General features: G+C 70.2%; 50 protein-coding genes (2 of these 50 cut by a window edge). 38 read left to right on the top strand and 12 right to left on the bottom strand.

Features of this window, described 5'->3' with window-relative positions:
- A protein-coding gene (locus OG456_RS15625) for a putative quinol monooxygenase (protein ID WP_227296707.1) crosses the window boundary here: on the top strand, window positions 1–275 show its 3' portion. The gene continues 52 nt to the left of window position 1, outside the view; 275 of the gene's 327 nt are visible here — the last part of the coding sequence; its start codon lies off the left edge, out of view; it ends in the stop codon at window positions 273–275.
- Between the two features lie 101 nt (window positions 276–376).
- Here the strand turns inward: OG456_RS15625 and OG456_RS15620 are convergent, their stop codons facing one another.
- A complete protein-coding gene (locus tag OG456_RS15620; RefSeq protein WP_266561345.1) occupies window positions 377–1183 on the bottom strand; it encodes a C40 family peptidase in 807 nt (268 codons plus the stop codon).
- 712 nt (window positions 1184–1895) lie between these two features.
- On the opposite strand from OG456_RS15620, the gene OG456_RS15615 reads away from it, so the two are divergent.
- From OG456_RS15615 to recQ, 15 genes are all read left to right on the top strand, one after another.
- Window positions 1896–2255 carry an NADH-quinone oxidoreductase subunit A gene (locus tag OG456_RS15615; protein ID WP_007383963.1) on the top strand — a complete coding sequence of 120 codons (360 nt, stop codon included), beginning with the start codon at window positions 1896–1898 and terminating at the stop codon, window positions 2253–2255.
- A 13-nt stretch (window positions 2256–2268) separates the two neighbouring features.
- Window positions 2269–2823: an NADH-quinone oxidoreductase subunit B family protein gene (locus tag OG456_RS15610; RefSeq protein ID WP_006133126.1), complete on the top strand. Its 555-nt coding sequence runs from the start codon at window positions 2269–2271 to the stop codon at window positions 2821–2823.
- The gene (locus tag OG456_RS15605; RefSeq protein ID WP_266561343.1) at window positions 2820–3560 is read left to right on the top strand and encodes an NADH-quinone oxidoreductase subunit C; all 741 of its coding nucleotides are present in this window, start codon (window positions 2820–2822) and stop codon (window positions 3558–3560) included. The genes OG456_RS15610 and OG456_RS15605 overlap by 4 nt, the downstream gene beginning before the upstream one ends.
- Window positions 3560–4882 (top strand): NADH-quinone oxidoreductase subunit D, encoded by a 1323-nt coding sequence (locus tag OG456_RS15600; RefSeq protein ID WP_266561341.1) that lies wholly within the window; start codon window positions 3560–3562, stop codon window positions 4880–4882. The genes OG456_RS15605 and OG456_RS15600 overlap by 1 nt, the downstream gene beginning before the upstream one ends.
- Window positions 4879–5757 (top strand): NADH-quinone oxidoreductase subunit NuoE, encoded by an 879-nt coding sequence (gene nuoE, locus OG456_RS15595; RefSeq protein ID WP_266561339.1) that lies wholly within the window; start codon window positions 4879–4881, stop codon window positions 5755–5757. The genes OG456_RS15600 and nuoE overlap by 4 nt, the downstream gene beginning before the upstream one ends.
- Complete coding sequence (nuoF, locus tag OG456_RS15590; protein WP_266561337.1) at window positions 5754–7109, top strand: NADH-quinone oxidoreductase subunit NuoF; 1356 nt, start codon at window positions 5754–5756, stop codon at window positions 7107–7109. Before nuoE ends, nuoF begins: the two co-directional genes overlap by 4 nt.
- Window positions 7106–9604 (top strand): NADH-quinone oxidoreductase subunit G, encoded by a 2499-nt coding sequence (locus tag OG456_RS15585; protein ID WP_266561335.1) that lies wholly within the window; start codon window positions 7106–7108, stop codon window positions 9602–9604. The genes nuoF and OG456_RS15585 overlap by 4 nt, the downstream gene beginning before the upstream one ends.
- Window positions 9601–10983 carry an NADH-quinone oxidoreductase subunit NuoH gene (gene nuoH / locus OG456_RS15580; RefSeq protein WP_266561333.1) on the top strand — a complete coding sequence of 461 codons (1383 nt, stop codon included), beginning with the start codon at window positions 9601–9603 and terminating at the stop codon, window positions 10981–10983. The genes OG456_RS15585 and nuoH overlap by 4 nt, the downstream gene beginning before the upstream one ends.
- The gene (gene nuoI / locus OG456_RS15575) at window positions 10976–11587 is read left to right on the top strand and encodes an NADH-quinone oxidoreductase subunit NuoI (protein WP_227296714.1); all 612 of its coding nucleotides are present in this window, start codon (window positions 10976–10978) and stop codon (window positions 11585–11587) included. Before nuoH ends, nuoI begins: the two co-directional genes overlap by 8 nt.
- Window positions 11584–12408: an NADH-quinone oxidoreductase subunit J gene (locus OG456_RS15570; protein ID WP_266561328.1), complete on the top strand. Its 825-nt coding sequence runs from the start codon at window positions 11584–11586 to the stop codon at window positions 12406–12408. The genes nuoI and OG456_RS15570 overlap by 4 nt, the downstream gene beginning before the upstream one ends.
- The gene (gene nuoK / locus OG456_RS15565) at window positions 12405–12704 is read left to right on the top strand and encodes an NADH-quinone oxidoreductase subunit NuoK (protein ID WP_100598032.1); all 300 of its coding nucleotides are present in this window, start codon (window positions 12405–12407) and stop codon (window positions 12702–12704) included. The genes OG456_RS15570 and nuoK (OG456_RS15565) overlap by 4 nt, the downstream gene beginning before the upstream one ends.
- Window positions 12705–12718: 14 nt before the next feature.
- A complete protein-coding gene (gene nuoL / locus OG456_RS15560; RefSeq protein ID WP_266561324.1) occupies window positions 12719–14620 on the top strand; it encodes an NADH-quinone oxidoreductase subunit L in 1902 nt (633 codons plus the stop codon).
- A gap of 5 nt (window positions 14621–14625) precedes the next feature.
- Entirely contained in the window at window positions 14626–16197 is a 1572-nt protein-coding gene (locus tag OG456_RS15555; RefSeq protein WP_116511220.1) for an NADH-quinone oxidoreductase subunit M, read from the top strand.
- Window positions 16194–17858 (top strand): NADH-quinone oxidoreductase subunit NuoN, encoded by a 1665-nt coding sequence (nuoN, locus tag OG456_RS15550; RefSeq protein ID WP_266561321.1) that lies wholly within the window; start codon window positions 16194–16196, stop codon window positions 17856–17858. The genes OG456_RS15555 and nuoN overlap by 4 nt, the downstream gene beginning before the upstream one ends.
- Window positions 17859–18118: 260 nt before the next feature.
- Window positions 18119–20092, top strand: a complete 1974-nt coding sequence (gene recQ, locus OG456_RS15545; protein ID WP_266561320.1) for a DNA helicase RecQ — start codon at window positions 18119–18121, stop codon at window positions 20090–20092.
- A 46-nt stretch (window positions 20093–20138) separates the two neighbouring features.
- On the opposite strand, the gene fahA is transcribed toward recQ, so the two are convergent.
- On the bottom strand, window positions 20139–21401 hold the full coding sequence (gene fahA / locus OG456_RS15540) for a fumarylacetoacetase (RefSeq protein WP_266561318.1): 1263 nt from the start codon (window positions 21399–21401) through the stop codon (window positions 20139–20141).
- Between the two features lie 213 nt (window positions 21402–21614).
- On the opposite strand from fahA, the gene OG456_RS15535 reads away from it, so the two are divergent.
- From OG456_RS15535 to OG456_RS15525, 3 genes are all read left to right on the top strand, one after another.
- Window positions 21615–22892 carry an ATP-grasp domain-containing protein gene (locus OG456_RS15535; protein ID WP_266561316.1) on the top strand — a complete coding sequence of 426 codons (1278 nt, stop codon included), beginning with the start codon at window positions 21615–21617 and terminating at the stop codon, window positions 22890–22892.
- An 88-nt stretch (window positions 22893–22980) separates the two neighbouring features.
- The gene (locus OG456_RS15530) at window positions 22981–24183 is read left to right on the top strand and encodes an NAD(P)-binding domain-containing protein (RefSeq protein ID WP_266561314.1); all 1203 of its coding nucleotides are present in this window, start codon (window positions 22981–22983) and stop codon (window positions 24181–24183) included.
- A gap of 101 nt (window positions 24184–24284) precedes the next feature.
- Window positions 24285–25106, top strand: a complete 822-nt coding sequence (locus tag OG456_RS15525; RefSeq protein WP_266561312.1) for an HAD family hydrolase — start codon at window positions 24285–24287, stop codon at window positions 25104–25106.
- A 31-nt stretch (window positions 25107–25137) separates the two neighbouring features.
- Here OG456_RS15525 and OG456_RS15520 read toward each other — a convergent pair whose 3' ends face one another.
- Complete coding sequence (locus OG456_RS15520) at window positions 25138–27138, bottom strand: CocE/NonD family hydrolase (RefSeq protein WP_266569265.1); 2001 nt, start codon at window positions 27136–27138, stop codon at window positions 25138–25140.
- 28 nt (window positions 27139–27166) lie between these two features.
- A complete protein-coding gene (locus OG456_RS15515) occupies window positions 27167–28681 on the bottom strand; it encodes a peptide MFS transporter (protein WP_266561310.1) in 1515 nt (504 codons plus the stop codon).
- Between the two features lie 224 nt (window positions 28682–28905).
- On the opposite strand from OG456_RS15515, the gene OG456_RS15510 reads away from it, so the two are divergent.
- The 4 genes from OG456_RS15510 to OG456_RS15495 all read left to right on the top strand — a co-directional run bounded on the left by OG456_RS15510 (window position 28906) and on the right by OG456_RS15495 (window position 33666).
- Complete coding sequence (locus OG456_RS15510) at window positions 28906–29916, top strand: polyprenyl synthetase family protein (RefSeq protein ID WP_266561308.1); 1011 nt, start codon at window positions 28906–28908, stop codon at window positions 29914–29916.
- A 541-nt stretch (window positions 29917–30457) separates the two neighbouring features.
- Window positions 30458–31714, top strand: coding sequence for a DUF2092 domain-containing protein (locus tag OG456_RS15505; RefSeq protein ID WP_266561306.1), 1257 nt, complete (start codon window positions 30458–30460; stop codon window positions 31712–31714).
- Between the two features lie 100 nt (window positions 31715–31814).
- A complete protein-coding gene (locus OG456_RS15500) occupies window positions 31815–32771 on the top strand; it encodes an ABC transporter ATP-binding protein (RefSeq protein WP_266561304.1) in 957 nt (318 codons plus the stop codon).
- Window positions 32758–33666 carry an ABC transporter permease gene (locus OG456_RS15495; RefSeq protein WP_266561303.1) on the top strand — a complete coding sequence of 303 codons (909 nt, stop codon included), beginning with the start codon at window positions 32758–32760 and terminating at the stop codon, window positions 33664–33666. The genes OG456_RS15500 and OG456_RS15495 overlap by 14 nt, the downstream gene beginning before the upstream one ends.
- Window positions 33667–33678: 12 nt before the next feature.
- Here the strand turns inward: OG456_RS15495 and OG456_RS15490 are convergent, their stop codons facing one another.
- The 3 genes from OG456_RS15490 to OG456_RS15480 all read right to left on the bottom strand — a co-directional run bounded on the left by OG456_RS15490 (window position 33679) and on the right by OG456_RS15480 (window position 36483).
- Entirely contained in the window at window positions 33679–34269 is a 591-nt protein-coding gene (locus OG456_RS15490; protein ID WP_266561302.1) for a flavodoxin family protein, read from the bottom strand.
- Between the two features lie 174 nt (window positions 34270–34443).
- A complete protein-coding gene (gene rarD / locus OG456_RS15485; protein WP_266569263.1) occupies window positions 34444–35427 on the bottom strand; it encodes an EamA family transporter RarD in 984 nt (327 codons plus the stop codon).
- A gap of 198 nt (window positions 35428–35625) precedes the next feature.
- Window positions 35626–36483, bottom strand: coding sequence for an SDR family oxidoreductase (locus tag OG456_RS15480; protein ID WP_266561301.1), 858 nt, complete (start codon window positions 36481–36483; stop codon window positions 35626–35628).
- A gap of 110 nt (window positions 36484–36593) precedes the next feature.
- On the opposite strand from OG456_RS15480, the gene OG456_RS15475 reads away from it, so the two are divergent.
- A complete protein-coding gene (locus tag OG456_RS15475) occupies window positions 36594–36968 on the top strand; it encodes a helix-turn-helix domain-containing protein (RefSeq protein WP_266561299.1) in 375 nt (124 codons plus the stop codon).
- 31 nt (window positions 36969–36999) lie between these two features.
- On the opposite strand, the gene OG456_RS15470 is transcribed toward OG456_RS15475, so the two are convergent.
- From OG456_RS15470 to OG456_RS15450, 5 genes are all read right to left on the bottom strand, one after another.
- Complete coding sequence (locus OG456_RS15470) at window positions 37000–38079, bottom strand: 2-oxoacid:ferredoxin oxidoreductase subunit beta (RefSeq protein ID WP_266561297.1); 1080 nt, start codon at window positions 38077–38079, stop codon at window positions 37000–37002.
- A complete protein-coding gene (locus OG456_RS15465; protein ID WP_266561295.1) occupies window positions 38072–40003 on the bottom strand; it encodes a 2-oxoacid:acceptor oxidoreductase subunit alpha in 1932 nt (643 codons plus the stop codon). Before OG456_RS15465 ends, OG456_RS15470 begins: the two co-directional genes overlap by 8 nt.
- Window positions 40004–40347: 344 nt before the next feature.
- Entirely contained in the window at window positions 40348–41007 is a 660-nt protein-coding gene (locus tag OG456_RS15460) for a response regulator transcription factor (protein WP_323136408.1), read from the bottom strand.
- 169 nt (window positions 41008–41176) lie between these two features.
- The gene (locus tag OG456_RS15455) at window positions 41177–42526 is read right to left on the bottom strand and encodes a sensor domain-containing protein (RefSeq protein ID WP_266561291.1); all 1350 of its coding nucleotides are present in this window, start codon (window positions 42524–42526) and stop codon (window positions 41177–41179) included.
- A gap of 138 nt (window positions 42527–42664) precedes the next feature.
- The gene (locus tag OG456_RS15450; protein ID WP_266561289.1) at window positions 42665–43843 is read right to left on the bottom strand and encodes a sensor domain-containing protein; all 1179 of its coding nucleotides are present in this window, start codon (window positions 43841–43843) and stop codon (window positions 42665–42667) included.
- A 192-nt stretch (window positions 43844–44035) separates the two neighbouring features.
- On the opposite strand from OG456_RS15450, the gene OG456_RS15445 reads away from it, so the two are divergent.
- The 14 genes from OG456_RS15445 to OG456_RS15380 all read left to right on the top strand — a co-directional run.
- The gene (locus tag OG456_RS15445) at window positions 44036–44413 is read left to right on the top strand and encodes an NADH-quinone oxidoreductase subunit A (RefSeq protein WP_266569261.1); all 378 of its coding nucleotides are present in this window, start codon (window positions 44036–44038) and stop codon (window positions 44411–44413) included.
- The gene (locus OG456_RS15440) at window positions 44404–45033 is read left to right on the top strand and encodes an NADH-quinone oxidoreductase subunit B (protein WP_266561287.1); all 630 of its coding nucleotides are present in this window, start codon (window positions 44404–44406) and stop codon (window positions 45031–45033) included. The genes OG456_RS15445 and OG456_RS15440 overlap by 10 nt, the downstream gene beginning before the upstream one ends.
- Window positions 45030–46313: an NADH-quinone oxidoreductase subunit C gene (locus OG456_RS15435; RefSeq protein ID WP_266561285.1), complete on the top strand. Its 1284-nt coding sequence runs from the start codon at window positions 45030–45032 to the stop codon at window positions 46311–46313. The genes OG456_RS15440 and OG456_RS15435 overlap by 4 nt, the downstream gene beginning before the upstream one ends.
- Window positions 46310–47281, top strand: coding sequence for a complex I subunit 1 family protein (locus tag OG456_RS15430; protein WP_266561283.1), 972 nt, complete (start codon window positions 46310–46312; stop codon window positions 47279–47281). The genes OG456_RS15435 and OG456_RS15430 overlap by 4 nt, the downstream gene beginning before the upstream one ends.
- Window positions 47278–47919, top strand: coding sequence for an NADH-quinone oxidoreductase subunit I (locus OG456_RS15425; protein WP_266561281.1), 642 nt, complete (start codon window positions 47278–47280; stop codon window positions 47917–47919). Before OG456_RS15430 ends, OG456_RS15425 begins: the two co-directional genes overlap by 4 nt.
- A complete protein-coding gene (locus OG456_RS15420; RefSeq protein WP_266561279.1) occupies window positions 47916–48536 on the top strand; it encodes an NADH-quinone oxidoreductase subunit J in 621 nt (206 codons plus the stop codon). Before OG456_RS15425 ends, OG456_RS15420 begins: the two co-directional genes overlap by 4 nt.
- Complete coding sequence (gene nuoK, locus OG456_RS15415; protein ID WP_116511162.1) at window positions 48536–48952, top strand: NADH-quinone oxidoreductase subunit NuoK; 417 nt, start codon at window positions 48536–48538, stop codon at window positions 48950–48952. Before OG456_RS15420 ends, nuoK (OG456_RS15415) begins: the two co-directional genes overlap by 1 nt.
- Entirely contained in the window at window positions 48949–50943 is a 1995-nt protein-coding gene (locus tag OG456_RS15410; protein ID WP_266561275.1) for an NADH-quinone oxidoreductase subunit L, read from the top strand. The genes nuoK (OG456_RS15415) and OG456_RS15410 overlap by 4 nt, the downstream gene beginning before the upstream one ends.
- A 6-nt stretch (window positions 50944–50949) precedes the next feature.
- On the top strand, window positions 50950–52524 hold the full coding sequence (locus OG456_RS15405; protein WP_266561273.1) for a NuoM family protein: 1575 nt from the start codon (window positions 50950–50952) through the stop codon (window positions 52522–52524).
- Window positions 52521–54062 carry an NADH-quinone oxidoreductase subunit N gene (locus OG456_RS15400; protein WP_266561271.1) on the top strand — a complete coding sequence of 514 codons (1542 nt, stop codon included), beginning with the start codon at window positions 52521–52523 and terminating at the stop codon, window positions 54060–54062. Before OG456_RS15405 ends, OG456_RS15400 begins: the two co-directional genes overlap by 4 nt.
- Window positions 54063–54108: 46 nt before the next feature.
- Complete coding sequence (locus OG456_RS15395) at window positions 54109–54564, top strand: MscL family protein (protein WP_266561269.1); 456 nt, start codon at window positions 54109–54111, stop codon at window positions 54562–54564.
- A 174-nt stretch (window positions 54565–54738) separates the two neighbouring features.
- The gene (gene htpX, locus OG456_RS15390; protein WP_266561267.1) at window positions 54739–55602 is read left to right on the top strand and encodes a zinc metalloprotease HtpX; all 864 of its coding nucleotides are present in this window, start codon (window positions 54739–54741) and stop codon (window positions 55600–55602) included.
- A complete protein-coding gene (locus OG456_RS15385) occupies window positions 55599–55991 on the top strand; it encodes a YccF domain-containing protein (protein WP_266561265.1) in 393 nt (130 codons plus the stop codon). The genes htpX and OG456_RS15385 overlap by 4 nt, the downstream gene beginning before the upstream one ends.
- A gap of 175 nt (window positions 55992–56166) precedes the next feature.
- A protein-coding gene (locus tag OG456_RS15380) for an AAA family ATPase (RefSeq protein ID WP_266561263.1) crosses the window boundary here: on the top strand, window positions 56167–57671 show its beginning. The gene runs 1537 nt beyond the window's last position; the window shows 1505 of its 3042 coding nt (coding positions 1–1505); it begins with the start codon at window positions 56167–56169; its stop codon lies beyond the right edge, outside the window.

Here is a 57671-nt window from a genome sequence, read left to right as displayed (position 1 = left end):
GGCTGGAGCACACCGCCGATTTCACCCGCGCCACGCGCGCCGAGGAGGGCAACCTCTTCTTCGACTGGTCCCGCAGCGTCGAGGACCCGAACCAGTACGTCCTCCTGGAGGGCTTCCGGGACGGGGACGCGGGAGCCGCGCACGTGGGCTCCGACCACTTCAAGGCCGGCCTGGAGACGATGTCCGGTCTGATCGCCTCCGTACCGGAGATCATCAACACGGAGATCCCGGGCGGCAGTTGGGGCCCTATGGGTGAATTGTCCCCGAAGGAATGACCTGGGCGCAACAGTCGCTTTGGCAGTATTCACGAAAAAGGCCACCGCTCCGGAGCAGGGGAGTGGTGGCCTTTTGTCAGATATGACGCGGAATGGGCGACTCAGAGAACGCGGACCGCACCGGTCGCCGGGTAGCCGGACAGGTCCTGGATGACAACGCCCTTGGAGGGGTTGGCGGCGTCCAGGTACTGGCCGTTACCGATGTACACACCCACGTGGTACGCCGAGCCCGCGGAGCCCCAGTAGAGGAGGTCGCCGACCTGCAGGTTGTCGAGGGAGACCGGGGTGCCGGCCGTCGACTGGTCCTGCGAGACGCGCGGGAGGCTGACGCCGGCCTGCGCGAACGCGGCCTGGGTCAGGCCGGAGCAGTCCCAGGAGTTGGGGCCAGTGCCGCCCATGACGTACGCGTCGCCGAGCTGCGCCTTCAGGAAGGCGATGACGGACGCGACGCTGCCGCTGGCGGGGGCCGCGACGTGGGAGGCCGTGGAGGAGGCGGTGGAGAGGGTGGTGCGCTCGGCGGAGCGCGACGCACGCGCTTCCTCGGCCTTGCGCTTCGCCTCGGCCTCGGCCTTCTTCTTGGCCTCCGCCTTCTTCTCCGCGAGGGCCTGGTCCGCCTTGGCCCGCTTTGCGGCCTTCGCTACGGCCAGGTCCTGCTCGGCCTGCAGCGCGTACGAGTTCGCGGCCTGCTGGGTGGCGTCCGCGGACTGGGCGACCTGAGTCGAGAGGTCCGCCGTGATGGTCGGCATCTCGATGGTCTCGGTCACCGGCTCGGCGGCGAACGCCGGGCCGGACGCACCGGCCACTGCCAGGGTGCTGAGGACGCCACCGGCAACTCCGGCGCGCAGGGCGATTTTCGACGCGCTGCGACGGGGCTTCCGGTGGCTGGGTATGTGAGCGGTGTGGGACATGAGTACAACCGCTATCAGGGCCTCCATGGTTCCTTCAAGAAACGTGTGGTGCGCCACAGTTGTCGTGTGAACGTTTGAATCCCGGGCGTGGCGGCCTTTATTGACGCCGTAACGGGCAATCCGGACAGGGCTGATCAAGCCTGTGATCATGGGCTTTCTGCAATACGCCCGAATTGCCCTCGACTTACCACTCGTTGACACCGATGGCCAAGCCCGGTTTCTAACAGGTAACGGCCTGCGTGACGCAGGTCACAAAAGGGCAGCCTCCGCCGCCGGGCGCTCCTCGTGGACGCGTGCCCGCGTCCACTTACGTCCACACCTCTCCCTCTGATGTGTGAACGACGGCCACTATCAGCCAGTTCTGTCCAGCGCCAATTTGCCTGCGCGCGCCAGCTCTTGATAGTGAGCCAACGCTTCTACCTGGGGTAACGAGCCAAGATGTCACCTCTGGTGATCACTCAGGCGCTTCGCGTGTGAAGATCACCGCTCATCCGACTTCATGATCCTTCGTCAGGTGGTGGAGATCACAAAGCTGTTGGCGCACCCCGTGTCGCAGATCACAGACCGGCAGGCATAGGATGCGGGGCAGTTGGGCTTGTGACCTGCTTCACATGTGAGCGATCTTCGTGCAATCGGGGGTGGCTTCGCGGGAAGCGGGGGCGGCCCGACGTATCCGCCAGCAGTCAGCGCCGACTGAGAGGAGCGAGGAGCGGTGAACGCGTATGCGCCCATCCTCGTACTGGGAGCCCTCGGGGCAGGCTTTGCGATCTTCTCCGTGGTCATGGCCACGCTTATCGGTCCAAAGCGGTACAACCGGGCCAAGCTCGAGGCCTACGAGTGCGGTATCGAGCCGACCCCCACGCCGGCCGGCGGCGGGCGCTTCCCCATCAAGTACTACCTGACGGCGATGCTCTTCATCGTCTTCGACATCGAGATCGTCTTCCTCTACCCCTGGGCTGTCACCTTCGACGCCCTGGGTGTTTTCGGGCTCGTGGAGATGCTGCTCTTCGTGCTCACCGTCTTCGTCGCGTACGCGTACGTATGGCGGCGCGGCGGCCTGGAATGGGACTGAGGGGCCTTAAGCCATGGGACTCGAAGAAAAGCTGCCGAGCGGCTTTCTGCTGACCACTGTCGAGCAGGCCGCGGGCTGGGTGCGCAAATCATCCGTCTTCCCGGCCACGTTCGGCCTGGCGTGCTGCGCCATCGAGATGATGACGACGGGCGCCGGCCGCTATGACCTGGCGCGCTTCGGCATGGAGGTCTTCCGCGGATCGCCGCGGCAGGCGGACCTGATGATCGTGGCCGGGCGCGTGAGCCAGAAGATGGCGCCCGTCCTGCGTCAGGTCTACGACCAGATGCCGAACCCCAAGTGGGTCATCTCCATGGGCGTGTGCGCCTCGTCGGGCGGGATGTTCAACAACTACGCGATCGTGCAGGGCGTCGACCACGTAGTTCCTGTGGACATCTACCTGCCCGGCTGTCCGCCGCGGCCGGAGATGCTGATGGACGCGATTCTCAAGCTCCATCAGAAGATCCAGTCCTCCAAGCTCGGCGTGAACGCCGAGGAGGCGGCCCGCGAGGCGGAGGAAGCGGCGCTCAAGGCGCTCCCGACGATCGAGATGAAGGGGCTGCTGCGGTGAGCGACGCGGACAGCAACGGGGTCAACCCCGAGAAGGACCTCAGCGCGGCCAACCTTCCGGGGCAGCGCGGCGACCAGGGCGAGGAGATCCGCGTCCAGCGCGGCATGTTCGGCGCCAACAACGGCGGCGACACCTCGGGATACGGCGGCCTCGTCCGCTCCGTACGGCTGCCGGGCGCCGCCTCGCGGCCCTACGGCGGCTGGTTCGACGAGGTGGCCGACGAGCTGGAGGGGGCCCTGGAGGAACAGGGCCTCGTCCCCGAGAACGCGATCGACAAGACCGTCGTCGACCGCGACGAGGTCACCTTCCACATCGAGCGTGAGTACCTGGTGCGCGTCGCCCGGACCCTGCGCGACGACCCGGCCCTGCGCTTCGAGCTCTGCACGGGCGTGAGCGGGGTGCACTACCCGGACGACAAGGGCCGTGAGCTGCACGCCGTCTACCACCTGCGCTCGATCACCCACAATCGCCTGATCCGCCTCGAGGTCAGCGCCCCCGACGCGGATCCGCACGTCCCCTCGCTGGTCGCCGTCTATCCGACGAACGACTGGCACGAGCGCGAGACGTACGACTTCTTCGGTCTGGTCTTCGACGGCCACCCGGCGCTGACGCGGATCATGATGCCGGACGACTGGCAGGGCTTCCCGCAGCGCAAGGACTACCCCCTCGGCGGCATCCCCGTCGAGTACAAGGGCGCCCAGATCCCGGCTCCGGACCAGCGGAGGTCGTACTCCTGATGTCTACTCCTTCTGCATCGCCGCGCGAGACGACCGAGGGGACCGTATATACGGTCACCGGCGGCGACTGGGACGAGGTCGTCCAGTCCGCGGCCAAGGCCGACGACGAGCGCATCATCGTCAACATGGGCCCGCAGCACCCGTCCACGCACGGCGTGCTCCGTCTGATCCTGGAGATCGACGGCGAGACGGTCACCGAGGCCCGCTGCGGCATCGGCTATCTGCACACCGGCATCGAGAAGAACCTCGAGTACCGCACGTGGACGCAGGGCACCACGTTCGTGACGCGCATGGACTATCTGACGCCGTTCTACAACGAGGCGGCGTACTGCCTCGCGGTCGAGAAGCTCCTGGGCATCACGGACGAGATCCCCGACCGGGCCTCCGTCATCCGCGTGCTCCTGATGGAGCTGAACCGGATGTCGTCGCACCTGGTCGCCATCGCCACCGGCGGCATGGAGCTCGGCGCCACGACGATCATGATCTACGGCTTCCGTGATCGTGAACTCATTCTCGATATCTACGAGCTCATCACCGGCCTGCGCATGAACCACGCGTACATCCGGCCCGGCGGACTCGCCCAGGACCTGCCGCCCGGCGCGGTGGACCAGATCCGCGAGTTCGTGAAGAAGATGTCGAAGAACCTTCCCGAGTACGACAAGCTCGCCACCGGGAACCCCATCTTCAAAGCCCGTATGCAGGACGTCGGCTATCTCGACCTCACCGGCTGCATGGCCCTCGGCGCCACCGGACCGATCCTGCGCGCGGCGGGCCTCCCGCACGACCTGCGCAAGTCGCAGCCGTACTGCGGCTACGAGAACTACGACTTCGAGGTCCCGACCGCCGACACCTGCGACTCCTACGGACGCTTCCTGGTCCGCCTGGAGGAGATGCGCCAGTCGCTGCGCATCGTCGAGCAGTGCCTGGACCGGCTCGCCCCGGGCCCGGTCATGGTCGGCGACAAGAAGATCGCCTGGCCTGCGCAGCTCGCGCTCGGCCCGGACGGCCTCGGCAACTCGCTCGACCACATCAAGCAGATCATGGGCACCTCCATGGAGTCCCTGATCCACCACTTCAAGCTGGTGACCGAGGGCTTCCGGGTCCCCGCCGGGCAGGCGTACTCCGCCGTCGAATCCCCCAAGGGGGAGCTGGGGGTGCACGTGGTGTCCGACGGCGGCACCCGTCCCTACCGGGTCCACTACCGCGACCCTTCCTTCACCAACCTTCAGGCCATGGCGGCGATGTGCGAGGGCGGCCAGGTCGCCGACGTCATCGTCGCCGTCGCGTCCATCGACCCCGTGATGGGAGGCGTCGACCGGTGACCACCACTCCTTCCGAGCAGGGCCAGGGCGTCAGCCTGGGCATGCCCCAACTGCCCGCGCCCGACTACCCGGACGACGTCCGAGCCCGGCTCGAGACGGACGCGCGCGAGATCATCGCCCGCTACCCGGGATCGCGCTCCGCGCTCCTCCCGCTGCTGCACCTCGTGCAGTCGGAGGAGGGCCATGTCACGCGCACGGGCATGCAGTTCTGCGCCGACATGCTGGGCCTGACCACCGCCGAGGTCACCGCCGTGGCGACCTTCTACACGATGTACCGGCGCAAGCCGAGCGGTGACTACCAGGTCGGGGTCTGCACGAACACGCTGTGCGCCGTGATGGGCGGCGACGCCATCTTCGAGGCCCTCCAGGAGCACCTGGGCGTCGGCAACGGCGGGACCACCGACGACGGCAAGGTCACCCTCGAGCACATCGAGTGCAACGCGGCCTGCGACTTCGCGCCCGTCGTGATGGTCAACTGGGAGTTCTTCGACAACCAGACGGTGGGCAGCGCGAAGCGGCTGGTCGACGACCTGCGCGCGGGCGCGCAGGTCGAACCCACCCGCGGCGCCCCCCTGTGCACGTACAAGGAGACCGCGCGGATCCTCGCCGGCTTCCCGGACGAGCGGCCCGGCGCCGTCGAGGCGAGCGGCAGCGCGGGACCTGCCTCGCTGATCGGCCTGCGCCTCGCCAGGGGCGAGGCCGCCCCCGCGCGCGTTGTCCATCCGCGCGACGGAGGTCCCCAACGGGACGCCGGCGACGCGCCACCGCACGACGCGTCGCCCGCCGAGCACCTGAGCTCGCACGATGCGCCCCAGGACACGTCGTCCTCCGATCCGGCCCACCCGGCGGGCCCTGTCGCCGAGGAGGGGGAGTGATGACCTTGGCAGCCGAGATCGACAACGACACCAGCCCCGAGAAGCTGCTCGCGCCGGTACTTTCGGCGTTCTGGGACGAGGACAAGTCCTGGTCCCTGGACGTCTACCGGCGGCACGACGGCTACGAGGGTCTGCGCAAGGCCCTCGCCATGTCGCCGGACGACCTGATCGCCTATGTGAAGGACTCCGGCCTGCGAGGCCGCGGTGGCGCGGGCTTCCCCACCGGAATGAAGTGGCAGTTCATTCCGCAGGGCGACGGCAAACCGCACTATCTAGTTGTCAACGCCGACGAGTCGGAGCCGGGGACCTGCAAGGACATCCCGCTCCTCTTCGCGAACCCGCATTCCCTCATCGAGGGGATCGTGATCGCGTGCTACGCGATCCGCTCTTCGCATGCCTTCATCTACCTGCGGGGCGAGGTCGTCCCCGTACTGCGACGGCTCCACGAGGCCGTACGGGAGGCCTACGCGGCGGGCTACCTCGGCGAGAACGTGCTGGGCAGTGGGCTGAACCTCGAACTCACGGTGCACGCGGGCGCGGGCGCGTACATCTGTGGCGAGGAGACCGCACTGCTCGACTCGCTGGAAGGCCGCCGTGGCCAGCCGCGGCTCCGTCCCCCCTTCCCCGCGGTCGCGGGGCTCTACGCGTGCCCCACTGTTGTCAACAACGTCGAGTCCATCGCGTCGGTTCCCGCGATCCTGAATCGCGGCAAGGACTGGTTCAAGTCGATGGGCAGCGAGAAGTCCCCGGGCTTCACGCTGTACTCGCTCAGCGGGCACGTCACCAACCCCGGCCAGTACGAGGCGCCGCTCGGCATCACGCTGCGCCAGCTCCTCGACATGAGCGGCGGCATGCGTCCGGGCCACCGCCTCAAGTTCTGGACTCCCGGGGGCAGTTCGACCCCGATGTTCACCGACGAACACCTCGACGTGCCCCTCGACTACGAGGGCGTCGGCGCCGCGGGATCCATGCTCGGCACGAAGGCGCTCCAGTGCTTCGACGAGACGACCTGCGTCGTGCGGGCGGTCACCCGCTGGACCGAGTTCTACGCCCACGAGTCCTGCGGCAAGTGCACACCGTGCCGTGAAGGGACGTACTGGCTCGTGCAGTTGCTGCGCGACATCGAGGCCGGCAAGGGCTCGATGACCGACCTCGACAAGCTGAACGACATCGCCGACAACATCAACGGCAAGTCGTTCTGCGCGCTCGGCGACGGCGCCGCGTCCCCGATCTTCTCCTCGCTCAAGTACTTCCGCGAGGAGTACGAGCAGCACATCACGGGCAAGGGCTGCCCCTTCGACCCCGCCAAGTCGACCGCTTGGGCGGACCAGCGCACGGAGGTGAACGCATGACGGTAACCACAGGCGCTCCCTCCGGGGGCGGTGAGGCGGCGGTGCCGCCGGAAGATCTCGTCTCGCTGACGATCGACGGCATCGGGATCAGCGTGCCCAAGGGCACCCTGGTCATCCGCGCCGCCGAACAGCTCGGCATCGAGATCCCCCGCTTCTGCGACCACCCCCTGCTCGACCCGGCCGGCGCCTGCCGTCAGTGCATCGTCGAGGTCGAGGGCCAGCGCAAGCCGATGGCGTCCTGCACCATCACCTGCACCGACGGCATGGTGGTCAAGAGCCAGCTCAGCTCGCCCGTCGCCGAGAAGGCGCAGCGCGGTGTGATGGAGCTGCTCCTCATCAACCACCCGCTGGACTGCCCGGTCTGCGACAAGGGCGGCGAGTGCCCGCTGCAGAACCAGGCCATGTCGCACGGCCAGTCCGACTCCCGCTTCGACGGGAAGAAGCGGACGTTCGAGAAGCCGGTCCCGATCTCGACCCAGGTCCTGCTCGACCGTGAGCGGTGCGTGCTCTGTGCCCGCTGCACGCGGTTCAGCAACCAGATCGCCGGTGACCCGATGATCGAGATGCTCGAGCGCGGCGCGCTCCAGCAGGTCGGCACCGGTGAGGGCGACCCCTTCGAGTCGTACTTCTCCGGGAACACCATCCAGATCTGTCCGGTCGGCGCGCTGACCTCGGCGGCGTACCGGTTCCGCTCCCGGCCCTTCGACCTCGTGTCCTCGCACAGCGTGTGCGAGCACTGCGCGGGCGGCTGCGCGACCCGCACGGATCACCGGCGCGGCAAGGTCATGCGGCGCCTCGCGTCGCCGGACCCCGAGGTCAATGAGGAGTGGGTCTGCGACAAGGGCCGCTTCGGGTTCCGGTACGCGCAGAAGCCCGACCGGCTGACGACGCCTCTCGTCCGCAATGCGGAGGGCGTTCTGGAGCCCGCTTCCTGGCCCGAGGCCCTGGACATCGCCGCCCGGGGACTCACCTCGGCGCGCGGGCGCGCCGGGGTCCTCGCCGGTGGCCGGCTCACCGTCGAGGACGCGTACGCGTACAGCAAGTTCGCGCGCGTGGCGCTCGACACGAACGACATCGACTTCCGCGCGCGCGTGCACAGCAGCGAGGAGGCCGACTTCCTCGCGGCGCGGGTCGCGGGACGCGGGCGTGACCTCGACGGTGTCGGGGTCACGTACACGTCTCTGGAGAAGGCGCCCGCCGTACTCCTCGTCGGGATCGAGGCCGAGGAGGAGGCGCCCGGCGTCTTCCTGAAGCTGCGCAAGGCGTGGCGCGGGCACGGCCAGCGGACGTTCGGGCTCGCCCCGTTCGCGACCCGGGGCCTGGAGAAGGCGGGCGGCACGCTGCTGCCGGCCGCTCCGGGCACCGAGACCGAGTGGCTCGACGCGCTCGCCTCCGGCTTCGGCCTGGAGGACGGCGGCGCCGAGGCGTCCCAGGCGCTGCGCGCCGAGGGTGCCGTCATCGTCGTCGGCGAGCGGCTCGCGGCCGTGCCGGGCGCCCTGACGGCCGTCGTACGGGCCGCCACGGCGACCGGCGCCCAGCTGGTGTGGATTCCGCGCCGGGCCGGGGAGCGCGGCGCGATCGAGGCGGGCGCGCTGCCGTCGTTGCTTCCGGGCGGACGCCCGGCCACCGACCCGCGCGCGCGGGAAGAGGTCGCAGCCGCCTGGGGAGTGTCCGAACTCCCGCACCGCTACGGGCGCGACACGGGCCAGATCGTGGAGGCCGCCGCGGGCGGTGAGCTGCGGGCCCTGGTCGTCGCCGGTGTCGAGGTCGCGGACCTGCCGGACCCGGCACGCGCGCGTGAAGCACTGCACGAGGTGGCGTTCGTCGTCTCCCTGGAGCAGCGTCCCAGCGAGGTCACCGACCACGCGGACGTCGTGCTTCCCGTCGCCGCCGTCGCCGAGAAGGCGGGCACGTTCCTCAACTGGGAAGGCCGGGCGCGCCTCTTCGAGGCCGCGCTCAAGCCCGACCAGATGACGCGCTCCGTGGCGCCCGCAGACGCGCGGGTCCTCCAGATGCTCGCGGACGCCATGGACGTACAGCTGGGCCTGCCGGACCTGCGGGCCGCGCGGGGGGAGCTCGACCGCCTCGGCGGCTGGAGCGGGCCCCGTGCGACGGACTCGCTGGAGTCGGCCACGCAGCTGCCGCGGCCCGCGTCCGGTGAGGCCGTCCTCGCGGGGCACCGGCTGCTGCTCGACCAGGGCCGCCTCCAGGAGGGCGACGACGCGCTCGCCGGCACACGGCACGCGGCACGCGCGCGTGTGTCGGCCGCCACGGCCGCCGAGGCGGGCGTCAAGGACGGCGACGTGCTCGCCGTCACGGGACCTGCGGGGACGACTCAACTCCCGCTCCAGGTCACGGAGATGCCGGACCGCGTCGTGTGGCTTCCGCTGAACTCCACCGGCGGGGGCGTGGCCTCCGACACGGGGGCCGTTCCCGGCACGCTCGTCCGGATCGGTCCCGCGGGCATCGACGAGGCCAAGGAGGTGCAGTCATGATCCCGCTCGCTCTCGAAGACCTCTCGTTGTTCGGCCGCGATCCCTGGTGGCTGGTCGCGGTCAAGGCGGTCTTCTGCTTCGCCTTCCTGATGGTGACCGTGCTCTTCTCCATCGTGTGGGAGCGCAAGGTCGTCGCCTGGATGCAGCTGCGCATCGGCCCCAACCGGCACGGCCCCTGGGGCATGCTCCAGTCGCTCGCCGACGGCATCAAGCTGATGCTGAAGGAAGACGTCGTCGTCAAGCGCGCCGACAAGGTGGTCTACATCCTGGCGCCGGTCGTCGCCGCGATCCCGGCCTTCATGGCGATCGCCGTGATCCCCTTCGGGCCCTCCGGCAACGAGGTCTCGATCTTCGGCCAGCGCACGACGATGCAGCTCACCGACCTGCCGATCGCGATGCTCTACATCCTCGCGGTCGCCTCGGTCGGCATCTACGGGATCGTGCTCGCGGGTTGGAGTTCCGGATCGACCTACCCCTTGCTGGGTGGTCTGCGATCCTGCGCCCAGATGATCTCGTACGAGATCGCGATGGGCGCGGCCTTCGCCTCGGTGTTCCTCTACTCCGGGTCGATGTCCACCTCGGAGATCGTCGCCCAGCAGCACGACCGCTGGTACATCGTGCTCCTGCCGGTCTCGTTCCTCATCTACATCGTGACGATGATCGGCGAGACGAACCGCGCGCCGTTCGACATGCCGGAGTCCGAGGGCGACCTAGTCGGCGGCTTCAACACCGAGTACTCGTCGATCAAGTTCGCGCTGTTCATGCTCGCCGAGTACGTGAACATGGTGACGGTCTCGGCCGTGTCGGTGACGCTCTTCCTGGGCGGCTGGCGGGCCCCGTGGCCGGTGTCCACCTTCTGGGAGGGTGCGAACCACGGCTGGTGGCCGATGCTCTGGTTCGTCATCAAGGTCCAGCTGCTGCTGTTCTTCTTCATCTGGCTGCGCGGCACGCTCCCGCGCGTGCGCTACGACCAGCTGATGAAGCTCGGCTGGAAGGTTCTCATCCCGGTCTCCGTGGTCTGGCTGATGCTCGTCGCCACCGTTCGGACCCTGCGGAACGAGAACTACGACTTCGCCTCCATCGCCCTGTACGTGGGCGGCGGTGTCCTCGCCCTCCTGCTGCTCTCGTTCCTCGTCGACATCTTCAGGGACCGCGGCGGCAAGGAACGCGAGGCGCGGGAGGCGGCCGAACAGGCCGCGGCCTTCGACCCGATGGCAGGCGGCTTCCCGGTTCCGCCGCTGCCCGGCCAGACCCCGCCGGCCGTCCCGCGCCGACGCCCGCGCGGGGAGCGGGAGTTGATTGTCAGTGGCGGACCGGATACTGCCGGTGACGGAACCGGTGAGGGTCCCAGTGACGGAAAGGAGGCGTCCCATGGCTGAGGAGTCGACGGAGGGCGGGCAGACCAAGCCCGGCTTCCAGAATCCCGTGGCCGGCTTCGGCGTGACCTTCAAGGCCATGTTCAAGAAGCGGCTGACGGAGCAGTACCCGGAGCAGCCCAAGACCACGGCCCCGCGCTTCCACGGCCGGCACCAGCTCAACCGTCATCCGGACGGCCTGGAGAAGTGCATCGGCTGCGAGTTGTGCGCCTGGGCCTGTCCCGCGGACGCCATCTACGTGGAGGGCGCGGACAACACCGACGAGGAGCGCTACTCGCCGGGCGAGCGGTACGGCCGCGTCTACCAGATCAACTACGCCCGCTGCATCCTGTGCGGCCTGTGCATCGAGGCGTGCCCCACGCGCGCGCTGACGATGACGAACGAGTTCGAGCTCGCCGACAGCAGCCGCGAGAACCTGATCTACACCAAGGAGCAGCTGCTCGCCGGGCTCGAGGAGGGCATGGTCGAATCGCCCCACTCGATCTTCCCCGGCACGGACGAGCAGGACTACTACCGGGGTCTGGTGACGGAGGCCGCACCCGGCACGGTGCGTCAGGTCGCCGTCTCCAAGGGCGAGAAGCCCGAACCCGAGGGGGCGGAGGCATGAGCCAGCTCGCCGCCGCAGCCACTCTTTCTGCGGGCACCTCCACCGGTGAGGCCTTCCAGTTCTGGGTCCTCGGCACGGTCGCCGTCATCGGCGCCCTGTGCACGATCCTGATGAAGAAGGCGGTGCACAGCGCGCTGTGCCTCGCCGGGACCATGATCATCCTGGCCATCTTCTACCTGGCCAACGGCGCGTACTTCCTGGGCGTCGTCCAGATCATCGTCTACACCGGCGCGATCATGATGCTGTTCCTCTTCGTGGTCATGCTCGTCGGCGTCACCGCGGCGGACTCCCTGAAGGAGACCATCAAGGGGCAGCGCTGGCTGGCCCTGCTGTGCGGACTCGGCTTCGGGATCCTGCTCCTCGTGGGCATCGGGAACGCCTCGCTCCACCAGTTCATCGGACTGGGCAAGGCGAACGCCGGGGGGAACGTGGAAGGGCTCGCCGCCCTCCTCTTCACGAAGTACGTCTTCGCCTTCGAGATCACCGGCGCCCTGCTGATCACGGCCACCCTCGGAGCCATGGTCCTCACGCACCGCGAGCGCGTCGAGCGGGCGAGGACGCAGCGGGAGCTGGCCGAGCAGCGTGTGCGCGAGGGCAAGCACCTGCCGCCGCTGCCCGCCCCGGGTGTCTACGCCCGGCACAACGCGGTCGACATCGCGGGCCTGCTCCCCGACGGCACCCCGTCGGAGCTCACGGTCATGCAGACGCTGCGCGAGCGCGGCCAGATCCGCGACGTGTCGGACGAGGCACTCGGTGACCTGAAGGCCCTGGAGCAGCGCGCGGCCGAGCGCCTTGAGCGGACCGAGGAGGCGTCGAAGTGAATCCGGTCAACTACCTGTATCTCGCCGCCCTGTTGTTCACGATCGGCGCCACCGGCGTGCTCATCAGGCGGAACGCGATCGTTCTGTTCATGTGTGTCGAGCTGATGCTCAACGCGTGCAACCTCGCGTTCGTCGCGTTCTCCCGGATGCACGGCAATCTCGACGGCCAGATCATCGCCTTCTTCACGATGGTCGTCGCCGCCGCGGAGGTCGTGGTCGGGCTCGCGATCATCGTGTCGCTGTTCCGTTCCCGCCACTCGGCCTCGGTCGACGACGCCAGCCTGATGAAGCTGTAAGGGGTCGCTGCACAGTGGAAAACCTGATTGCGCTGCTGGTAGCGGCGCCACTGCTCGGAGCGGCCGTACTGCTGTGCGGCGGACGGCGGTTGGACCGTGTGGGCCATCTGCTCGGCACGCTGCTCTCGGCCGCCTCCTTCGTCATCGGCGTCCTCCTCTTCACCGACATGCTCGGCAAGAGCGCCGACGACCGCACGTTCACCCAGCACCTGTTCAGCTGGATCCCGGTCGAGGGCTTCCAGGCGGACGTCTCCTTCCAGCTGGACCAGCTGTCGATGACGTTCGTGCTCCTGATCTCCGGTGTGGGCACGCTGATCCACATCTACTCGATCGGGTACATGGAGCACGACGAGCGGCGCCGCCGCTTCTTCGGCTACCTGAACCTGTTCCTCGCGGCGATGCTCCTCCTGGTCCTCGCCGACAACTACCTGCTCCTGTACGTCGGCTGGGAGGGCGTGGGCCTCGCCTCGTACCTCCTGATCGGCTTCTGGCAGCACAAGCCCAGCGCGGCCACCGCGGCGAAGAAGGCCTTCCTGGTCAACCGCGTCGGCGACATGGGCCTGTCGATCGCCATCATGCTGATGTTCACGACGTTCGGGACGTTCGCCTTCGCGCCGGTCCTGAAGGCGGCGGAGGAGCACCAGGGTGGCGGCGCGACGCTGACGGGCATCGCCCTGATGCTGCTGCTCGCCGCGTGCGGCAAGTCCGCCCAGGTGCCGCTGCAGTCCTGGCTCGGTGACGCGATGGAGGGCCCGACCCCGGTCTCGGCCCTCATCCACGCCGCGACCATGGTGACCGCGGGTGTCTATCTGATCGTCCGTTCCGGCGCGGTGTTCAACGCGTCGCCCGATGCTCAGCTCGTCGTCGTCATCGTCGGTTCGGTCACGCTCCTGTTCGGTGCGATCGTCGGTTGCGCGAAGGACGACATCAAGAAGGCGCTGGCCGGCTCGACGATGTCGCAGATCGGCTACATGGTGCTGGCCGCGGGCCTCGGCCCCATCGGCTACGTCTTCGCGATCATGCACCTGGTCACGCACGGCTTCTTCAAGGCGGGCCTCTTCCTCGGCGCCGGTTCGGTCATGCACGGCATGAACGACGAGGTGGACATGAGGAAGTACGGCGCCCTCAGGAAGTACATGCCGGTCACGTTCGTCACGTTCGGGCTCGGCTATCTCGCGATCATCGGCTTCCCCGGTCTGTCCGGCTTCTTCTCCAAGGACAAGATCATCGAGGCGGCGTTCGCGAAGGGCGGCACGGAGGGCTGGATCCTCGGCTCGGTGGCCCTGCTCGGCGCGGCCATCACCGCGTACTACATGACACGCGTGATGATCATGACGTTCTTCGGCGAGAAGCGCTGGCAGCCGGACGCCGAGGGCCACGAGCCGCACCCGCACGAGTCGCCGAAGTCCATGACGATCCCGATGATCGTGCTCGCGTTCGGATCCGTCTTCGCGGGTGGCTTCTTCAGCATCGGCGACCGCTTCCTGCACTGGCTGGAGCCCGTCACCGAGCACAGCCACGGGAACGCGCCGATCAGCGCCACGACCGTCACCGCGGCCACCATGGTGGTCCTGGTGATCGGCGTGGTCCTGGCCTACCTCCAGTACGGCCGTCGCCCGGTCCCCGTCGCCGCCCCGCGCGGCTCGCTGCTCACCCGGGCCGCCCGCCGTGACCTGCTCCAGGACGACTTCAACCACGTGGTCCTGGTCCGCGGCGGCGAGCACCTCACCCGCTCCCTGGTCTACGTCGACCACACCCTGGTCGACGGCGTGGTCAACGGGACGGCGGCCTCGGTCGGCGGGCTCTCCGGCCGGCTGCGCAAGCTCCAGAACGGCTACGCCCGCTCGTACGCCGTCTCGATGTTCGGCGGTGCGGCACTCATCGTCGCCGCGACCCTGCTGATGAGGGCGGTCTGATAGCAATGTCCTTTCCTCTGCTGACAGCGACGGCGGTGCTCCCCGCCGTGGGAGCCATCGCCACGGCTGCCGTCCCGGCCGCGCGGCGCACGGCGGCGAAGTGGCTCGCGCTGCTCGTCTCGGTCGCCACGCTCGTGCTGGCCGCGGTCGTGCTCGTGCGCTTCGAGCCCGGCGGCGACCGCTACCAGCTCACCGAATCCCACTCCTGGATCAAGGACTTCGGGGTGCGGTACGAGCTGGGGGTGGACGGCATCGCGGTGGCGCTCATCGCGCTCACCGCCCTCCTGATCCCGTTCGTGATCCTCGCGGGCTGGCACGACGCCGACCCGCAGGAGACCGGGAGTTCGAGGTGGCGGCCGACGCAGGGCTTCTTCGCCCTGATCCTCGGCGTCGAGGCGATGGTGATCATCTCCTTCGAGGCCACCGACGTCTTCCTCTTCTACATCTTCTTCGAAGCCATGCTCATCCCGATGTACTTCCTCATCGGCGGCTTCGGAGACCGCGCCCACTCGGGCAGCGACGAGAACGCGGCGGCCCAACGCTCGTACGCCGCCGTGAAGTTCCTCCTCTACAACCTCGTCGGCGGCCTCATCATGCTGGCGGCCGTGATCGGTCTCTACGTAGTGGCGGGGAACTTCTCGCTCCAGGAGATCGCCGCCGCGCGGGCGAACGGTTCGCTGCACATGGCGACCAGCACCGAGCGCTGGCTCTTCCTCGGCTTCTTCTTCGCCTTCGCGGTGAAGGCGCCGCTGTGGCCGCTGCACACCTGGCTGCCGAACGCGATGGGGGAGGCCACCGCCCCGGTCGCCGTCCTCATCACGGCGGTGGTCGACAAGGTCGGCACGTTCGCGATGCTCCGCTTCTGCCTCCAGCTCTTCCCGGAGGCGTCGAAGTGGGCGACGCCGGTCATCCTCGTACTGGCCCTCATCAGCATCGTCTACGGTGCGCTGCTCGCGGTCGGCCAGCGGGACATCAAGCGCCTGGTGGCGTACGCGTCGATCTCGCACTTCGGGTTCATCGTCCTCGGCATCTTCGCGATGACGAGCCAGGGCCAGTCGGGCGCGACGCTCTACATGGTCAACCACGGGATCTCGACGGCTGCCCTGATGCTGGTGGCGGGCTTCCTGATCTCGCGCCGCGGCTCGCGCCTGATCGCGGACTACGGAGGCGTGCAGAAGGTCGCGCCGGTGCTCGCCGGCACGTTCCTGATCGGCGGACTCGCGACCCTCTCGCTGCCGGGCCTCGCGCCCTTCGTGAGTGAGTTCCTGGTCCTGGTCGGCACGTTCTCGCGCTACCCGGTGATCGGGATCATCGCGACCTTCGGCATCGTGCTCGCCGCGCTCTACACGCTCGTCCTCTACCAGCGGACGATGACGGGCCCGGTGAAGCCGGAGGTCTCGGCCCTGCCGGACCTGCGGGTGCGTGAACTCGCGGTGGTCGTCCCGCTGATCGCCGCGCTGATCTTCCTGGGCGTCTACCCGAAGCCGGTCACCGACCTGGTGAACCCGGCGGTCAAGCAGACCCTGTCCGACGTACACAAGAAGGACCCGAAGCCAGCGGTGGAGGCGGCCAAGTGAGCGCAGCAGCCGTCCACAGCCTGTGGACAACGGCGGCCACGTCGCCGCTCAAGGAACAAATCTCGAAGATCGACGCGCCGAAGATCGAGTACGGCCAATTGTCGCCCACCCTGATCGTCATCGGTGCGGCGGTCCTCGGGGTCCTTGTCGAGGCGTTCGTGCCGCGCAAGTCCCGCTACTACGTCCAGGTGTTCCTCGCCGTCGTCGCCCTGGCCGCCGCGTTCGCCGCGGTGGTCGGGCTCGCGGCCGGCGGGGACGGCACCACGAAGGCGCACATCGCGGCCATGGGCGCGATCGCCGTCGACGGCCCGGCCCTGTTCCTCCAGGGCGTGATCCTGCTGACCGGCCTCGTCGCGATCTTCACCTTCGCCGAGCGCCGCCTGGACCCGGAGGCCCATGGCAACCGCGTCGACTCGTTCGCCGCGCAGGCCGCGTCCGTCCCCGGCAGCGACAGCGAGAAGGCCGCCGTGAAGGCCGGGTTCACCACCACCGAGGTGTTCCCGCTCGCGCTCTTCGCGATCGGCGGCATGCTGGTCTTCCCCTCGGCGAACGACCTGCTGACGCTGTTCATCGCCCTGGAGGTCTTCTCCCTGCCGCTCTACCTCCTGTGCGCCGTGGCCCGCCGCAAGCGGCTCATGTCGCAGGAGGCGGCGGTCAAGTACTTCCTCCTCGGTGCCTTCGCCTCGGCGTTCACCCTGTTCGGCATCGCCCTCCTGTACGGGTACGCGGGCTCGGTGTCGTACGCGACGATCGCCGACGTCGTGGACGGATCGATCCAGAACATCGACCCGGCCCTCGCCGACACCATGGGGAACGACGCGCTGCTGCTCATCGGCGTCGCCATGGTCGTCATGGGCCTGCTGTTCAAGGTCGGCGCCGTGCCGTTCCACATGTGGACCCCGGACGTCTACCAGGGCGCGCCCACGCCGGTCACGGGCTTCATGGCGGCCGCCACGAAGGTCGCCGCCTTCGGCGCCCTCCTGCGGCTCCTGTACGTCGTCCTGCCCGGCCTGCGCTGGGACTGGCGGCCGGTCATGTGGGCCATCGCGATCATCACGATGCTGGGCGGCGCAATCGTCGCCATCACCCAGACCGACATCAAGCGGCTCCTCGCGTACTCGTCGATCGCGCACGCCGGATTCATCCTCGCCGGTGTCATCGCCACGACGCCCGACGGCATCTCGGCCGTGCTCTTCTACCTGGGCGCGTACTCGTTCGTGACCGTCGGTGCGTTCGCCGTGGTGACGCTGGTCAGGGACGCGGGCGGCGAGGCCACGCACCTGTCGAAGTGGGCGGGGCTCGGGCGCCGCTCGCCGCTGGTCGCGGCCGTCTTCGCCGTGTTCCTGCTCGCTTTCGCCGGCATCCCGCTGACCTCGGGCTTCGCCGGAAAGTTCGCCGTGTTCAAGGCGGCGGCGGAGGGCGGCGCGGGCGCGCTCGTCGTGGTCGGTGTGATCTCGTCGGCCATCGCGGCGTTCTTCTACATCCGTGTGATCGTGCTCATGTTCTTCAGCGAGCCCAAGGCGGACGGCCCAACGGTCGCCGTGCCCTCGCCGCTCACCATGACCACGATCGCGGTGGGTGTGGCGGTCACGGTGGTGCTGGGCCTCGCGCCGCAGTACTTCCTGGACCTGGCGAACCAGGCGAGCGTATTCGTGCGGTAACCGCGCCACGCACGGTCGTCACCGCCCGGTGTCCCCGCGAGGGGGTGCCGGGCGGAGGCGTTCCTGGCCGCCGCGGGGCACCGTGGGGGACGCCTCCCCGGACCCCCGGCCGGGAGGTGACTTCGCCCCCAGCCTGTGGATAACTTTTCGGGCTGTCGGTGCGGAGCCCTATCGTGGCAGCAGTGGTCGAACCACGGAGTAGTGGTCGAACCACGGAGTATGGACGTACGGGGGACAGGGCGATGAATGGGATCGGTGGCATGAGCGAGGTGACGGAGCCCGGCGTGGCGACGGCGATGCGCGGCGGCGCGCTGGAGACGCTGCACCGCGTCTTCGGATATGACGCGTTCCGCGGCGAGCAGGAAACGATCATCGACCATGTCGTGGACGGCGGGGACGCCGTCGTCCTGATGCCGACCGGCGGCGGAAAGTCCCTGTGCTATCAGATCCCGGCCCTGGTCAGGACCGGCACGGGCGTCGTGATCTCGCCCCTCATCGCCCTCATGCAGGACCAGGTGGACGCCCTGCGCGCGCTCGGCGTCCGCGCCGGGTTCATGAACTCGACGCAGGACTTCGACGAGCGCCGCACCGTCGAGGCCGAGTTCCTCGCGGGCGAGCTGGACGTCATCTATCTGGCCCCGGAGCGACTGCGCCTCGACTCCACGCTCGACCTGCTCTCCCGCGGCAGGATCTCCGTCTTCGCGATCGACGAGGCGCACTGTGTGGCGCAGTGGGGACACGACTTCCGTCCGGACTACCTGGCCCTGTCCGTCCTCGGCCGGCGCTGGCCGGACGTGCCGCGCATCGCGCTCACGGCGACCGCGACGCACGCCACGCACCAGGAGATCACCCAGCGCCTGGGCATGCCGGACGCGAAGCACTTCGTGGCGAGCTTCGACCGGCCCAACATCCAGTACCGGATCGTGCCGAAGGCCGACCCGAAGAAGCAGCTCCTCACCTTCCTCAAGCAGGAGCACGAGGGCGACGCGGGCATCGTGTACTGCCTGTCGCGCAAGTCGGTGGAGGCGACGGCCGAGTTCCTCAGCCGGAACGGCATCGAGGCGGTCCCGTACCACGCGGGTCTCGACGCGGGCACCCGCGCGGCGCACCAGTCCCGCTTCCTGCGCGAGGAGGGCCTGGTCGTCTGCGCGACCATCGCGTTCGGCATGGGCATCGACAAGCCCGACGTCCGGTTCGTCGCTCATCTCGATCTGCCGAAGTCCGTCGAGGGCTACTACCAGGAGACGGGCCGCGCCGGGCGTGACGGGCTCGCGTCCACGGCCTGGATGGCGTACGGGCTGCAGGACGTCGTCCAGCAGCGGAAGCTGATCAATATGGGGGAGGGGGACGAGGCGTTCCGGCGTCGGGCGGGGTCCCACCTCGACGCGATGCTGGCGCTGTGCGAGACGGCGCAGTGTCGCAGGACCCAGCTCCTCATGTACTTCGGGCAGGAGCCGCAGACGGCCAGCTGCGGCAACTGCGACACGTGCCTCTCGCCGCCGGAGACCTGGGACGGCACCGTCGCCGCGCAGAAGATCCTCTCCACGGTGGTGCGCCTCGACCGGGAGCGCAGGCAGAAGTTCGGCGCGGGCCAGGTCATCGACATCCTGATGGGCAAGCGCACGGCCAAGGTCATCCAGTTCGACCACGACCAGCTCTCCGTCTTCGGCATCGGCGAGGACCTGAGCGAGGCCGAATGGCGCGGCGTGGTGCGGCAGTTGCTGGCGCAGGGGCTCATCGCCGTCGAGGGCGAGTACGGGACGCTGGTGCTCACCGAGGACAGCGGGAGCGTCCTCGGGCGGCAGCGGGAGGTGTGGCTGCGCAAGGAGGCGCCCCGGCCCGCCACGTCCCGCTCGGCCTCGCGTGACCGCAAGGCGAAGTCGCCCGCGGCGGACCTGCCGGAACAGTTGCAGCCCGTCTTCGAGGCGCTGCGCGCGTGGCGCGGCGCGCAGGCGAAGGAGAACGGGGTCCCGGCGTACGTCATCTTCCACGACGCGACGCTCAAGGAGATCGCCCTCCAGCACCCCACGTCCATCGGCCAGTTGGGCACGATCGGCGGCGTCGGCGAGAAGAAGCTGGCGACGTGGGGCGAGGGCGTCCTCGAGGTCCTGGCGGGCCTGGACGGCGCCGGTTCCGGCGGCGGCCCGGCCCCGACCGGCTCCGCCGGGGAGGCGCCGGAGCCGGACCCCGGCTGGCCCGAGGACGAGCCGGAGCCCGAGGACATCGACTGGTGACGGTGGCGGCGCCCTCAGGCCACTGACGGCGCCGCCACCAGGCCTCTCACGCCGCGGCGCCCGCCACGATCCGCCCCGTCACCTCGCCGAGGCCCACGCGGGTGTTGTTCGGGCCGGGGGCCCACGCCGTCATCGTGACCACGTCGCCGTTCTCGAGGAACGTCCGCTTGCCGTCGGGGAGTTCGATGGGGTCGCGGCCGTTCCAGGTGATCTCGATGAGGGAGCCGCGTGAGTTCTCCGAGGCGCCGCTGATCGTGCCGGAGCCGTACAGGTCGCCCGTGCGCAGGGAGGCGCCGGCCACCGTCATATGGGCCAGCATCTGCGCCGCCGTCCAGTAGAGGGAGGCGGAGGAGGTCTCGGAGATGACATGGCCGTTGAGGGTGACGGTGATCTGCAGGTCGTAGCCGCCGGGCTCGTCCGCGATGCCGTCGGCGGAGGGCGCCGAGTCGTCCAGATACGGCAGCAGCGGGTACGTGCGCTCCGGGGGCGTCACGCGTGCCTCGTCCAGCGCGTCCAGCGGAGTGATCCAGGCCGAGACCGACGTGGCGAACGACTTGCCGAGGTGCGGGCCGAGCGGCACGGTCTCCCAGGACTGGATGTCGCGCGCCGACCAGTCGTTGAGGAGGCAGAGCCCGAACACGTGGTCGCGGTACGCGGACAGCGGCACCGGCGTGCCCTGCGCGGACGGCGTCCCGACGACGAAGCCGAGTTCCGTCTCGATGTCGAGCCGCACCGAGGGGCCGAAGACGGGAGCCGGGTCGGCCGGGGGCTTCCGCTGGCCCGAGGGGCGGACCACGTCCGTGCCCGAGACCACGACCGTCCCGGCGCGACCGTGGTAACCCACCGGCAGATGCTTCCAGTTGGGCTTCAGTGGCTCCTCGTCCGGGCGGAACATCCGGCCCAGGTTCCGGGCGTGGTTCTCCGAGGCGTAGAAGTCGACGTAGTCCGCGACCTCGAAGGGGAGGTGCAGGGTGACATCGGCGAGCGGGTGCAGCAGGGGCCGTACGGTCTCGCGGTGGGCCGGGACCGTGACCCAGGCGGTGAGCGCGCGGCGCACGTCCGACCAGGCGGTGCGGCCCGCCGCCATGAGCGGATTCAGGGTGGGACGGGCGAGCAGGGAGACGTAGGGCGAGCCGAGCGCTGTCGCCGCGGCGCCCGCGTCCAGCACGTACGAGCCGAGGCGCACGCCGACCCGGCGCGCTTCCACGGCGTCCTCCGGCAGGGAGAACACCCCGTACGGGAGGTTGTGCGGTCCGAAGGGGTCGCCTTCGGGGAGGTCGAGGGGGGTGAGCGGGGTCTGCTCGGACATGCGTACCTGCCTCGCTTTCCATGTGGGTGGGCCACACGTTACGTGGGAGCGCCGCGTTGGGGCAGTGCCTAAAGAGTTCGCAATGTCCGGATAAGCCTTGCTGGAGTGGTCAATTCCGGCTTAGCGTCCTATCGGGGGACGCGGACGGGGTGGGTCCGGGTCCGAAGGGGGACAGGACACGTGGGGGGACCCGTGGCCAGGAGCGCCAGCAGCGTGCCGTTCGAAGTCGACCGGGACGTGCCGGGCCTGATCGTGAAGTTCGGCGACTATCCACTGCACCACGGAGGAGTGGGAGCAATCCGCAGCCTGGGGCGCCTCGGCGTGCCCATGTATGCGATCACGGAGGACCGTTACACCCCCGCGGCGTCCTCGCGCTATTTGCACCGGGCCTTTCCCTGGCGGACCACCGGGGCCGAGGAACCGGAGCGGCTCGTCGAGGGCATGCTGCGCATCGCGCGCCGGATCGGCAGGCCTACGGTCCTGATCCCGACCGACGAAGAGGCGGCCGTCCTCATCGCGGAACACCAGGAGGAGCTCGCCGGCGGCGGGAGGTTCCTGTTCCCGCGCGTCGAGCGGGACCTGCCGCGCCGGCTCGCCAGCAAGCAGGGGCTGCACGAACTGTGTGTGGAGCACGGCGTCGCGTCGCCGGCGGCGGCGTTCCCCGAGTCGTACGCCGACATCGAGGAGTTCGCCGCGTCGGCCCGCTTCCCGGTGGTCGCCAAGAACCGGGAGGCGTTCACCCGCCGCAAACAGCCCGCGGTGAACGGGACGACGAAGATCGCGAACCCTGAGGGCCTGCTCGAACTCGCCCGCGACTGGGGCGGGCAGCCCGGCGTGATCCTCCAGGAGTATCTGCCGAGGGAGCAGGCCGAGGACTGGATCGTGCACGCGTACTTCGACGCGGACTCCACGCCGCTGGCCCTCTTCACCGGCGTCAAGGTGCGCTCCTGGCCGCCGCACGCGGGCATGACGGCGCACGCGTACGTCGTCGACAACCCGGAACTCGCGGACCTCGCCGCGCGTTTCATCAAACAGATCGGCTTCACCGGCGTCATCGACCTCGACCTGCGCTTCGACCGGCGCGACGGCCAGTACAAGCTCCTCGACTTCAATCCGCGCATGGGTGCCCAGTTCCGGCTCTTCGAGAGCGAGTCCGGGATCGACGTCGTCCGTGCCATGCATCTCGACCTGACCGGCCGTCCCGTGCCGGAGGGGGAACAGCGAGCGGGCCACCGGTACGTGGTGGAGAACATCGACCTGCCCGCTCTCGTCGCCTACCGCCGCAGCGGATACACGACCCCGCACGCCCCGGCCCGCGCCACGGGCACGGAGCTCGCGTGGCTCGCCACCGACGACCTGCGGCCCCTGTTCACGATGCTCGCCCGGTTCGTGGGCCCGGGAGCCCGCCACCTCCATCAGCTGTGGCGGACCAACCGCCGCGGCAGCGGCACGACGAAGACCAAGTCCAAGTCCAAGATCAGGACCGGATAGCGCACCAGTAAGACGAGTTACGGGCACACAAGCACCAAGTGCCACCGCGAAGTTGGAAGCAAATGTTCTTCCCTGGGGAGGGGACTTCGTGATTCATCCGGTAGCTGTCATCGGAGCGGGCCCGTACGGCCTGTCGACCGCCGCCCATCTGCGGGCGCGTGGCATTCCGGTACGGGCCTTCGGCGACCCCATGGTGAGCTGGCGCTCGCACATGCCCACGGGAATGCTCCTGAAGTCCGTGCCGTCCGCCTCGAACATCGACGCCCCGCAGCGGGGCCACGACCTCGTCGACTACTGCGACGCGGCCGGCATCCCGCGGCTGGTGACGGACGAGGACATCGTCCCCGTCGAGACGTTCGTCGCCTACGGGGACTGGTTCCAGCAGAAGCTCGTGCCCGACCTGGAGCGGGTCAGGGTCGTGTCGGTCGACCGGCGCGGACACGAGAACTTCGAGGTCAAGCTGGACTCCGGGGAGCAGTTCACGGCCCGCGCGGTCGTCGTGGCCACCGGCCTTTCGGGCCTCGATCACGTGCCGCGCGAGCTCGCCGCGGCGGCGCCCGACGGGCCCGCCCCCACAGGTCCCGTCTCCCACAGCTCGCAGCACCACGACCTGTCCCGGTTCTCCGGCAGGGAACTCATCGTGGTCGGCGCCGGACAGTCCGCCCTGGAGACCGCCGCGCTCGCCGCGGAGGCCGGGGCGAGCGTACGGATCGTGGCGCGCGGCAAGGGTTCCGTGCGGTTCGGCGCGCCGCCGTGGGACCAGCCGAAGCTGCGCCCCGAGACGCCGTTCGGCCGGGCCTGGTCGCTGTACGCGCTGACGTACTACCCCCACCCGTACCGCCATCTCCCGCCGCAGGCGCGGCATTTCCTCGTCCGGCGGGTGCTCGGGCCGCTCGGGGCGTGGTGGCTGCGCGAGCGGTTCGAGGACAAGGTGCGGGTGCGCGAGGTGGAGGGCATCGTGGGGTCCGCCGCGGCGGACGGGGGCGTGAGCCTCACCGTGCGGGCCCCCGGCGGACGCCACGAGGAGCTGACCGCGGACCATGTCATCGCCGCGACGGGCTACCGCGTCGACCTCGCCGCGATGGACTTCCTCGGCGACGGCCTGCGGACCCGGACAGCCGCGAGCCGGGGCACCCCCATGCTGGGCGCCGGCTATGTGTCCTCGGTGCCGGGGCTCTACTTCACGGGCATGCTGGGCGGGTCGTCGTTCGGGCCGGTCATGCGGTTCGTGTGCGGCACCGAGTTCGCCTCGCCACGTCTGGCGAAGCACCTCGCGGCGGCCCACGCGTGAGGCGCCTCGCGCAAGGGTGAGCGAGCGGGGCGAGGGACGGGGCAACGGAGGGGTGAGACCGGGCGGAGTGACCCGGGGGAGCGGTCCGTATTCTCTCGATCATGCCCGCTCCGTTTCGCTCCGCCCCGTTCGACCTCATCGCCACAGACCTGGACGGGACGCTGCTGCGCGGCGACGACACGGTCTCCGACCGGACGCGTGGTGCCCTCGCGGCCGCGGCCGCCGCGGGGGCCCGCCACCTCGTGGTGACCGGACGGCCCGCGCCGCGCGTGCGGCCGCTCCTCGACGAGCTCGGCGGCACGGGGCTCGCGGTCTGCGCCCAGGGCGCCCAGCTGTACGACGCGGCGACGGACCGCATCGTGTGGTCCCTGACCCTCGACCGTGACCTCGCCGAACAGGCCCTCGGCAAGATCGAGGCCGAGGTCGGCCAGGTCGACGCGGCGGTCGATCAGGACGGCAGGGACGGCCTGACGCTCATCGAGCCCGGCTATGTGATGCCGCACCCCACGCTTCCCGCCGTGCGCGTCGAGCGCCGCGAGGAGCTGTGGGCCGAGCCCATCAGCAAGGTGCTCCTCCGCCATCCCCGGCTGGCCGACGACGAGTTGGCGACGGCGGCGCGGGCGGTCGTCGGCGACCTGGCGACGGTCACCATGTCGGGTCCCGGCACCGTGGAGCTCCAGCCGTGCGGCGTCACCAAGGCGACGGGGCTCGCGCTGGCCGCCGAGCGGCTCTGCCTGACACCGGAGCGCACGGTGGCCTTCGGCGACATGCCGAACGACCTGCCGATGTTCGCGTGGGCCGGCCACGGCGTCGCGATGGCCAACGCCCACGCCGAACTCAGGGCGGCGGCCGACGAGGTGACCCTCTCGAACGAGGAGGACGGCGTCGCCGTGATCCTCGAACGCCACTTCGCACGACGCTAGCCACGCGCCCCGCCGGCCCCGCCCCGCACGCTCACCCCGCCGTACGCGGAATCCGCTGCTCCCACGTCCGGTGGAAGACCACCTCGCCGCCGTCCCGGCACACCACCTCGTTGCTGGTGATGAAGTCCGACGCGTCGCAGGCGATTTCGGAACGGGTCTTGATCGTCACGTCCCACGCCAGCTCGGGCCGGTGCAGGCGGATCGACCAGTCGGAGCGGGTCCGCGCGCTCAGCGGGTCCGACTCCTGGATGACGTAGGTCTCCACGGCGTCCTCGGTGAATTCGAGGCCGTCGGGGTAGACGCGGGTGCCGCCGTAGCGCGGGTCGACCTCGAGGCGCCATTCGCCCTTGGCGACGTCGCGGACGCAGAGGCGCTCGGGGCGCTGTTCGTCCAGGGTGGCCGGGTGGACGACACCCATCGGCTCGGACTGTTCGGGCCGCTCGAAGCCGATGTCGGCGCCGTTCTCGGCGTCGACCATCCTGACCGGCAGTTCGAGGGTGCTGCCCGCGGGTTCGAGGGTGAAGCCGGCCTCCGACCCGGGCTGCGGCCAGATCCACGGCCAGTACGCGGACGACACCGCGAGGCGGATGCGGTGCCCGGCCGGGAAGGTGTGGCCGATGCCGTTCAGCTCGAAGTCGACCTCGTCCGTGGCGCCGGGGGGCCAGGCGACGGCCTTGTCGCGGCCCTCGCGCGAGGAGAGGTTCAGGACGCCGCGCGTGACGAGTGTGGACGAGCCGTCGGGCGCCACGTCGCACAGCCGTACGGCGACCTGCCCGCGCGGTACCTCGCTGGTGATCCGCAGCGTCACCCGCGGCCGGCCGAGGACCTGAATCTCCGAGGGCACCTCGAAGTCGAAGCACGCCGACTTGGCGTCCTCGTCCCGCTGGTCCGGCGGCAGGTCCGCGTCGTTCCCGAAGGGGAAGAAGCGGCCCGCGTCCAGACCGGTCTGCTGGGGCGACTTCACGATCACGGGCGGGCCCTGAAGGGCGTACGCGAGGGGCGCGACGTTCGGGGACGGCCAGGACGGGTCGCCGACCCAGTGGCCCGGCAGCGTCGGGTAGACGGTGGCGGGCGGGTGCGATTCGCTGATCCAGGAGCGGAGTTTGGGCTCCGCCATGACGCCGTTGTCCACGCCCTTGAGGTGGTGGTCCCACCAGCGGAGGGTCTCCTGGAGGAAGCCGATCGCGGGGCCCGGCGGCAGGCCGCGGTCCGGGTACTGGTGCGACCAGGGGCCGATGATCCCGCGTACCTGCTGGTCGGGCAGGTTCTCGACCAGGCGCAGGACGGTGTCGCGGTACGGGTCGTGCCAGCCGCCCACCGCGAGGACGGCCGCCCGCACGGCGGTGTAGTCCTCGCAGACGCTGCCGTGCCGCCAGTACGCGTCGCGCGTCTGGTGGCCGAGCCAGGTGTGGATGAACGGGTCGACCGCTTCGAGGCGCTTGAGCCACATCGAGCGCCAGCCTTCGCCGACGAACTGCGGGTCGGGCGGCCGCGACACGAAGGCGAGCATGGTCGCCGCCCACGCGTGCATGTCCACCGCGAGGACGGAACCTCCCATGTAGTGCACGTCGTTGTCATAGCGGTCGTCCGTCGAGCAGACCGTGACGACCGCCTTGAGCGGCTCGGGTGCGAGGGCCGCGATCTGGAGGGAGTTGAAGCCGCCCCAGGAGATGCCGAACATGCCGACCTTGCCGCTGCACCAGGGCTGTGCGGCCAGCCAGTTGACGACGGCGACCCCGTCCGCGAGTTCCGTCGTGTCGTACTCGTCGCCGGGCAGGCCCTCCGAGTTGCCGTGCCCGCGCACGTCGACGCGTACGGAGGCGTAGCCGTGGCCCGCGTACCAGGGGTGGCGCTGCCAGTCGCGCGGCGCCGTCCAGTCGCTCAGGCGGTACGGAAGGTATTCGAGGATGGCCGGCACCGGCTCGTCGGTCACCGGACGCCAGATGCGGGCGAACAGCGTGGTGCCGTCCGGCAGGGGTACGCGAACGTCCTCGCGGGTCGTCTCGTAGGGGAAGGAGGTACGGATGGTGATGGCCGGGGTTTCTGACATGGGAGTTACCTCAGTGAACGGGGTGCATGGTCCTGCGCAGCCAGGGCGCGAGGGCGACCACGACCAGGCCGATGGCGACGGCGATGGCGCCGTTGACGCCGAAGTACACGGGATTGGAGACCTCGCCGTAGAGCTTCACGGTCTGTGCCTGGATGCCGTTGGCGAGGGCGAGCGACAGGAACCAGAGCGACATGGTCTGGCTGGAGAAGGCCTTCGGGGCGAGCTTCGTCGTCGCCGACATGCCGGAGGTCTCCAGAAGGATGTCGCCGAGGCCGAGCAGCAGATACGAGCCGACGATCCACCAGGCGGCCATCTGGTACGTGTCCCCGCTGTGGCCCGAGGTGGGGATGACCATGAGCAGGAACGACAGACCGCCCAGGATCACACCGAACGCGATCTTGTTGGAGGCGTGCGGCTGGCGCGGCCCCATCCGCGCCCACAGACCGGCCACCACGGGGGCGAGCGCGACCTCGAAGGCGCCGAGCGCGGACGCGTACCAGCCGGCGGGGAAGTGGAAGCCGAGGATCTCGGTCCTGGCGTTCGTCGAGGCCAGCAGGATCATCGTCGAGTACGCCTGGAACAGGATGAAGTTGAAGACCACGGAGGCCAGGAAGAGCACGACGTACGGCTTGAGCCTGCCTCGCTCCTCGGCGGTCACACGGGGGCTGCGGAACATCACCGCGAAGTACACGACCGGCGCGATCACCGATATGACCGTGAGGACGTCCACGAAGCGGTCCATCGTCAGCCAGCCGGCCCATACGAGGACCACGGCGAGTACGGCGACGGCGATCGCGCCCGCGATCATCAGCCGGACCGCGCGCCGCATCCCCTCGGGCGGCAGGGCGTACTCGGCGGCGTGCTTGCGTCCGGCCAGGTGACGTCGCCCGGCGACGTACTGGATGAGACCGAACGTCATGCCGATCGCGGCGGCCGAGAAGCCCCAGTGCCAGCCCTTGTGGTCGCCGAGCCAGCCGGTGATCAACGGGCCCGCGAAGGCGCCGATGTTGATGCCCATGTAGTACAGCGCGAAGCCTGCGTCGCGGCGCTCGTCGTCGGTGCGGTAGAGCTTGCCGACCATGGTCGCGACATTGGGTTTGACCAGGCCGGTTCCCGCGCTGATCAGGCCGAGGCCGGCCCAGGTCATGGCCGCCGTCGGCACCGCCATGGCGTAGTGGCCGCAGGCGATCAGGATGCCGCCGTACAGGACCGCGCGGTACGAGCCGAGGATCCGGTCGGCGAGCCAGCCGCCCCCCACCGAGACGAGATAGACGAGGGTTCCGTACGCTGCCGATACGGACGCCGCCGTTCCCGCGGACATGCCCAGACCGCCGTGTGCCACCGTGTCCGCGAAATAGAGGACGAGGATGGCCTGCATGCCGAGGAACGAGAAACGCTCCCAGACCTCGAGGCCCGACAGCGTGAGCAGGCCGCGCGGCTGGCCGAAGAACGCGTGGTCGTCGCCCGGCGGCGGCTGGTCGCTCGCCGGTTTGTTCGGCTCGGCCTCGGCCGTGGTGCGGGACAAAGGGGAGACTCCCGGTCTACTCGGTCGTATGAGCTGATCAAGAACATACCGGGGGTGTTCGTGGGTCGCTCGGCCTGGTCTGTGCGGGCAGGCCCCCACTGTGATCGAAACGCGACCGGATACGCTGACTTGAGTGATGGCAGCGACACATCGACAAACCGTGTCATCGACCAAATGATCGACCGAGTTCGCCATGTGATCGTCAGCAGACAGGAGAACCTCTCGTGACCGTCGTCGGGACTTTCGGTCTTAGCGTGCGGGACCAGGCTCTCGAAGCCGATGTCCAGGCCGGGTTGGCGGCTGTCGAGGAGGGCCTGCTCGAGGCAACGAAGAGCGAGGTCCCCTTCATCACGGAGGCCGCGCAGCATCTCGTGCGCGCGGGCGGCAAGCGCTTCAGGCCCCTCCTCGCCATGCTCGCCGCGCAGTTCGGCGACCCGTACGCGCCGGGTGTCGTGCCCGCCGCCGTCGTCGTCGAGCTGACGCATCTCGCGACGCTCTACCACGACGACGTGATGGACGAGGCCGACGTGCGCCGCGGCGTCGACAGCGCCAACACCCGCTGGGGCAACTCCGTCGCGGTCCTGACCGGCGACTTCCTCTTCTCGCGCGCCTCCCACATGCTGGCCGACCTCGGGCCCGAGGCCGTCCGCATCCAGGCGGAGGCCTTCGAGCGCCTCGTCACCGGGCAGATCCTGGAGACGGCCGGACCGCGCGACGGCCGCGACCCGGTCGACCACTACCTCGACGTCCTCGGGGGCAAGACCGGCTCGCTGATCGCCGTGGCCGTCCGGTTCGGCGCGATGATGGCGGGCGCCGACGAGCGCGTCGTGGACGTCCTCGCGCAGTACGGCGAGCGGCTCGGCGTCGCCTTCCAGCTCGCCGACGACGTCCTGGACATCTCCTCCGACTCGCACGAGTCCGGCAAGACGCCCGGCACCGACCTGCGCGAGGGCATCCCCACGCTGCCGGTGCTTCGCCTGCGCGAGCGCGCCGAGCAGCTCGGCCTGCCCGAGGACCGCGCCCTGTGCGAGCTCCTCGACTCCGACCTGACGGACGACGCGCGCCACGCCGAGGCGCTCGAACGGCTGCGCGTCCACCCGTCCCTGGAGCAGGCCCGCAGGGACACCGTGCGGTACGCGGAGGAGGCGCGGGCGACCCTCGCGCCGCTGCCCGAGTGCGACGCGAAGGCGTCCCTTCTGGAGCTGTGCGACGCGGTGGTGCACCGGGCGGGCTGACGCCCTCCCGCCTCACCCTCACCGGGCCGCCGCGCGCGGCCCGGCGGGGTCGGGAGTCGTTGCTGCCCGACCCCGAGCCGCCCTGCGCCCCGGCGACGGTGGGTGTCGCCGTGAACCGTGTGCCGTCCACGCCCTGTGCCCGTACGTCTTCGTCCTGGTGTCGAGCATGGCGACCCCTTTGTCGGATGCGGATGTCCGCCACCCGGAAGTACGCATTTGTGCGGGGGGCTGCCCGATGGGGTGATGGGACGAAGCAGATCACATGGTCGGCAAGCGGTACGGGCTGCTCTCCGGCACCGCCGAGACCCTGCGCCTGAACACCGCCGGCGGCGTCTCCCCTACGGGATGGGGGAGGCGCCGCCCTCTCGTGTCATACCGCGGGAGTACGCGGAGTTGATCCTGGGGTCTGACGCTTCCGGCCGGCCGATTTGGTCAGATTGATAGCACCACTCCCGACCAGTTCGGGTGAGAATGGCGGCTTGGGGTGGACAGACGAGCAAGGACGGTAGGCCGCCGCCCAACACGGAGGTAGGGCAACAACATGGCACCGTACGAATCCGAAAGCGCCGGTCGTCGCAAGGCGACCCGCTATGTGGTCCCGGTCGCGGTGGTGGGGGTGGCCGCGGCGACGATCGGGCTCGTCCCCGCGCTGGCCGACTCCGGCAATCCCGATCTGCCGAAGATCAGCGCACAGCAGCTCATCGAGAAGATCGCCAAGTCGGACGTGCAGCAGATGTCCGGCACGGTGAAGATCTCCACGGATCTCGGACTCCCGTCCCTGGGCGGTATGGCGGGCGGCTTCACCCCGGGCGCCGGCGGCTCCTCGGACGGCAAGGCGGGCTCCTCCGCCGACCCGCAGTCCAAGCTGACGGAGCTGGCCACCGGCACCCACACGCTGCGTATCGCGGCGGACGGTTCCGACCGGCACAAGCTGTCCGTCCTGGACAGCGCCGCCGAGTACAGCGTGATCCACAACGGCGACGAGGTCTGGGCCTACGACAGCGCGTCGAACGAGGCGTACCACGCCAAGGACGCCGCTGCCGCAGGCGACCGGGCCGCGAAGCACCCCAAGGGCGAGACGCCGAAGGGTGTCCCGGCCACGCCGAAGGAGCTCGCGGACGAGGTCCTGAAGGCGTCCGGCAAGACGACGTCGATCTCCGTGGAAGGCACCTCGCAGGTCGCGGGGCGTGACGCGTACAAGCTGCTCGTCAAGCCGAAGCAGGCCGGCTCGACGGTCGGCGGGATCACCATCTCGGTGGACGCGAAGACCGGTGTGCCGCTGAAGTTCACGCTGACGCCCGCGGGCGGCGGCAAGGCGGTCGTGGACGCGGGCTTCACCAAGGTGGACTTCTCCAAGCCGGCCGCTTCGACGTTCGACTTCACCCCGCCGAAGGGTGCCAAGGTCACCGAGGGCGACGACCTCAAGGCGCGGGACAAGTCCCACGCGCCGAAGGAGATGCCCAAGGACATGCCCAAGGACATGCCGAAGGAGCTGAGGGACGCTCAGGGCGGCGGCATGAAGGACCTGAAGGTCATCGGTGAGGGCTGGACGTCCATCGCCGAGCTGAAGCTGCCCGGCGGGCAGGGCCTGCCGACGGGCGGCTCGGCCTCGGGCGACGTCCCGCCGGAGGCGCAGAAGTTCATGGACGCGCTCGGCGACCATGTGACGGGCAAGTTCGGCTCGGGCACGGTCTTCTCGACGCGCCTGGTCAACGCGCTCGTCACGGACGACGGCAAGGTCTACGCGGGCGCGGTCACCAAGGACGCGCTCGTGAAGGCGGCGAACGCGGCGCAGTAGCCGTACGCGGCACGAGAGTTGGCAGGCAGGAGTGGAGGCGCCGGTCCCGGTGCCTCCACTCCCGCACTCCACCAGGACCGACGGGTACGACGGGAGCGAGATGGCGGCGAGCACTGCCGAGGAGTCCGTGATCGAGACGCGGGCTCTCACCAAGCGCTACGGCGGCGACCAGTTGGCGGTCGACGGCCTCGACCTCACCGTCCCCGCCGCCAGCGTCTTCGGCTTCCTCGGGCCGAACGGCTCGGGCAAGACCACCACCATCCGCATGCTGATGGGCCTGATCGAGCCGACGTCCGGCGCGGCCAGCGTCCTCGGCCGCCCCATGCCCCGCGCCACGCGGACGGTCCTCCCGCACGTCGGCGCGCTCATCGAGGGCCCCGCCCTGTACGGGCTCCTGTCCGGCCGGGACAACCTCATCCGGTACGACTCCGCGGATCCGGCCGCCGACCCCCGCACCCGCCGCACCCGCGTCGCCACCGCGCTCGACCGGGTGGGCCTGACGGCCGCCGCGGGCAAGAAGGCGAAGGCGTACTCGCTCGGCATGAAGCAGCGCCTCGGGCTCGCGGCAGCGCTGCTCCAGCCCCGCAGACTCCTCGTGCTCGACGAGCCGACGAACGGCCTCGACCCGCAGGGCATGCGCGAAATCCGTTCCCTGGTGCGGGAGCTGGCGTCGGACGGCACGACGGTCTTCCTCTCCTCGCACCTCCTCGACGAGATCGAGCAGGTCTGCACGCACGCGGCCGTGATGGCGCGGGGCCGGCTCATCACGCAGGGTCCGGTCGCCGAGCTGGCGGCGGGCGCCCGGGGCCGGCTCGTGGTCACGACCCCCGACCCGGGCGACGCGGCGCGCGTCCTGAAGGAGCGCGGCATCGCGGACCTGACCGTGACGGACGACCAGGTGACCGGCGAGCCGCCCGGTCCGGGCACCGACCTCGCCGAGCTGAACGCCGCGCTGGTCACCGCGGGTGTCCGTGTCCGCGGCTTCGGACTGGAACGGGCTTCGCTGGAGGACGCGTTCGTGGCCCTGACGGGAGAGGGATTCGATGTCGCAGGCTGAGGCCACGGCCGCCGGTACCACCGCCACCGCCGCGTCGGACGCGTCGCCCGTGCGGAAGAGGATCTGGACGCTCGGCCTGTTCCGCAGCGAGCTGGTCACCACGTTCCGCCGCTGGCGCACGATCGCCCTGCTCGCCGTCCTGGCCGGGGTGCCCATCCTCGTCGGGATCGCCGTGAAGATCGAGACGAGCGGCGGTTCACCGGCCGCGGGCGGCGGCGGGGGCGGACCCGCGTTCATCGCGCAGATCACCAACAACGGCCTGTTCCTGGTCTTCACGTCGCTCGCCGCGACGCTCCCGTTCTTCCTGCCGATGGCCGTCGGGGTGATCGCGGGCGACGCGATCGCCGGCGAGGCGAACGCGGGGACGCTGCGCTATCTGCTCGTCGCCCCCGCGGGCCGCACCCGTCTGCTGCTCACCAAGTACGCGACGACGATGACGTTCTGCCTGGTCGCGACGTTGGTCGTGGCGGTGACGGCGCTCGCCACGGGCGCCCTGCTCTTCCCGCTCGGCGACCTCGTCACGATCTCCGGCACCCGGATCGGCTTCGGCGAGGGACTCGTACGGGCCTTGCTGATCGCCCTCGTCGTGGCCGCGTCACTCGTCGGGATCGCCGCGCTCGGACTGTTCGTCTCGACCCTCACCAACAGCGGCATCGCGGCGATGGCGACGACGGTGGGCCTGCTCATCACCGTCCAGATCCTCGATCAGATCCCCCAGCTGCACGCGATCCAGCCGTACCTGTTCTCACACCACTGGCTGTCCTTCGCCGACCTGATGCGCGAGCCGGTCTACTGGGACGACCTGCTCAAGAACCTGGGCCTCCAGGGCCTGTACGCGGCGGTGTTCGGCTCGGCGGCGTGGGCGCGCTTCACGGCGAAGGACATCACGGCGTGAGCAACTGCCGCGCTACCGCACCTCGTAGGGGAAGCGGGCGATCTCCGGCTGCCGTTCGGGCGCGAAGAACGTCTTGGCGCGCAGCAGCGCCTCCTCGTCCTTGAGCACGTCGCCGGGCTTGCTGCCGTTGCCGAGCAGGACGCCGCCGAAGCGCATGCCCATGTACGCGGCCGAGTTGCGCAGCGTGCCGACCAGCGGGTCCGCGACGACCTGCTCCTCGTGGGCGAGCGCCGTCACGCCCCACAGGGTGCGCCCTTCGAGGGTCGCCTTGAAGTCGATGCCGGGGGTGCGCAGCCAGCCCGACCAGTAGTCGAGGTAGCGCTTGGTGAGGGCCGAGAGGGAGTACCAGTACAGCGGCGACGCGATGACGATGTCGGTGGCTTCGAGGGTCGCGTCCAGGAGCAGCGCCGTGTTGTCGCCGGCGGGCCGGGTGTGGTCGCTGTCGTGGCGCAGGTCCTCGAAGTCGGGGAGGGGGTGCGCGGTGAGGTCGATCCAGCGCTGCCCGACCTCGGGGGAGAGCTGCTCGGCGGCTTTGCGGGCCAGGATCTCGGTGTTGCCTTCGCCGCGGCTGCTGCCGAGCAGAAAGAGGAACGTGCGGGACATGGGGCACTCCGGGGTCGGTTGGTCGCGCCGATTACCTGCACGTGCAGTTTATGCATGCGCAAGTAATTCCGTCCAGAGGGTTGTCCGGGGCCCGGGGGCACGGCGCGCTCGCGTCGACCGCCGCTCCGGCCGCTGCGGCCTCCTGCTCTTCCGCGCTCGTGTCGGCGCGCGGGATCAGGCGGCCGGCTCGCGCCGTGGATCCGTCTGCGGATCCGACTGCGGCTGGGCCTGTGCCTGGGTCTGCGGCTGGGACTGCGCCTGGGGATTCGTCGTCGACTCCGGCACCGTCTCCGGAGCCGTCACCCGTGCCTCCTGCTCGGCAAGCGCGATCCGCCCCCGCCGGGCCGTCCGCAGCGCGTCCCACGTCAGGAGCGTGAGCGCCACCCACACGAGAGCGAAGCCCGCCCAGCGTTCGGCGGGCATCGCCTCGTGGAAGTACAGGATGCCGAGCAGGAACTGGAAGACCGGCGCCAGGTACTGGAGCAGCCCCAGCGTCGACAGCGGTACGCGGATCGCGGCGGCGCCGAAGCAGACCAGGGGAATCGCGGTGACCAGGCCCGTCGCCGCGAGCAGCGTGGCGTGGCCCGCGCCGTCGCCGAACGTGGACTCGCCCTGCGCGCCGATCCACAGCAGATAGCCGAGCGCGGGCACGAACTGGATCGCGGTCTCGGCGGCGAGCGACTCCAGGCCGCCGAGGTTGACCTTCTTCTTCACCAGGCCGTACGTGGCGAAGGAGAAGGCGAGGCAGAGGGAGATCCAGGGCGGCTGCCCGTATCCGAAGGCGAGGACGAGGACCGCGGCGAGGCCGACGCCGACCGCCGCCCATTGCGCGGGCCGCAGCCGCTCGCCCAGGAGCAGGACGCCCATGGCGATGGTGACCAGCGGATTGATGAAGTAGCCGAGCGAGGCCTCGACGACGTGGCCCGCGTTCACGGCCCATATGTAGACGCCCCAGTTGACCGTGATGACGGCCGCGGCGACGGTGACGAGCGCCAGCCTGCGCGGGTTGCGCAGCAGCTCACCGGCCCAGGCCCAGCGGCGTACGAAGAGCAGGGCGATGCCGACCACGGCCAGCGACCACACCATGCGGTGGGCGAGGATCTCACCGGCGCCGGCGGGCTTGAGCAGGGGCCAGAACAGGGGCACCAGGCCCCACATTCCGTAGGCCGCGACGCCGTTCAACAGTCCTGTGCGCTGTTCGCTTCTCGACTGCCCAGCCTCCACGGCCCCTCCTCCACACGCGCGGACGCCCCGTGGCGGCCACCCCTGAAGGTAGCGCCGCGGGGCACCGGCTGTCATGTCCGTATCTCTATACGGTCATGACAGGACATCCGTGCAGGCGGGGACCGCCCGTTTCTAGGCGAGCGCGGCCTTGATCGCGTCCGCGAGCGGGGTGGTGGGGCGGCCGGTCAGCCGGGACAGGTCGCCGCCGGTGGCGGCGAGCAGGCCCTGCTCGATGGCGGTGTCGACGCCGACGAAGATGTCGGCGACGGGCGCAGGCAGTCCGGCGCCGAGCAGGATCTCCCGGTTCTGCTCGGGCGTGACGGAGTTGTACGTGATCGTCCGGCCGGTCTGCTTCGACAGCTCGGCGGCGTACTCCGCGAAGGACCAGGCGACGTCGCCGCTCAGCTCGTACGCGTGGTTCTCGTGGCCCTCGCCGGTGAGGACGGCCACCGCGGCGGCGGCGTAGTCGGCGCGGGAGGCGGAGGCGACGCGGCCCTCGCCCGCGGAGGCGGTGACGGCGCCGTGCTCCAGGACCGGGGCGAGGTTCCCGGTGTAGTTCTCGTGGTACCAGCCGTTGCGCAGGAACGTGTACGGCAGGCCGGAGTCGAGGATCGCCTGCTCGGTCACCTTGTGCTCGGCCGCCAGGTCGAAGTCGGCACCGGGCCCGCCGAGGACGCCCGTGTACGCCAGCAGCGCGACGCCCGCGCCCTTCGCGGCGTCGATCACGGCCTGGTGCTGCGCCACGCGCCGCCCGACCTCGCTGCCGGAGATCAGCAGGACCCTGTCCCCGGCGGCGAAGGCCCCGGTCAGCGTCTCGGGCGCGCTGTAGTCGGCGATCCGCAGCTCGACGCCGCGGGCGGCGAGGTCGGCGGCCTTCTCCTTGTCGCGGACGACGGCGGCGATGGTCTCCGCCGGGACGTCGGCGGCGAGGAGGCCGTCGATGACGAGACGGCCGAGGTGCCCGGTGGCTCCGGTGACGACGATGCTCATGTCTGGAATCTCCTCTTAGGGGGTTATCTAGCCTTAGGGGCTTATCTGGCACCGAGCCTACGGGTAGCGCTAACTATTGGAAAGTACCCACTTTGAAGTAAGGTACTGACATGGCAGTAAGCAACGGGAGTTCCGGCGGCGAGGACATGTGCCCGTACCGCCTCGTGCTCGAACACGTCACCAGCCGCTGGGGCGTCCTCGTCCTGATCGCCCTTGAGGAGCGCTCGTACCGGTTCAGCGAGCTGCGCCGGGAGATCGGCCGCGTCAGCGAGAAGATGCTCACGCAGACGCTCCAGACCCTGGAGCGCGACGGCATGGTGCACCGCGACGCGAAGCCGGTCATCCCGCCGCGCGTGGACTACTCGCTCACCGAGCTCGGCCGCGAGGCGGCGGAACAGGTCCGCACGCTGGCGACCTGGACGGAACGCCGCATGGAAGCGGTGACGCAGGCCCGCAGCGCATACGACGAGACCCGCGCCCCGTAGGGGGACGCGGGTCTCGTCGTATGCGGGGCGATTAGCCGACGACGGTCCAGGTGTCGCCGCCGGCGAGCAGCGCGGCCAGGTCGCCCTTTCCGTTCTGTTCGATCGCTTCGTCGAGCTGGTCGGACATCTGCGCGTCGTAGACGGGCCGCTCGGTGGAGCGGAAGACGCCGATGGGTGTGTGGTGCAGGGTGTGCGGGTCGGCCAGGCGGGACAGGGCGAACGCCGTCGTGGGTGAGGCCGCGTGTGCGTCGTGGACGAGGATCTGGGACTGGTTGTCCTCGCTCACGTCGACGACCTCCAGGTCACCGGTCTGCGGGTTGCGCACGACGCCCTTGGCGAGGTCGGTGCCGAAGCGGATCGGCTGCCCGTGGTCGAGGCGGATGACCGCTTCCTCGGCCTGCTGTTTGTCTTTGAGGACTTCGAAGGCGCCGTCGTTGAAGATGTTGCAGTTCTGGTAGATCTCGACGAGGGCGGTGCCGGGGTGGGCGGCGGCCTGCCGCAGTACGTCGGTGAGGTGTTTGCGGTCGGAGTCGACGGTGCGGGCCACGAAGGAGGCTTCCGCGCCGAGCGCGAGGGACACCGGGTTGAACGGTGCGTCGAGGGAGCCCATCGGCGTCGACTTGGTGATCTTGCCGACCTCGGAGGTGGGGCTGTACTGGCCCTTGGTGAGCCCGTAGATCCGGTTGTTGAAGAGGAGGATCTTCAGGTTCACGTTGCGGCGCAGGGCGTGGATGAGGTGGTTGCCGCCGATGGACAGGGCGTCGCCGTCACCGGTGACCACCCACACCGACAGGTCACGCCGGCTGGAGGCCAGGCCGGTCGCGATGGCCGGGGCGCGGCCGTGGATGGAGTGCATCCCGTAGGTGTTCATGTAGTAGGGGAAGCGGGACGAGCAGCCGATGCCCGAGACGAAGACGATGTTCTCCTTCGCCAGCCCGAGCTCGGGCATGAAGCCCTGCACGGCAGCGAGGATCGCGTAGTCACCACAACCCGGGCACCAGCGCACCTCCTGGTCGGACTTGAAGTCCTTCATGGACTGCTCGGCCTCGGCCTTGGGTACCAGCGAGAGCGCCTCGATCGTGCCCGTGCCTTTCGTGCCGGTGTCAGCCATGGATGGCCTCCTTGAGAGCCGTGGCGAGCTGCTCAGCCTTGAACGGCATGCCGTTGACCTGGTTGTAGGAGCGGGCGTCCACCAGATACCTGGCCCGGATGAGGGTGGCGAGCTGGCCGAGGTTCATCTCGGGGACCACCACCTTGTCGTAACGGCCCAGGACCTCACCCAGATTCTTCGGGAACGGGTTGAGGTGGCGCAGATGGGCCTGCGCGATGCGCTCGCCCGCCGTACGCAGCCGGCGCACCGCGGCGGTGATCGGTCCGTACGTCGAACCCCAGCCCAGGACAAGGGTGTTGGCCTCGCCCAAGGCGTCGTCGACCTCAAGGTCCGGGACCTCGATACCGTCGATCTTGGCCTGCCGGGTGCGGACCATGAACTCGTGGTTGGCCGGGTCGTAGGAGATGTTGCCCGTGCCGTCCTGCTTCTCGATCCCGCCGATACGGTGCTCAAGCCCCGGCGTGCCCGGGATCGCCCACGGGCGGGCCAGGGTTTTCGCATCACGCTTGTACGGCCAGAACACCTCGGCGCCGTCCGCCTCGGTGTGATTCGGCCCCGACGCGAACTGGGTACGCAGGTCCGGGAGTTGATCGATCTCCGGGATGCGCCACGGTTCCGAACCGTTCGCCAGATAACCGTCCGACAACAAGAACACCGGCGTGCGGTACGTGATCGCGATCCGGGCCGCCTCGATCGCCGCGTCGAAACAGTCCGCCGGCGTCTTCGGCGCCACCACAGGAACCGGTGCCTCACCATTGCGCCCGTACATCGCCTGCAGCAGATCCGCCTGCTCGGTCTTGGTCGGCAGACCCGTCGAGGGGCCGCCGCGCTGGATGTCCACCACCAGCAACGGCAGTTCGAGGGAGACCGCGAGCCCGATCGTCTCGGACTTCAGCGCCACACCGGGACCGGAGGTGGTCGTGACGGCGAGGCTGCCGCCGAACGCCGCGCCCAGCGCCGCGCCGATCCCCGCGATCTCGTCCTCCGCCTGGAACGTGCGCACACCGAAATTCTTGTGCTTCGACAGCTCGTGCAGGATGTCCGAGGCCGGCGTGATCGGATACGAGCCCAGATACAACGGCAGATCCGCCTGCTTCGACGCCGCGATCAACCCGTAGGACAGAGCCAGATTCCCCGAAATATTGCGGTAGGTGCCGGTCGGGAACGCGGAGGAGGCCGGGGCGACCTCGTAGGAGACCGCGAAATCCTCCGTCGTCTCACCGAAGTTCCAGCCCGCATGAAAAGCCGCGATGTTCGCCGCCGCGATCTGCGGCTTCTTCGCGAACTTCGAGCGCAGGAACCTCTCCGTGCCCTCGGTGGGCCGGTGATACATCCACGACAGCAGACCCAGCGCGAACATGTTCTTCGAACGGCCCGCGTCCTTACGCGACAGCTCGAACTCCTTGAGCGCCTCCACCGTCAGGGCCGTCAAAGGCACCGGGTGGACGTGATAGCCGTCCAGGGAGCCGTCCTCCAGCGGGGACGTGTCGTAACCGACCTTCTGCATCGCCCGCTTGGTGAACTCGTCCGTGTTGACGATGATTTCCGCACCACGCGGCACATCCGCGATATTCGCCTTCAGCGCCGCCGGGTTCATCGCCACCAGCACATTCGGCGCATCCCCCGGCGTGAGGATGTCGTGGTCCGCGAAATGCAACTGGAACGAAGAAACGCCCGGCAGTGTCCCTGCGGGCGCCCTGATCTCGGCGGGAAAGTTCGGCAGCGTGGACAGATCGTTCCCGAACGACGCGGTCTCCGAAGTGAACCGGTCACCCGTCAGCTGCATACCATCGCCCGAGTCACCCGCGAACCGGATGATCACCCGGTCCAGGCGCCGTACGTCCTTGTCGTTCGCGCGTTTGCGCTGCTCTCCGACCACTGCGCCATCGGCCTGCTCGGCCGGGCTACTGACCTGGCTGGTCACTGAACTGGACCTCCCTCGAGGCGGCTCTGCGGGAGCGGCCGGCCGACCGGCCTCTCCATGGCCCACCCTACGTCTGTAAGGGTCGCCTTCCCTGGTTAGTTCGCATGGTGGACGCGACAATGAGACACCCTGATGACCTTGTTTGTCATGATTTACCCACCCCCGTGGCCCCCCGTTCGAAGACGCGCCCGCTCATCCTTTGGTTCTAGGACCGACTCAGGACCGACTCAGGGCCGACCCCGGGGCCGACCCCGGGGCCGACCCTGGAGCCGGCCCTGAAGTCGGCCGGAGGGTCCTGGAGCCCACCGACCGATTCCCGCCATATCTGACAGGGTGTCAGGTCGTCACGAGTTCAGGTAGGTGAGCACCGCCAGAACACGTCGGTGATCCCCGTCACTCGGGGACAGTCCCAGCTTCAGGAAGATGTTGCTGACGTGCTTCTCCACCGCGCCGTCGCTCACGACCAGTTGACGCGCGATCGCCGAGTTCGTCCGCCCCTCGGCCATCAGGCCGAGCACCTCGCGCTCACGCGGGGTCAGCCCCGCCAGCACGTCCTGCTTGCGGCTGCGCCCCAGGAGCTGGGCCACCACCTCGGGGTCGAGCGCCGTACCGCCCTGCGCCACTCGCACGACCGCGTCCACGAACTCGCGCACCTCGGCGACCCGGTCCTTGAGCAGATAGCCCACACCGTGGCTGGAACCGGCGAGCAGTTCGGTCGCGTACTGCTCCTCCACGTACTGCGAAAGGACCAGCACTCCGAGCCCCGGGTGCTGTTTGCGCAGCAGGACCGCGGCGCGCACGCCCTCGTCCGTGTGGGTCGGCGGCATCCGCACGTCGGCGACCACGACGTCCGGCAGCGCGTCCTGCGAGGCCAGGTCGGTGATGGTCTTGACCAGCGCGTCCCCGTCGCCCACGCCCGCCACCACGTCGTGCCCGCGGTCGGTCAGCAACCGGGTCAGGCCCTCCCTGAGCAGCACTGAATCCTCGGCGATGACCACTCGCACTCTGTCCTCCACGTTTTTCGGCCCCCCACAGCACGTCCCACCCGTTCGACAGTCACCAGCATCCCAGCATCCGGACGGTCCCGGGCCGTGGCGCCGGGATTGGCCGGGAAGGACACGCGTGTGCGGTGCACCCCGGGAAGGGGCGCACCGCACACGCGGGAGGCGGCCGTCAGGCGCGCCGCCACGGCAGTTCCGCCGTGATCCGGGTCGGGCCCGCCGTCGGCGAGTCCACCAGGAGGATCCCGTCGACGGCGTCGAGCCGCTCGGCGAGCCCGGCGAGGCCTGAGCCGGTGGAGGCATGGGCGCCGCCCACCCCGTTGTCCGCCACCTGGAGCATCAGCCGGTCCTCGACCCGCCACACGTCGACCGTGGCGCGGGTCGCCCGGCTGTGCTTGCTGACGTTCTGCAGGAGCTCGCTGACCGTGAAGTAGGCGATGCCCTCGATGGCCGGCGCGGGCCGCGCCGGCAGGTCGACCTCGACCTGCACCGGGACCGTGCAGCGGGAGGCCACGGAGGACAGGGCCGCGTCCAGGCCGCGGTCGGTGAGGATGGCCGGGTGGATGCCGCGGGCCAGATCCCGCAGCTCCTGGAGCGCCGTCTTCACCTCGCCGTGCGCCTCGTCCACCATGCGCGCCGCCTCCTGCGGGTCCTCCGTCAGCTTCTCCTTGGCGAGCCCCAGATCCATCGCGAGGTTGACCAGGCGGGCCTGTGCGCCGTCGTGCAGGTCGCGCTCGATGCGGCGCAGGTCGGCGGCGGCCGTGTCGACCACGACGCCGCGGTCCGACTCCAGCTGCACGACGCGCGTGGCGAGCCGCGACGGACCGAGCAGCCCGCCCACCAGTGCCCGGTCCACGGAGGCCAGCGCCCTGATGATCCACGGCGTCGCGAGCGTGATCAGCAGGCCGACCGCCGCGGTGACGGTGATCTCGAAGGGGTTGTCCAGGTAGACGTTGTGCGCGCCGTCGCCGTAGAGCTGGATCCCGCCCTGGCCGGTGTACATGGGGAAGACCCACTGCCACAGCGGATACGTGAGCAGGGACCAGCCCACCGTCCAGAAGACCAGCGCGACGTTGAACGCGAAGACCGCCCACGGGAAGTGCACGACCGTGTACAGCAGGTTGCGCCACGACTCGCCGCTCTTGAGGAGGGCGCCCGTCCACGCCATCGGGCCGTGTGTGCGGGGCCGCAGCGGGCCCGGCGTGCCGACGTCGACGCCGAGGAGCGCGCGCGCCCTGGCCCGCTCCATCGCGGCGAATCCGCGCGCCCCGGCGAGGGCGGCGGCCAGCACCGGGATGCCGAGGAACGTGATCAGCAGGCCGGCGCCGAGCGACACCATCGTCACCGCGTACACGAACGTGATGATGCTGAGCGGGAGGCTCAGGAGCAGATAGCCGAGCTCGCGGAACGTACGGGCCTCGAACGGCGCGCGCAGCCCGGCCGGGAGACGGCGGCGCCGTTCCCCGGCCACCGCGTCGTCGCGGTAGCCGTGTCCCTGTCCGTACTGCGTGGGCGTGATCATCGGTGGGGTCCGTCCGTTCTGCTCGTCCGCCTGGTACTTCCAGACTCCTCGCGGCGACGCCTCGCGACCATGGAGCCGGTCGGCGTCTTGGGCCGGGGGTTTTCCCTACCCCGCCGGCCACGGCCACGGTCGTGCCGCTTACGCGGGTGTGCGGTCGCGCCAGGGCAGCTCCGCGGTCACCGTCGTCGGACCGCCGTCCGGCGAGTCCACGACGAACAGGCCGTCCACCGCGCCGAGCCGGTCCGCGAGGCCCGACATGCCCGTGCCCTTGTCGAGGCTCGCGCCGCCGCGCCCGTCGTCCCGCACCTGGATCAGCAGCCGGTCCGCGGAGCGCCACACGTCGACCGACGCCGACCGCGCCCCGCTGTGCTTGCTGACGTTCTGCAGCAGCTCGGACACCGTGAAGTACGCGATGCCCTCGATCGCCGCGGCGGGCCGCTGAGGCAGGTCCGCCGTGACCTTCACCGGAACCGTGCAGCGCGAGGCCACGGAGGAGAGCGCCGCGTCCAGGCCGCGGTCGGTGAGGATGGCCGGGTGGATGCCGCGGGCCAGATCGCGCAGCTCCTGAAGCGCCAGCTTCACCTCGCCGTGTGCCTCATCGACCATGGCGGCAGCGGCGTCCGGGTCCTCGAGGAGCTTCTCCTTCGCGAGGCCGAGGCCCATCGCGAGGTTGACCAGGCGGGCCTGTGCGCCGTCGTGCAGGTCGCGCTCGATGCGGCGCAGGTCGGCGGCGGCCGTGTCGACGACGACGCCCCGGTCCGACTCCAGCTCGGCGATCCGCCGCTCCAGTTCGTCCGACGGCGACAGGAGCGCCCGTGCCATCGCCCGGTCCGCGTTGGTCAGGCCCCGCACGATGAACGGGAGCACCGGCCACAGCACGAAGAGACCGGTCAGCGTGATGGCGAACGTGAGCACACCCCACGGCAGCCGTATGAACTCGTAGAGCACCGTCCGCCAGCCCACCGGGTCCTTCAGGCCGGACCACAGCCGGCCGAAGAAGCCCTCGTCGCGGCTGCGCGGCAGCGGGCTCGGCTCCTCGATGCGCAGCCCGATCAGCGCGCGGGCCCGCCCCCGCTCCGCCTTCCCGAGCTGACGCGCGCCGAGCAGACCGGCCGCGAGCACGGGCAGACCGATCACCGTCACGGCCAGGCCGACGCCGGTGGCCAGCATCGTCACGACATAGGTGAAGCCGAGCACGGCGATCGGCAGATTGCTGAGGAGATACGCGATCTCCTTCCAGGTGTGCCGGTCGAAGGCGAAGCGCGGGGCCGGCGGACGGTCCACGTCCGGCTCTGTGGTGACGATGCGAGCGGTCATATGCGACAGCGTGCCCGGCCGGGCGGCGGGGCGCCATGAGGCGGGCTGCCGGACCCGACGGGGGATAACCCCACCTCAACCCTGGACTCAACCCTGGACGCCTGCTTACCGTCTCTTTAACAGGCCCTAGACTCCCGTGCGTACAGATCGTCGAACACCACGGAGCGAGGGGCGGACGTGCCGGGACCGACCATGATCGCTGCGGACTACTTCCAGACGTACTCCGTCGTCGGCGTGCTCGCCGCCGTGGGAGTCCTGTTCGTCGCCGTCGCCTTCGGCGCGGGGCGGCTGCTGCGGCCGGTGGTGCCGACCCCCGAGAAACTCCTGACGTACGAGTGCGGCGTCGACCCCGTCGGCGAGGGCTGGGCCCACACCCAGGTCCGTTACTACGTCTACGCGTTCCTCTACGTCGTCTTCGCCGTCGACTCGATCTTCCTCTTCCCGTGGGCGACCGTCTTCGCCGATCCGCAGTTCGGCGCGGCGACGCTCGTGGAGATGTTCATCTTCCTCGGCTTCCTCGCCGTGGGCCTGCTGTACGCATACAAGAAGGGCGTCCTCACATGGACGTGACCCCCTCGGAGCCCGTGCTCCTGCCGGATCCCGTCAGCCCGAAGAAGCTGGGCGTGCTGTCCCGCCTGGCCCCCGAGCCGATGAAGGTGGTCCTCAACTGGGGCCGCCGCTACTCGCTCTGGGTCTTCAACTTCGGCCTGGCCTGCTGCGCCATCGAGTTCATCGCGGCGTCCATGGCGCGGCACGACTTCATCCGCCTCGGCGTCATCCCCTTCGCGCCGGGCCCGCGCCAGGCCGACCTGATGGTCGTCTCCGGCACGGTCACGGACAAGATGGCCCCGGCCGTGAAGCGCCTGTACGAGCAGATGCCCGAGCCCAAGTACGTCATCTCGTTCGGCGCCTGCTCCAACTGCGGCGGCCCGTACTGGGACTCGTACTCGGTCACCAAGGGCGTCGACCAGATCATCCCGGTCGATGTGTACGTGCCCGGGTGCCCGCCCCGGCCGGAGGCGCTGCTCCAGGGCATCCTCAAGCTTCAGGAGAAGATCGCGCGCGAGTCGCTCGGCGAGCGCTACGGCGCCGACGCGGCGGCGGGACGGCCGTCGGCGGCCGCCCTCAGCAGCGGCCTCGTGAAGCCGCCGGTCCCGACGCGCGACGACTCCGGGGAGGGTGAGCGGTGACCGGCTGGCTGCCCCGACCCGTCGAGGAGATCTTCGGCCCGGACGCCACGGCCGAGGAGTCGTACGAGGTCCTCACCGTCGATGTTCCCGCGGCCACGTGGATCGCCGCCCTCGAAACGGCCCGCACCACGCTGGGCTGCACCTACTTCGACTGGCTGAGCGCGGTCGACGAGCCCGGCACCGGTTTCCGCGTCTGCGCGCACGTCGTCGCCCTGTCTCCCGTACGCCGACTGCTCCTGCGCACGACCGTGTCGCACGACGCCCCCGTCCTGGCCACCGCGGTCGACGTGTACGCGGGCGCGAGCTGGCACGAGCGCGAGACGCACGAGATGTTCGGCGTCCGCTTCGAGGGCCACCCGCACCTGGTGCCGCTCCTCCTCCCCGACGGCTTCGAGGGCCATCCCCTGCGGAAGGACTTCGTGCTCGCGGCGCGGGTCGTGAAGGCCTGGCCGGGAGCCAAGGAGCCGGGGGAGGCTGCGGGACACGGTGGGCCGAAGCGGCGTCAGATGCTGCCGCCGGGTGTTCCGGACCCGAACGAGTGGGGCCCGCTGAAGGGCCAGCTTCCGCCCGCGCCGGCCCGCCCGGCCCGTGGTGCGGCCCGCGCGGCGGGCGACCGTCCGGTGCGGCGGACGCGCACGGCGGGGGAGGGGTCGGCCAGTCAGGCTGCCCCGGCCGGCACGGATGCGGCGGCTGCCGCTCCGCCGAGGCGCTCGCGGAGCGCGTCGCAGGGGTCGGCTTCGCAGACGCCGCCAACTCCTGAGGCACCGGCAACTCCCGAGGCCCCTGCGGCACCGGAGAGTCCTGCGGCGCCTGAGAGCCCTGTGGCGCCTGAGACTCCCGCGGCGCCGGAACCGGACGCCGCGGGCAAGTCCGGCGCCACCGGTGACGCGCCCTGGCACCACGCCCGCCCGGCCTTCGACGAGCCGAAACCGGCCGCGCCGCAGGAGCCCACGCCTGAAACACCGGGCGCGCCGGAGGAGCCCACGCCTGAAACACCGGACGTCCCGGACACGCCCGATGCCCCGGCTACCTCCAAGGCCCCGGACGCTCCGGCCACCTCCGACGCTCCGGCCACCTCCGACGTCCCGGACACGCCGGATGCCCCGGCTACCTCCGAGGCCCCGGATGCTCCGGCCACCTCCGACGCCCCGGATACTCCGACCGCCTCCGAAGCCCCGGACGCGCCGGATGCCCCGGCTAGTTCCGGAACCCCGGACGACCCCGAAACCACGGACGCCACCCCCGAAGCCCCCGAAACCCCCTCAGGAGGAACGGAGTGAACGACGTTCTCGACGTCGCTCTGCGGCTCATCGTCGTCTTCGTCGCCTTCCTCGTCCTGCCCCTTGTCGTCGGCCAGACCGAGCACAAGGTGATGGCGCACATGCAGGGCCGCCTCGGCCCCATGTACGCGGGCGGCTTCCACGGGTGGGCCCAGCTCGTCGCCGACGGCGTGAAGTTCGCGCAGAAGGAAGACATCGTCCCCGCCGACGCGGACCGCCGCATCTTCCAGCTCGCGCCCGCCGTCGCGCTCCTGCCGTACCTCCTCGTCCTGCTCGCCATCCCCATCGGCCCGAGCGAGGGCGCGGTCGGCCAGGTCGTCGACGCCGGCATCTTCTTCGTACTCGCCGTCATGGGCGTCGGAGTGCTCGGCTCGCTCATGGCGGGCTGGGCGTCGGCCAACAAGTTCTCCCTCCTGGGCGGCCTGCGCACCGCCGCGCAGCTCCTCGCCTACGAACTGCCGATGCTGCTCGCCGCCGCCTCGGTCGCGATGGCCGCCGGCACCGTCTCGCTGCCCGGCATCATCGACGCGTTCGAGTGGTGGTGGGTGCCGTGGCAGATCGTCGGCGCCCTCGTCTTCTTCGTGGCGGGCCTCGCCGAACTCCAGCGCCCGCCCTTCGACATGCCGGTCGCCGACTCCGAGATCATCTTCGGCGCGTACACCGAGTACACGGGCCTGCGCTTCGCCCTGTTCCTGCTCGCCGAGTACGCCGGGATCGTCGTTCTGTGCGGCCTCACCACCGTCCTGTTCCTGGGCGGCTGGCACGGGCCGTGGGGCGCCGACGGCCTCGGCTGGGTCTGGACGCTGCTGAAGACCGCCGTCCTCGCGTTCGTCGTGATCTGGCTGCGCGTCACCTACCCCCGTCTCCGCGAGGACCAGCTCCAGAAACTCTCCTGGACCCTCCTCGTCCCGCTCGCACTCGCGCAGATCGCGCTCACCGGAATCGTGAAGGTGGCGATCAACCAGTGACCGAGTCACTCCCGCCCACCCGGCCCCGCATCCCAGGCGCAGGTCTCGCCAAGGGCCTCGCCGTCACCCTCCGCACGATGACGCGTAAGACCGTCACCGAGCAGTACCCGGACGTCCAGCCCGAACTGCCGCCGCGCACCCGTGGCGTCATCGGCCTGTTCGAGGAGAACTGCACGGTCTGCATGCTGTGCGCCCGCGAGTGCCCCGACTGGTGCATCTACATCGACTCCCACAAGGAGACGGTGCCGGCCGCCGTCGAGGGTGGCCGCGAGCGCAGCCGCAACGTCCTCGACCGCTTCGCCATCGACTTCGCCCTGTGCATGTACTGCGGTATCTGCATCGAGGTGTGTCCTTTCGACGCGCTGTTCTGGTCCCCGGAGTTCGAGTACGCGGAGACGGACATCCACGAACTCACCCACGAGCGAGACCGGCTCCGCGAGTGGATGTGGACCGTCCCGGCCCCGCCCGCGCTCGACCCGGCGGCCGAGGAACCCAAGGAACTCGCCGCCGCCCGCAAGGCCGCCGACAAGCTGGCAGCCGCGCAGGCCGCCGCCGCGGAAGAACCCACCCCCGGCGAACCCACCCCCGGCGAATCCACCCCCGGCGAACCCACACCCGGAGAGGAGGGACCCGCGTGACCCCCGTCGCAGCGGCCGCCACCGCGGCCACGCAGACCCACGGATTCCTCTCGCCGACCGGCGTCGAGATCGCGTTCCTCCTCGTCGGCCTGGTCACCTTCGGCGCAGCGATCGTCACCGTCACCACCAAGCAGCTGGTGCACGCGGCCCTGTGGCTGGTCGCCGCCCTCGGTGGCCTCGCCGTCGAGTACCTGCTGCTCACCGCCGAGTTCATCGCCTGGGTGCAGGTCCTCATCTACGTCGGCTCCGTCGTCGTCCTCCTCCTGTTCGGACTGATGCTCACGAGGGCGCCCATCGGCCACTCCCCGGACGCCGACTCGGGCAACCGGTGGGCCGCGCTGACGGTCGCCGTCGCCGCGGCCGCCGCCCTCGTCTGGGTCGTCGTGGACGCCTTCCGCACCACCTGGGTCGACCTCGACGGCGCACCCCAGGGCACCACCGCGGTGACCGGGTCGATCCTCTTCCAGCACTGGGTGCTGCCCTTCGAGGCCCTCTCGGTCCTGCTGCTCGCGGCCCTCGTCGGCGCGATCGTCCTGTCCCGCAGGACCGCCAGGACACGGGACGCGAACACCAGGGCACAGGACACGAACACCAAGGCCCGGGAGGGGAACCGCTGATGCACCTCGCCTACCCCGCCGTCCTCTCCTCGCTGCTCTTCTGCACGGGCCTGTACGGAGTGCTGGCCCGCCGCAACGCGATCCTGGTCCTGATGTCCGTCGAGCTGATGCTCAACGCCGTCAACCTCAACCTCGTCGCCTTCGACGTCTGGCTCAGCAAGGCGGCCCGCGACACCCTCCACTCCGGCCAGGCGCTGACCCTGTTCACCATCGCCATCGCCGCGGCCGAGATCGGCATCGGACTCGCGATCGTGCTCGCCGTGTACCGCGGTCGGGGCACCTCCGACATCGACAAGCTCCGTGACACCGCCGAGTCCCCGGACGACGGCGGACCCGACGGCTCCGCCCCCGACGGCTCCGCACCGGACGCCGGCGCCGAGGCCGTTACGGACGAGAAGGCCGAGGCCACCGCGTGACCACCACGACCCTCGCCGTGCTCGTCCCCCTCCTCCCGTTCCTCGCCGCGGCGGCGGGACTGCTCCTCGGCCGCACCGCACCCGGCTTCGTACGGCCCCTCGCCGTGCTGCCGACCCTCGCGGCGCTGGCCCTCACCGTCCTCGTCGCCGTGCGCCAGGGCGGCGGGGCGAGCATCGACGCGGCCACCGAACTCACCCCCACGGGCTCGGTCCCCATCGAGCTCGCCCTGCACGTCGACGGCTTCGCCGCGCTCGTCGCCGTCCTGGTCTGCGTCGTCGCGTCGTGCGTGCAGATCTACTCGACGGCCTACCTGCGTGACGACCCGCGCTACCCGTCGTACGCCGCGCTCGTCTCCCTCTTCACCTCCGCGATGCTTCTCGTCGTCTACTCGGGCGACCTGATGGTGCTGCTCGTCGGCTGGGAAGTCATGGGCATCTGCTCGTACTTCCTCGTCGGCCACTACTGGGAGACACCGGAGGCGCGCGCCGCGTCCCTCAAGGCGTTCCTGGTCACGAAGCTGGGCGACGTCCCCTTCCTGATCGGCCTGTTCGCGCTCGCCGTGGACGCCGGGTCCTTCCGCATCACGACGGTCCTCGGGGCCGTCGCGAGCGGCGGCCTCGACCACCCCACGCTGATCGCGCTGCTCCTCCTCGCGGGAGTGGCGGGCAAGTCCGCGCAGTTCCCGCTGCACACCTGGCTGCCCGACGCGATGGCCGGCCCCACGCCGGTCTCCGCGCTGATCCATGCCGCGACGATGGTCGCCGCCGGTGTCTACTTCGTCGCCCGGCTCCTCCCCGTCTTCGCCGCCTCCGGCGCAGCCCTGGTCGTCCTCGCCGTCATGGCCGCCGTCACGATGACCGGCTCGGCGCTCGCCGCCCTCGCCCAGGACGACATCAAGCGCGTCCTCGCGTACTCGACGATCGGCCAGCTCGGCTACATGACCGGCGCCCTCGCCGTCGGCGACCGCGGCGCCGCCGTCTTCCACCTCCTGTCGCACGGCGCCTTCAAGGCGCTGCTGTTCCTCGGGGCGGGCGTGGTCATCCACGCCGCCGGCACCAACTCGCTCGCCGCCATGTCCCGTATGAAGGGCCTGCGCGACCGCGTCCCCGACGCCTACTGGACGATGACCGTGGCGCTCCTCGCGCTCGCCGCGATCCCGCCGTTCAGCGGCTTCTTCTCCAAGGAGGCCGTTCTCGGCTCCGCCGAGCACGCGGCCACCGGCCACGCCGAGGCGATCCCGTCCTCGGCGGGCTGGATCGTCCTCGTGTCCGGCCTTGTCACGGCCCTGCTCACCGCCGCGTACGCCACGCGCCTATGGCTCCTGGTCTTCCGGGGCCACGGCGCCGAGGCCCCCGACCACGGCAAGCAGCCCGTCGTGATGAACGCCGTCCTGTGGGTCCTGGCGATCCCCTCGCTCGCCTTCGGTCTCACCGTCGGCGTCGTGCCCGACTGGTTCGACGGCCGCTCGCTGACCCCGACCCTCACCACCTCCGTCCTCGGCACGGGCGTCGCCCTCGTCGGCGGGCTCGTCACCTACGCGGCCTGGCGCCACACCACGGCGCTCGCCGCGGGTGCCCCGCTCGGCGCCGTAGCCGCCCACCCCGACGCGGACGGCAGCGTCGTCGAGGCCGAGGCCATCGCGACCCATGCGGCCGCGTACGGGGACATCGCCTACGCCCCCGATCCGGCGGACCCGGGCCGTCTCCTGCTCGGCCCGCTGCACCGCCACGCGGCCACGGGCTTCCACCTGGACGCCGTCTACGCGGCCCTGTTCGTCCGGCCGGTCACGGCCGCGGCCTCACTGGTCCGCTTCCTCGACCGCGAGGTCGTCGAGACCTATGTGCGCGGCGCCGCCGCCGTACCCAACTGGCTGGGACGGGCCGTCCGCCGTGCCCAGACCGGCAACGTGCAGACCTATCTCAGCGCCCTGCTCGCAGGGACCGTCGTCCTGGCGATCGCCGTCGTCCTCGTCGCCACCGCCGGAGCGTGAGCAGCCGTGATCGATATCAGCGAATCCGTGATGCAGTTCCTTCTCGCACTGATCGTCGTCGGCCCGCTCGTCGGCGCCGCCGCCGCTCTTCTCCCGGCCCCGCCCGGGCTGAAGGGGAAGTCCCCGGACCAGGCCGTGCTCCGCCACGGCGTGACCGTGACCGGCGTGATCCTCGTCGCCGCGATCGTCCTCGCGCTCGGCTTCGACCATGACCACCCGTCAAAGATGCAGGCCACGACCGACATCAGCTGGATCCCCGCACTCGACGTGCGCATCCACCTCGGCGTCGACGGCATCTCGCTCCCCCTCCTGGTCCTGACCGCGCTGCTGACCTTCCTCTGCGCGCTGTACTCCTACTTCAAAATGCCGGCGGGCCCGTCCCCCAAGGCATTCGTCGCGCTGATCCTCCTGCTCGAGTCCGGCACCCTCGCGACCTTCGCCGTGCTCGATCTGCTGCTCTTCTTCCTCGCCTTCGAGATGGTCCTCATCCCGATGTACTTCCTCATCGCCCGCTGGGGCGGTGAGCAACGGGCCAAGGCCGCCTGGAAGTTCATCCTCTTCACGCTCCTCGGCTCCGTCGTGATGCTGCTCGGCATCCTCCTCATCGGGCTCGAGTCCGGCACGTTCGACATGGTGGCACTCGCCTCTGACAACGGCCGAGGCTTGAGCACGTCCGTGCAGGTCACCGCCGTTCTGGCGATCGGGATCGGGCTCGCGGTCAAGACGCCGATGTGGCCGCTGCACAGCTGGCTGCCCGACGCCCACACCGCCGCGCCCACCGTCGGCTCGGTCCTCCTCGCCGGTGTGCTGCTCAAGATGGGCACGTACGGGTTCGTCCGGATCCTGCTGCCGGTCACGCCCGACGGCATGCACACGTTCGCGCCGTACCTCGCCGCGTTCGCCGTCGTCGGGATCATCTACGGGTCCCTGGCCTGCCTCGCTCTCGCGCGGCCCGGTGCCAAGGGCGACCTCAAGCGCCTCATCGCGTACTCGTCCGTCGGGCACATGGGCTTCGTCCTGCTCGGCATCTCGACGATGTCGCCGACCGGCGTCAACGGCGCGCTCTTCGCGAACATCGCCCACGGTCTCATCACCGGCCTGCTGTTCTTCCTCGTAGGCGCCCTCAAGGACCGCACGGGCAGCACGGACCTCGACACGCTTGCCCAGCAGGGCGGCATGGCGCTCTACGGCAAGGCGCCCCGTCTCGGCGGGCTCCTCGCCTTCGCCGCCGTCGCCTCCCTCGGGCTGCCGGGCCTCGCCGGGTTCTGGGGCGAGATGCTCGCCCTGTTCGGCGCGTTCGAGCCGGCCGCCGACCTGAGCCGCCCCGCGTTCCTCACGTTCATGGCGATCGCCGCGTTCGGCACGCTGCTCACCGCCGCGTACATGCTCGCCGTCGTCCGCCGGGTCTGCATGGGCCCGCACGAGGCCGAGGCGCCGAAGCTCGCCGATGTCCGGGGCTACGAGTTCGCCGCCTGGACCCCGCTCGTCGCCCTCACCGTCGTCGGCGGGCTCTGGCCCGCGGCCCTGATCGGCCTCACCGACCCGGCCGTGCAGAAGCTCCTCGCAGGAGGCATCCAGTGACCGCCGTCGCCGCGCCGTCCGTGGCGTCCCTCGTCCAGTCCGTCGACTGGCTCGCGATCGCGCCGCCCACCATCGCGGCGGTCGTCGCCCTCGTGGTGCTCGTCGCGGACCTGTTCCTCGGCGAGCACAGGAAGGCGCTGCTCGGGTGGGTCTCCGTCGCGGGTCTGGCGGCCGCCGCGCTCGCGCTGCTGCCCCTTCTGGACGGCGACCGCTCGACCTTCTGCCTCAAGACGCTCAAGGGCGAGCAGGCCGCGTGCAGCTACACGGCCGACCACTTCACGCTCGTCATCCAGTTCCTCGTCCTGGCCGGCGCCCTGCTGACCGCGCTGCTGTCCATCACCGGCATCAAGGACGCGAAGAACACGCCCAGGGCGCTCCCCGAGGGAGAGTTCTGGTTCCTGCTCCTGTCCTCCGCCGCGGGCGCCGCGCTGCTGCCCGCGTCGCGCGACCTGGCCACCCTTGTCGTCGCCCTGGAAGTGGCGTCCCTGCCGGCGTTCGCCCTCGTCGGCATCAAGCGCGACGACCGGCGCTCCTCGGAAGCGGCCCTGAAGTTCTTCCTGTCCTCGGTCACGGCGACCGCGGTCACCCTCCTGGGCGTGAGCTTCGTCTACGCGACGACGGGCACCCTGCACCTCACGAGGATCGCCACCGCCCTGACGCACGTCGACGGGCAGTTCCACACCCTGGCCCAGGCGGGCGTCGCCCTCACTCTGGTCGGTTTCGCCTTCAAGACCGCCGCCGTCCCCTTCCACTTCTGGGTGCCCGACACCTACGTAGGAGCCCCGCTGCCGGTCGCCGCCTACTTGTCGGTGATCGGCAAGGCGGTCGGGTTCTCCGGGATCATCCTCGTCACCGTCGTCGCCTTCCCGTCCTACGCCGACGTGTGGGGCCCGGCCCTGGCCGCGCTCGCCGCGCTCACCATGACCGTGGGCAACGTGGCGGCCCTGCGCCAGCAGGCCACGCGCGCGTACAGCGCGGTACGCCTGCTCGCCTGGTCCTCGGTGGGCCAGGCCGGCTACCTCCTCGTCCCGATCGCCGCGGCCGCCTACTCCAAGGACGCCGACAAGGCCATCGGCTCCACCGTCGCGTACTCCCTCATGTACGCCGCCGTGAACCTCGGTGCCTTCGCCGTGGCCGCCCTCGTGGCCCGTACGAAGCCCCTGAACCGCATCAGCGACTACCGCGGCCTGTACCGGTCCCGGCCGCTGGCCGCCCTGGTCCTCGGCTTCTTCCTGCTCTGCCTCGCGGGCCTGCCGCCCGGCATCATCGGCCTCTTCGCGAAGGTCACCGTCTTCTCGGCGGCCGTCGACGCGGGCCTCGGCTGGCTCGCCGTGGTCATGGCCGTCAACGTCGTGATCGCTCTCTACTACTACCTTCAGTGGACGGCGACCCTGTTCCGCTCCGCCGAGGGCGAGCAGGCGGTACAGCGCATTCCGGCGCCGCTCACCGCGGCGATCGGGCTCACCGCCGTCATCGGGGTCGTCCTGTCGGGTGCACCTCAGATGGTTCTCCGTTTTGCGTCGACGGGCCTCTTCTAGGCACCCTCTTAGCGACCTCAACGTCGTACACCAGGGAGACACTGCCGTGCTGAGCGGGTTCAAGGACTTCATCCTTCGCGGGAACATCGTGACCATGGCGATCGGCCTCGCCGTCGGTTCCGCCTTCACCGCCGTCGTCACGGGCTTCAGCACGGCGTTCATCGCCCCGCTCATCGGCCTCGCCACGCGCTCGACCGGTGACTTCAGTGAGGCGCACTTCCAGGTCGACGGCACGGACTTCCCGTACGGCAAGTTCGTCGCCGCGGCGATCGCCTTCGTGATCACGGCGGCGGTGCTCTACTTCCTCGTCGTCGTCCCGATGATGAAGTTCCAGGCGCGCCTCGACCGCGGCAAGCCGGTCGACATCAAGGCCGCCCTGCGCGACTGCCCGCGCTGTTTCAGCCAGATCCCCGCGATCGCCACCCGCTGCTCCCACTGCACCAGCGAGCTCAAGGCCGACCCCGCGGCCCTCGCGCTCGCCGGGCTCCCCGAACAGCGCTGACCCCCGCCGGCGGGGCTCCGTCCCACCCGTACGGCCCACGCGCCCTCCGCGCGCACAAGGGAACTCGTCCTCCCCGTCTGGCGTTGACCAGTACGGGAGGGTCCACTGGACTGTGGAAGCACCCAGCACCAGTAAGCAGAGGGTTCCCCTGCCGCACCACATGGAGGGCGTACCGTGCACCGCCGGCACAACGGGCTGAAGACCGCCGTACTCCTCGGGGGGCTGTCGGCCCTCATCATCGTCATCGGCAGCTTCTTCGGTCGTACGGGGCTGATCGTGGGCCTCGGCATCGCCCTCGCGACGAACGCGTACGCGTACTGGAACAGCGACAAGCTGGCCCTGCGCGCGATGCGCGCGCGCCCCGTGAGCGAGTTCGAGGCCCCCGCGCTCTACCGCATGGTCCGCGAGCTGTCGACGCAGGCCCGCCAGCCGATGCCCCGCCTGTACATCTCGCCGACGGAAGCGCCCAACGCCTTCGCGACGGGCCGCAATCCGCGCAACGCCGCGGTGTGCTGCACCGAGGGCATCCTCCGGATCCTCGACGAGCGCGAGCTGCGCGGCGTCATCGGGCACGAGCTGAGCCATGTCTACAACCGCGACATCCTGATCTCGTCGGTCGCCGGCGCGCTCGCCTCGGTGATCATGTTCCTGGTCAACTTCGCCTGGCTGATCCCCGTCGGCCGTTCGAACGACGACGACGGCCCCGGCCTGCTCGGCATGCTGATGATCATGATCCTGGGCCCCATCGCGGCCACGGTCATCCAGCTCGCCATCAGCCGATCCCGGGAGTACGAGGCGGACGCGTCGGGCGCCCAGCTCACCGGCGACCCACTGGCCCTGGCGAGCGCCCTGCGCAAACTCGACGCGGGGACCAAGCAGTTGCCGCTCCCCCCGGAGCCACGGATCGAGACCGCAAGTCACATGATGATTGCGAACCCCTTCCGTCCCGGGCAGGGCATGTCCAAGATGTTCTCCACGCATCCGCCGATGGCGGAGCGCATCGCCCGGCTAGAGCAGATGGCAGGTCGTCACCCGTGAAGACAATCCTCAACATCATTTGGCTAGTGCTGAGCGGCTTCTGGCTGTTCCTCGGCTACCTGCTCGCGGGCCTGATCCTGTGCATCACGATCATCGGAATTCCGTTCGGCATCGCGGCGTTCAGGATCGGCGTGTACGCGCTGTGGCCGTTCGGCTATACGACGGTCGAGCGCCAGGACGCGGGCGCCCCGTCCTGCGTCGGGAACGTGTTGTGGCTGGTCCTGGCCGGCTGGTGGCTCGCTCTCGCCCACATCGTGACGGGCATCGCGCAGTGCATCACGATCATCGGCATCCCCCTGGGCATTGCCAACTTCAAGCTGATCCCGGTCTCCCTGATGCCACTCGGCCGCGAGATCGTCCGCACGGACCAGCCGTTCGTATCGCGGTAGGCGCCGGCCTGGCGTCGTAGCAGGAGGGGACCAACTCGGCCGTACGGCCAAAGAGTTGTCCCCTCTTTTGCGTAGCAAAGGGACCCCGCGTACTCCGTGTGGAAGCATGGCCGGTGCACGGGGGAGGTGGGCAGGCAGGCCCGAAACGTCGTGAAGCCGTGGCCTGCGCGCGAAGATGCAGCACGATTCCGCAAAGAGTCCGGACAGTCCCGAGAACAGCCCCGAAGGCGATCCCGAAGGCGGCTCCGAAGGCCGTTCCGTGCGCCTCTTCACGGACGGCTTCCTCGATCCGGACGCCCTCGGGGACGAGCGCACCGCCACCGTCCTGCTGTCCGCCGCGGAGCGCGCCACCGAGCGCTTACGCCCCGGCGACATCCTGTACGCGGCGCTCGATGCCCGCGACCCCGCGGTGCTCCCCGCGTTCGAGGGCGCGCTCGCCGAGGGCGCGGCCCCGCATCATCTCCTGGAGACAGTCGCCGTCTACGCCCCGCCGGGGAACGGCTACGCGTTCGACGGCGCGCGCGACCATGTGAGCCCCGAGCTGGCCGCGGCCTTCGAAGAGTTCGAGTCCCGGTGCACGCGGGACGCGGTGGGCGCCGAGGTCCGCCTGGAGCTGCTGCTGGCCTGTCTGCTCGACGCCCCCTCCGCGGACGAGCGGGACTTCCTGACCCCGCTCCTCGATCTGCCCCTGGCCGCCGAGGCGCTGCGCAGGCAGGTCGGGGTCCACGCCGACGAGCCGCCCGAGCTGTACGACGACGCGTCGGGCCGGCTGCGCTCCGAGGAGTTCACGAACGACGCCTGGGCCGTCCTGGAACTGGCCGCCCAGCGGGCCGCCGAGCTCGGCTACGACCGGCTGCTCCCGCCGCACTGTCTGATGGCTCTCCTGTCGGAGACCGAAGGGCCCGCCGAGCGCCTCTTCCGGCTCCAACTGCCGCTCCAAGTAGGCCTGGTGAAGGCCGTCGAGATCATCACCCAGGCGTTCCGGATCACCGAGCGGGGGAGCCGGACCGCCCCGCGCCTCGACCGCGACGGGATCGGCGAGTCCCTGCGGGACCTGCTGCACGCGGCGCGCACGACGGCCGCCCGCTGGGACGCGGAGCAGATCGACACCCCGCACCTGCTCGCGGCCCTCCTGGACAGCCCGCCGCAGCGCCTCGCCTCCGTCCTGGCCGCCGAGCCGCTGCGCCTCGACATCGAGCGGCTGCGCGAGAGCGTGCGCGACGTACTCGGCGAGACCCGCTCGACGGCGCCCCGCGAGGCGCCTTTCCGGCTGCCCGCGTTCCTGCCGCCCTCCGAGGACCTCACCTGGCTCGCGAGGACCGGGGCCATCGGCCCGGCCGCCCACCTGGACGGCTACTTCGAGCCACTGTGCCGGGCCCTGCACCGTACGGAGAACAACCACGTACTGATCACCGGCCTGCCCGGCATCGGCACCACCACGCTGCTGCGCGAGCTCGCCCGGCGGGCCGCCACGGGCGAGATCCCGTTCCTGCGCCGCAAGCGGTTCCTGCGCGTCGACTGCAAGGACGTCGCCGCGGAGAGCAGCGGCGAGCAGCTGACGGCCCTGATCGGTCAGGTCGCGGGCCGCACCGACCTGGTCGTCTGCGTCGACGGGCTCGGGCCCCTGCTGCGCGGCCGGCACGGCGCCGACCACCTTCTGGAGCTGCGCCGCGCACTCAA

It is taken from the genome of Streptomyces sp. NBC_01446 (assembly GCF_026340095.1).
GTDB classification, from domain to species: domain Bacteria; phylum Actinomycetota; class Actinomycetes; order Streptomycetales; family Streptomycetaceae; genus Streptomyces; species Streptomyces aureus.
The sequence above is the reverse complement of the archived record's forward strand: the minus strand, read 5'-3'. Positions and strand labels throughout refer to the sequence as shown.

What these genes read in the sequence shown, in the direction of transcription:
- nuoH (WP_266561333.1), top strand. Translation starts at nt 9,601, where the DNA reads ATGATCCCGCTCGCTCTCGAAGACCTCTCGTTGTTCGGCCGCGATCCC.
- OG456_RS15525 (WP_266561312.1), top strand. Translation starts at nt 24,285, where the DNA reads ATGCCCGCTCCGTTTCGCTCCGCCCCGTTCGACCTCATCGCCACAGAC.
- OG456_RS15585 (WP_266561335.1), top strand. Translation starts at nt 7,106, where the DNA reads ATGACGGTAACCACAGGCGCTCCCTCCGGGGGCGGTGAGGCGGCGGTG.
- OG456_RS15600 (WP_266561341.1), top strand. Translation starts at nt 3,560, where the DNA reads ATGTCTACTCCTTCTGCATCGCCGCGCGAGACGACCGAGGGGACCGTA.
- OG456_RS15495 (WP_266561303.1), top strand. Translation starts at nt 32,758, where the DNA reads ATGTCGCAGGCTGAGGCCACGGCCGCCGGTACCACCGCCACCGCCGCG.
- OG456_RS15440 (WP_266561287.1), top strand. Translation starts at nt 44,404, where the DNA reads ATGGACGTGACCCCCTCGGAGCCCGTGCTCCTGCCGGATCCCGTCAGC.
- OG456_RS15470 (WP_266561297.1), bottom strand. Translation starts at nt 38,079, where the DNA reads ATGGCTGACACCGGCACGAAAGGCACGGGCACGATCGAGGCGCTCTCG.
- OG456_RS15445 (WP_266569261.1), top strand. Translation starts at nt 44,036, where the DNA reads ATGATCGCTGCGGACTACTTCCAGACGTACTCCGTCGTCGGCGTGCTC.
- OG456_RS15620 (WP_266561345.1), bottom strand. Translation starts at nt 1,183, where the DNA reads ATGTCCCACACCGCTCACATACCCAGCCACCGGAAGCCCCGTCGCAGC.
- fahA (WP_266561318.1), bottom strand. Translation starts at nt 21,401, where the DNA reads ATGTCCGAGCAGACCCCGCTCACCCCCCTCGACCTCCCCGAAGGCGAC.
- nuoK (WP_116511162.1), top strand. Translation starts at nt 48,536, where the DNA reads ATGCACCTCGCCTACCCCGCCGTCCTCTCCTCGCTGCTCTTCTGCACG.
- nuoI (WP_227296714.1), top strand. Translation starts at nt 10,976, where the DNA reads ATGGCTGAGGAGTCGACGGAGGGCGGGCAGACCAAGCCCGGCTTCCAG.
- recQ (WP_266561320.1), top strand. Translation starts at nt 18,119, where the DNA reads ATGAGCGAGGTGACGGAGCCCGGCGTGGCGACGGCGATGCGCGGCGGC.
- OG456_RS15610 (WP_006133126.1), top strand. Translation starts at nt 2,269, where the DNA reads ATGGGACTCGAAGAAAAGCTGCCGAGCGGCTTTCTGCTGACCACTGTC.
- OG456_RS15555 (WP_116511220.1), top strand. Translation starts at nt 14,626, where the DNA reads ATGTCCTTTCCTCTGCTGACAGCGACGGCGGTGCTCCCCGCCGTGGGA.
- OG456_RS15475 (WP_266561299.1), top strand. Translation starts at nt 36,594, where the DNA reads ATGGCAGTAAGCAACGGGAGTTCCGGCGGCGAGGACATGTGCCCGTAC.
- OG456_RS15505 (WP_266561306.1), top strand. Translation starts at nt 30,458, where the DNA reads ATGGCACCGTACGAATCCGAAAGCGCCGGTCGTCGCAAGGCGACCCGC.
- OG456_RS15480 (WP_266561301.1), bottom strand. Translation starts at nt 36,483, where the DNA reads ATGAGCATCGTCGTCACCGGAGCCACCGGGCACCTCGGCCGTCTCGTC.
- OG456_RS15490 (WP_266561302.1), bottom strand. Translation starts at nt 34,269, where the DNA reads ATGTCCCGCACGTTCCTCTTTCTGCTCGGCAGCAGCCGCGGCGAAGGC.
- OG456_RS15570 (WP_266561328.1), top strand. Translation starts at nt 11,584, where the DNA reads ATGAGCCAGCTCGCCGCCGCAGCCACTCTTTCTGCGGGCACCTCCACC.
- OG456_RS15500 (WP_266561304.1), top strand. Translation starts at nt 31,815, where the DNA reads ATGGCGGCGAGCACTGCCGAGGAGTCCGTGATCGAGACGCGGGCTCTC.
- OG456_RS15455 (WP_266561291.1), bottom strand. Translation starts at nt 42,526, where the DNA reads ATGATCACGCCCACGCAGTACGGACAGGGACACGGCTACCGCGACGAC.
- OG456_RS15450 (WP_266561289.1), bottom strand. Translation starts at nt 43,843, where the DNA reads ATGACCGCTCGCATCGTCACCACAGAGCCGGACGTGGACCGTCCGCCG.
- rarD (WP_266569263.1), bottom strand. Translation starts at nt 35,427, where the DNA reads ATGTGGGGCCTGGTGCCCCTGTTCTGGCCCCTGCTCAAGCCCGCCGGC.